Below are 57,671 nucleotides of genomic sequence, written 5' to 3'. Positions count from 1 at the left end.
CGCGGGCACGCTGGGGGCCGGCGCCTACCAGCGCGGCACCTTCACCGTGACCAACCTGGGCACGACCGGCATCGACAGTTTCACGCCCATCATCAACGCGCCGCAAGTGGCCATCCTCGGCATGACCCGGGTCGCGGCCCGGGCCGTGGTGCGGGACGGGGCCATCGTCGCCGCCCCCATGATGGGGCTGCACCTGGTGTTCGACCACCGCGCCGTGGACGGCTACCCGGCGGCGCTGTTCCTGACCGACCTGCAGCGCCGACTGGAAACCACCGAGGGCTTGTAATGGACGCCAGAATCGTGTTCGTCGATACCGTCACCCAGGCGCAGGAACAGCTGTGGAATGCCGCCCAGCTGGCCCGGCCGGTCACGGAACCGCGGCTGCGGCTGTGGACCTACCGGGTGCCCGGCGTGGTGCTGGGCTGCTCGCAGGCGGCCCTGCGTGCACGCATGGATAGCCGGCACGCGCTGGCCGCGTCCGTGGTGCAGCGCGGGTCCGGCGGCGGCGCCGTGCTGACCGGGCCATGGATGGTGAGCGCGTCCATCATCCTGCCGCCCGACCATCCGCTGGTGGGGCAGGGCACGGTGTCGAGCTACCGCTGGCTGGGCGCGCTGCATGCGGGCCTGTTGCGCGACGCCGGCATCCGGGCCTATGCCATCCCGCCCGAGGAGGTGCGCTTGCACCAGGCCGACGCGCGCCTGAAGTGGGCTTGCTATGGCGGGCTGTCGCCGTGGGAGGTGGTGGTCAACCTGCGCAAGATCGTCGGCCTGGCCCAGCTGCGCAAGCGTACCGGCGTGCTGATCACGTCGGGCACGCTGATCGCCCGGCCCGACTGGAGCCTGCTGTGCGACGCGCTGGGCCAGCCCGGCGACGCCGGCCTGCTCGGCGACTGCACCACGTCCTACGCCGAACAGCTGGGCGCCCCCGTGATGGCCGAGGTGCTGGCCGAACGCCTGCATCACATGCTCACCGACGTGCTGGGCGCTGGCTCGGACGCGGCCCTGCATCGCCACGGCCTGGCGCAGCATGAGGGCGGCCGGCAGGCACGCAATGCATTTCAACATTAACTGTGACGCACCCTGGAGGAAATATGAAGGACCAACAATCAAATTCGGACGCCGGCACCATGCGCATCTTGCCCAAGGTCGTGACCTGGTCGCGGCGCGGTTTTCTGCGCGGCGGCGGGCTGGCGCTGGGCGCGGCGGCCGTGGCGCCGGCGGCGCTGGCCATGCCCGCCGCCGATGGCCTGGCTGGCGCGTTCCATACGCTCGGGCCGGCCACCGGCAAGACCTTGCTGCGCATGGCGCGTGACGTGTTCCCCCACGACCGCCTGGCCGACCGCTATTACGCGGACGCCATCGCCCCTTGCGAGCGGGCGGCGGCCAAGGACCCGGCCCTGAAGGCGCTGCTGCAGGACGGGGTGGCGGAGCTGGACCGGGCCGCCGTGCGCCGCTACGGCCAGCCATACGCCGAGGTGGCGGCCGAGGACGACCGGGTCAGCCTGCTGAAGGCGATCGAGTCCGGTCCGTTCTTCCAGAAGATCCGGGGCGACATGGTCACCAGCCTGTACGACAACAAGGCCGTGTGGCCGCTGCTGGGCTACGAAGGCTCGTCCTGGGAGAAGGGCGGCTATCTCGCCCGCGGCTTCAACGACATCGACTGGCTGTGAACGGCAAGGCATAACAATAACTGAAGGAGACAGGACACCATGAGCAAGAAATTCAATCTCAATGACGACGGCGTGGTCGTCATCATCGGCTCCGGCGCAGGCGGGGCGACGCTGGCCAACGAGCTGGCGCAGAAGGGCGTCGACAAGATCGTCATCCTGGAAGCGGGCAAGCATTTCACGCAAGCCGATTTCGAGAACGACGAGTGGGCCATGTTCAACAAGATATCGTGGCTCGACAAGCGCATCTCGGCCGGCGGCTGGCATCACACCAAGACCTATCCCAACCTGCCGGCCTGGATCGTCAAGGCCGTCGGCGGCTCCACGGTGCACTGGTCGGGGGTGGCGCTGCGCTTCCAGGAGCACGACTTCCACACCCGTAGCATCTATGGCCAGGTCGAAGGCGCCAACGTGCTGGACTGGCCCATCACGCTGGCCGAACTGGCGCCATACTACGAGCTGGCGGAAAAAAAGATGGGCGTGGCGGGCAGCGCCGCCAGCGGTTTGCCGCCCATGCCCGAAAGTAACCAGTACAAGGTGGTGGCGGCCGGCGCCCGCAAGATCGGCTACCAGAAAATCATCCGGCCGGTGGCATCGAACTCGGCGCCCTACGATGGCCGTCCCGGCTGCCAGCAGATCGGCTTTTGCATGCAGGGCTGCAAGATCGGCGCCAAGTGGTCGACGCTATACACCGAGATCCCGCGCGCGCTGGCCACCAACCGGGTCGAGCTGCGGCCCGAGAGTATGGTGTTGCAGATCCAGCATGACAAGAGCGGCAAGGTGAACGGCGTGCTGTATGCGGACCGCAAGGGCCGCCATGTGCTGCAAAAGGCGCGCGTGGTCTGCGTGGCCGGCAATTCCATCGAATCGCCGCGCATGCTGCTCAATTCCGCGTCCAATATGTTCCGCGACGGGCTGGCCAATTCTTCCGGCCAGGTGGGCCGCAATTACATGAACCATGCCACGGCGGCGGCCATCGCCATCCACCAGAAGCCGGTCTACATGAACCGGGGCTTCGACATCGGCGCCGTGGTGGCGGACGAAGTGGCGCTCAACACGGGGCGCGGCTTCAACGGCGGCTACTACCTGGAGGGCCTGGCGCTGGGCCTGCCTTACACGGCCGCCTTCATGCAGCCGGGCGGCTGGGGCCGCGACGTGACGTCGGCGCTCGAGATGTACGACCACATGACGGCCGTCTGGGTCTGCGGCGAGGACATGGCGCGCGAGCAGAACGGTATCAGCCTGCATCCGACGGAGAAGGACCAGTACGGCTTGCCGATCCCCATCGTCAGCAAGACCTACCATGGCAACGACGAAGCGATCGCCCGTCACGGCCTGGTCCAGTTCCGCAAGCTGTCCGAGGCCGTGGGCGCCAGCCGCGTGATCGACATGCCGGCCTATCCGGCCAGCCATAACCTGGGCACCAACCGCATGAGCGCCAACCCGCGCGACGGGGTGGTCAACAAATGGGGCCAGAGCCACGACGTGAAGAACCTGTTCATTTCGGACGGCAGCCAGTTCACGTCCAGTTCGGCGGCCAATCCGACCCTGACCATCGTCGCGCTGGCCATCCGGCAGGCCGAGCATATCGCCAGCCAGCTGCAGCAGCGGGCAATCTGACACGCCAGTCTCCTCTGTGCAGTGTTTGGGGCAGGCGCGAGCCTGCTCCTTTTTTCCATTCAGGGACGGCCGCGGCGGCCGTCCCGCCAAATTGTGAGCGACACCATGGACCATACAACGCAGGCCGGCGCGGCGGCCGGGCTCAGACAGAAAGGCGCCGGCAAGACCGCGCGCCTGCCCATCAAGATCGTGCCGGCCGAACACCTGGCCAAGCCGGACTGGATACGGGTGCGGGCCGCCTCGCCCTCGACCCGCTTCCGGGAAATCGAATCCATCCTGCGCGCCAACGGGCTGGTGACCGTGTGCGAGGAGGCCAGTTGTCCCAATATCGGCGAGTGCTTCGGCAACGGTGGCGCCACCTTCATGATCATGGGCAGCCTGTGCACGCGCCGCTGCCCGTTCTGCGACGTCGCCCATGGCCGCCCCGATGCGCTCGATGCGGCCGAACCGGGCCGGCTCGCCGCCACCATCGCCGCGCTGGGCCTGCGCCACGTGGTCATCACCTCGGTCAACCGGGACGACCTGCGCGACGGCGGCGCCGGCCACTTCGCCCAGTGCATTGTCCAGGTGCGCGCGCTGGCGCCGCACACGCGGGTCGAAATCCTGGTGCCCGACTTCCGCGGCCGCCTCGGGCACGCGCTCGACGCGCTGGCCGTGGCGCCGCCGGATGTGTTGAATCACAATATGGAAACCGTGCCCCGGCTCTATCCGGCGGTGCGCCCCGGCGCCAGTTATGCCCACTCGCTGGCGCTGCTGCGTCGCTGCAAGGCCCGCTATCCAGGCCTGCGCACCAAGTCGGGCATCATGGTCGGGCTGGGCGAAACGGACGACGAGGTGCTGGAAGTGCTGCGCGAGCTGCGCGAACATCATGTCGATATGATAACCATAGGCCAATACCTGGCGCCATCGGGCAGCCATCTGCCGGTACGCCGTTATGTCGCGCCCGCGACGTTCGACGCGTTCCGCACAGTCGCCCTGGCCATGGGCTTTCTGCACGTGGCGGCCGGGCCCCTGGTGCGGTCGAGCTACCACGCCGACCAGCAGGCGCTGGCCGCGGGCTTGGAGGGCGACGACGCCTACGGCGGCGAAATACGGCGGCGCCAGCGGGCGCCGGCCGGGGGCGCAGGGGCGGTTACGGCAACGGTGGGCGCAGGCGGGCCGCAGCCATTCCGGGCGCCGCCGGGTCCGGGCGTGTGGGAGGAAGGCGACGATATTTACTGATCGTGCAAGAGCGGACTGCGCCGGCCGGAAAAGGACCGATGAAGTAGCGTAACATTGAATTTCGCGGCTAGCGCGCGGCAACAGAGAGAGCCACATCAAAGTGGACCAGGTGTCGGCCGGCAGGACCGGGGGGCACCACGAGAGAAGGAGACACGCAGTGATTAACCGAGCACAAACACAACACATCAAGAACGTCCTGTCGGTCGCCACCCAGATGGGCGCGGCCAATATCACGGACGACAATACCCTGATCCATAAATCCTGGACCCGCTGTGTCAATGATTATGGCCTGGACCCGTCCCATCTGCGGGCACCGAACATTGTCACTTCGGACATATTGCGCGAACACCAGGAACAGATCGAGGAATTCATGCTGGTGGCGCGGGTGGGCATGGAGCAGATGTACAAGCGCGTGTCCGGTCTCGATTACGTGCTGCTGCTGACGGACGCCAAAGGGATCGCCGTCGACTATATCGGCAACGAGGCCCGCTCCCGTGAACTCAAGCAGGCAGGCCTGTACCTGGGCGCCGAATGGAGCGAGCAATCGGCCGGCACTTGCGGGGTCGGCACTTGCCTGGTGGAACAGACGGCACTCACCTGCCACCAGGGCGACCACTTCGACCCGACCCATATTCCCCTGACCTGTTCGGCCGCGCCCCTGTTCGATCCGGAAGGGAAATTCCTGGCGGTGCTGGACATGTCGGCGCTCACCTCGCCCATGAGCAAGGAGAGCCAGCACCTGGCGCTGCACCTGACGGTGATGTATGCCCAGATGATCGAGGACGCCAATTTCCTGCGCCATTTTGACGACCGCTGGATTTTGCGCCTGGGTACGGCGTGGGGACTGGTGGAAGTGAGCGGCGAGATCATGCTGGCCTTTGACGACGACGGCGTCGTGGTGGGCGCCAACACGGGCGGGCGCCAGCTGTTCCGGCGGCGCGATGGCATGGCCGGCAATGAGCCGGTAGGGCGCCTGGTGAGCGAACTGTTCAACATGTCGGCCGACGAGGTGTGGCGCCTGGTGCGTGCCAATGGCGCCGGCGACCGTTCGGTGGTGACGCGCGATTCGAACAAGATGTTCTATGCCAGCGTGGCCATGCCGCGCCGGCGCAAGCCGGCAGCACTGGCGAATGCCGTACCGGCCGACGGCGGCCAGCTGCTGGCGCACACCAGCTATCCCATGCTGGACCGCCTGGCCGGCGACGACAAGGCGATGCGGCGCCTGCTCGACCAGGCCAAGCGCCTGCTCAACCGCAAGCTCAATATCCTGATCCACGGCGAAACGGGCACGGGCAAGGAAGTGATCGCGAAGGCGCTGCATGAATCGAGCGCGCGCGCCGGCAAGCCGTTCGTGGCCGTCAACTGCGGCGCGATTCCGGAATCGTTGATTGAAAGCGAGCTGTTCGGCTACACGGCCGGTAGCTTCACCGGCGGGCGCAGCAAGGGCATGAAGGGCCTGATACTGCAATCGGACGGCGGCACGCTGTTCCTGGACGAGATAGGCGACATGCCCCTGCATCTGCAGACGCGGCTGCTGCGCGTGCTGTCGGAGAAGGAGGTATTGCCGCTGGGGGCGGACAAGCCCGTGGCGCTGGACCTGACTGTCGTCGCCGCTTCCCACCGCGACTTGCGCAACCTGATCAACGCCGGCAGTTTCCGCGAGGACCTGTATTACCGCCTGTGCGGCGCCACCTTGCACCTGCCGTCACTGCGCGACCGCACCGACAAGCGCTATCTGATCGAGAAGGTGCTGGCCGAGGAAGCCGAACTGCTCAATATCGAGGCTGGCATCTCGTCAGAAGCCATGTTGCAGATGTTGTGCTTCGGCTGGCCGGGCAATATCCGCCAGTTGCGCAACGTGCTGCGCTTTGCGCTGGCCGTCACCGACGGCAATATGATCATGCCGTCGGACCTGCCGCAGGAATTTGGCGACCAGTTCGCGCACCAAGGCGGCGGCGCGGACGCGGCGGGGGAAACGGCCGAGGTGCCGGTGGAAGGCAAAGGGGGCGAGGAATGTGACATGGAGCAGTTGCTGGCCTCGCTTATGCGCAATAAATGGAATGTCACGAAGGCTTCCGACGAACTGGGATTTTGCCGGGCCACGTTGTATCGCTACATGAAGAAATTCGGCATCGTGCCGCCCAATCAGCGTTAAGGTGGGATTAATTAGACCGCGTGCAACGCACTCCACACGGGCTGCGCGCGGTCGCCGACCCAGTACGCGGCGATGGCCGCGGCGCCCAGCGCCACCGCCAGGCGCAGACGCGCCGCGCCCGGCTTGGGGGCCGCCTGCGCCATGCGCAACAGGCACCAGACGCCGGCACCGACCGTCAACTGCCCCAGCTCGACCCCGACATTGAACGACAGGAGTGAGGTGACGATATTCGGACCGGTATCGGACAGGATGGCGCGCAGCCCGATGGCGAGCCCGCAGCCGTGCACCGTGCCCACCAGGGCGGTGAGCAGGGCGGGATGCGAGGCGCCACGTTGCCGCACCAGCAGCAGGGCCGCTCCCAGCACCGACAGTGCGATCAGCATTTCGATCACTGGCTCGCTCCAGCTCGCCTGAGGCAGCAAGCCATAGAACCCCGCCACGATGGACAAGGCGTGGCCGGCGCTGAAAGCGCTGATCTTGAGAGCGATCGCACGCAGGCGCAAGTCACCGGCCACCAGGCAGACCACCAGCAGCAAATGGTCATATCCTTCAAGGATGTGGGCGGCGCCGGCGCGAACAAATTGCAGGAAGGCCTGCAGCACAGGGGGATTGATGGTGATCGCCGTATCCAGCGTCCCGCTGTGGCTGTATTGCGTCGTCGTGCCTGCGCGATGGGACAGCAGGATGGTATGGATGGGGGCATCGCTGAGCGTCCCGGCCTGCAGCGCGCTGCTGAAGGCGAACGGCCCGTCTGGCCTGACGGCGGGGTAGAACACGGCCGCGTCCAGCAGCATGTTGCCGATGTCGACCTGCGTCCCGTCTTGCGGCAGCGGCCCGGATGGGGGCGATGCCGCGCGCGTCGCCAGGCGCGCCTGGTCGGCGCTGGAGAAGGGCGGCACGGCGCCTTTCACGTGTATCGATGCCGACAGCACTTGCGGCGCGACGGCCTTGCCCTGCATCGTCACGGCATGGCCCGACACCAGCGTCGCCGATGCCATGGCCGTGGCGGTGAGGAGCGCCGTGTCGCTCACGTAATAGAAGACGCGGCCGCTTTCGCTGCGTGCGATGACGTATGGCGCGGGCGCGCCATCGGGCCCGTGCGCCAGCAAGGGAAGCGACACGCGAAAATAGGCCGTCATGCCGGCCGCGTCGTAGGTGAAGTGGACGGCCCGGATATTGGCCCGGCCGTCGGCGTGAGCCCGGGCGCCGGTGGGCGCGCTCCACAGCCAGGCCAGCAGCAGCGCCGTAAACAGCGCGCGCCACGGTGCGGCCAGGCTGCGCCGCGTGCGCGCCATGGCGACGTTGCCGATCAAGGTCCTCATGGCGCGCTGCTTATTTGGCAGGGAAGCGGGGATCCCACAGTACGCGCTTGGCGCCCTTTTCGTAGGCCATGCCTTTGGGTGTACTGACGATTTCCAGCTGCATGCCCCACGGCGCAAGGAAATACATCCAGGTCAGGCCGGCGGCTGGACCGTCCTTGAAGGTGCTCGGTTCGCCCAGCGTCTTGACGCCCTTGGCCTTCAGGTAGGCGGTGGCCTTGTCCATGTCATCGACATAAAAGGCCAGGTGGTGTCCGCCCACGTCGCTGTTTTTGGGTGGCGCTTTGGCCTGTCCCGGCGCGCCGTACTCGAAGATTTCAAGATTGGTGCCGTAGCCGCAGCGTACCATCTGGAACCGCTTGATTTCGGCGCGCGGATTGACGTTCAGGTGCACATTCATCCAGTCGTCGGCGAACTTGAAGGCGCCGAGCTTGATCGATGCCTCGCAGCCGATTACATTGACGAAGAAGCTCACCGCTTCGTCCATGTTGGGCACAGTGATGCCCAGGTGCTGCGCGCCTTGCATGCCGGGCATGCCGGCGTAAGCGCTGATGGGCAGCGTGACGATGGCTGCCGCGCAGGCGAGGGTGTGTTTAAGGCTCATGCTGTCTCCTGTTGTGTTGGAATAGTCGCCGGTCCGGGCGGCCGGCATGTCACCTAAAAGCAAGATGTACGCCACCTGGCCTGCAGGTCCGCGGCAGGCAAATTGCACAGGGAGCGCGCGGCAATCCAAGCACTGCGGCCGGCGTGGGCGGCGACAGTTGTCACAGGCATGCGTAGCAGGGGGAGCAGATGTTTGTGGAATGCACTACATGATGCTGAAATCGGGAGTTTGATCCATCCCGCCCGTCCTCGCGCGCGCATTGCGGGATCGATCGAGATAATGGCATTTCTGATGGTATTGCAACGTGCGTAGTTTCCCCTTCCCCTTGGTTGGCGCGTGGAGTGCAGGTCTTGGCCAGGTAAATGCACCTGGCCATTTATGTCAGTCTGCCAGCGACATAGCCCGTGTCGCCAGCAAGCTGCCAGGTCCAGCAGATGATCGCTAGCGTTTCTGCGCATCCTCTTCGGATTTCTTCTCCGCATCCGTTTTGGCGTCCGACTCGGATTTCTTCGGCGCGCGCCCGTGTGCCTCTGGGGACGGCGCTGGCGGCGAAGCCCTGCTTGCCGGTGGTCTTGCCGCTTCCCCTCTTGATGCTTCGGCGCGGGCGGCCGCAGCCCTGGCGGCATCGGCCTTCATCGCATCGGCGCGCGCATTTTCGGCTCTCGCTGCTTCCGCTCTCGCTGCTTCAGCGCGGGCGGCCGCAGCCCTGGCGGCATCGGCCTTCACTGCATCGGCGCGTGCGTTCTCTGCCCTAACTGCGTCCGCTCTCGACGCTTCGGCGCGGGCGGCCGCAGCCCTGGCGGCATCGGCCTTCACTGCGTCGGCGCGCGCGTTCTCCGCTCTAACTGCGTCCGCTCCCGATGCTTCGGCGCGGGCGGCCGCAGCCCTGGCGGCATCGGCCTTCACCGCATCGGCGCGCGCATTTTCGGCTCTGGTGGCTTCCGTTCGCGATGCTTCGGCGCGGGCGGCCGCCGCCTTGGCGGCATCGGCCTTCACCGCATCGGTGCGCGCGTTGTCGGCTTTGGCCGCTTCCGCCTTCAACGCTTCGGCGCGTGCCGCAGCGGCCTTGGCAGCGTCAGCTTTCATGACATCGGTTTTTGCGGCCTCCGCTTTTGCTGCGTCAGCCCTTGATGCTTCAGCAGCAGTGGCCGCCGCCCTGGCGGCATCGGCTCTGGATGCGTTCGCGCCCGCCGCGTCGGCATTTCCTTTCACGCCTTGCGCGGCATCGCTCCTGGACGCCTCGGCTTTGCGCGCCTCCGGCGACCTGGCTGCCGGAGCAGTCGGGGGCGGGAGTGCACTTGGGGCCGGCGCCTTGGCTGCGGTCACCACGCTGACCTTGGGCGCCGCGGCTGGCGCGGCAGCGGGTTTCATCTGCGCACGATGTGATTCATCGATCGGTATGCCGGGTTTGGCGGCCAATTGCGCTTGCTGGGCTGAGAATGCAATCGGCGCCGGCGGTGGAGGGGCGTGCGCCACGACGGCGCGCTCAAGCGCCGGTGGCTTGGCGCTGGCGGCGGGCGCGGCACCATGCACGCTTTGCGGCACCGGCGCGACGGCGGCAACATACGCCACCGGCGCGCTGGTGGCCACTTCCTTCGATATGGCGACGGCGGCCCGGGCCACCGGTTGTGAGCGCACGAACGTCTGCGTCGGTATGGCCACCACCGCACCGTTCACCTGTTGATTGGCATACACCACGTTGGTCACGTTGGTGGTGTTGGTGATATTGGTGACGTTGGTCGTGTTGTAGACGTTGGTGATGATGGTGGGCGCGATCGTGGCGTTACTGCGGTTGATTTGGTCGAAATACCCGCGGCTCACCGGATAGGACGGCCGGTAGACTTCGCGCGGCGCCAGTGGAAACCAACCGACCGAGGCCGACGCCTGAAAATTGCGGCCGCCGATGAACACAACAAGGGCCGGCGCATACACCGCCGCCTCGCGCGGTGGGCCCGGCACCCAGCCCCAGGAGCCTTGCAAGTTGGCCCAGCGCCCGTAGTGCGATACCGCGTAGCCCCAGGGCGCATCGTCCACCCAGGTCCAACCCCACGGATCGACCCATGCCCAATGGCCGTCGCGATAAGGGGACCAGTCGGCCGCTACCCGCGTCGGCATCCAGACGTTGCCGTAAGTGGGGTCGGAACGCCAGCTGCCATAAGCGTCCAGATCCTCGTAGCCGACCACTTCCGTCGACACATAACGGGCCGAGGGCGAATGGTCGCTGCGCCGGTCGCGTTCGGCTGCCCAGCGGTCCAGATCGTCGCTGCGCCCCGTTGTCAAGGTATCGTAGTCACCCAGGCCGGTGCCGTAGAACCGGTAGCCATGCCGGGGCGCGACGGCATACGAGGCGCCGTCGCCATACACTTCAGCCTGGCCGCTCAGCACCATGACTGCCGTTGCATCGTCGTTGACGTCGACGTCAATGCGGTATTCGCCGGGACGGCGCAGGATGAAGGCGAGATTCGGAGTATCGACCTCGACACTCTGGTCCGGCGCCATATGGCGTATCCGCACTTTCAAGGCACCTTGCGTCAGCTGATATTGGGCAATGCGATCGTCGAGGTTGAGCAGCGTGACGTTGGTGGACGGGCCCAGGCGGATCGCCGCGCCGCCGATCTGCAGCTCGGCGCGCGCACCGGCATCGGCCCACAGTCGGTCGCCCGTGGTCAGCGGGCGGTTGACGATGGCTTGCAGCCAATCGGATTCGCCGGCCGGTGAAAAACTCACCGTGCCGCTGATATAGCCAAGGCGCGCGGCGCGCGATGGCGGCTCCGCTGCGGCCAGGCCGCACAGCATCAAGCTGAGTATGGCGGCGAGTAGCGCCCGCAGGCGCCGTGGGGGTGATATGTTCATGATGCTTCCTCTCACAAGCGGCGTTGCGACCGGAATCGACATCGCTGCTCCACCTTGGTGGTGGGTTGCCGCGATCGTTGACCGGCGCGCCGCGCGAGTGCCTGGGCGGGATGATCATTGCCGATCGCGTTCGCAGAGGGATGTTCCTGTCTTGGCGCGCATGCACTGCACTTGCAGGCTAGCAGCAAACACATGGCCTGCCTGTGCGGTACCGCACGTTGAGCGAACCCGTGCGGTGGTGTGGCTCTTCAGCTTCGGCCGGTGCTGGTTCCACCAATCGCTGTAGGCCGCGACGCGCGCTGCGGCCGGGCGGGCGGGTCGCTTTCGTCTGCTGGCGCAGCGCGGCCGAGAACGATTGGGTGCGCCTGCCTATGGGCGCTATCAAGGGCATCGTCCCGCCGACCGCGCCGCCCGATCCCGAAACCCCCGGGCCCATTTTCTTTCGGTGACCGGGGGGCGGGTGGCCCGCATCCTGACGGCGGCTGGTTTCACCGATATCGCTATCGCGCCTTTCGATGCGCCCATCCCCTTGGGCGAGGGCGGAACGCGGGACGTTGCGATCGGCCGTGTGCGGCCCTGACAATTGCACAAATAGTCAACGGCGTGCACCGCCTGCACAGCGCGGTGCAGGGCCTGCCGCTACATTCGTATGGATGGCCTGGCGTGCCGCTGTCTGGTTGCGCTGCAGGACTAATCATCACTTATGGAGCGTGCTGTGAACCCGGAAGAATTCGATTACATCGTCGTTGGCGGCGGTTCCGCCGGCTGCGTGATGGCCGCCCGGCTGTCGGAAGATGGCCGGCACACTGTGTGCCTGCTGGAGGCCGGCGGGCCGGATGACAGCGTGCTGATACACGCCCCGATCGGCGTGGTAGCCATGATGGGCAGCAAAATCAACAATTACGCCTATGAGACCGTCCCGCAGCAAGCTCTGGGCGGCAGGACGGGCTATCAGCCGCGCGGCAAGACCCTGGGCGGCAGCAGCTCCATCAACGCCATGCTGTACGTGCGCGGGCACCGGCATGACTACGATCACTGGGCCGCGCTCGGCAACGAGGGCTGGTCGTACGATGAAGTGCTGCCGTATTTCAAACGATCGGAGAACAACGAAGCGTTCGGCGCCGGGCCTTACCACGGCGCTGGCGGCCCTTTGAACGTCACCTATCCCCGCTACGACAACCCGATCAACCGGATGTTCATCGGCGCCGCCGCGAGCCATGGCATCGGGGCCAACCCCGATTACAACGGAGAATGCCAGGACGGCGCCTTTCTGTATCAAGTCACGCAAAAGGATGGCGAGCGCTGCAGCGCCGCCAAAGCCTACCTCTCGCCGAACAAGAAGCGTCCCAACCTGCACATCGTGACGGCCGCCACGGCGGCGCGCATTGTATTCGCCGGGCGTCGTGCCGCCGGTGTCGAGTATTACCAGGGCAATGTGCTGCGTACCGTGAAGGCGCGCCGCGAAGTGATACTGTCGGCCGGCGCCTTCGGTTCGCCCCAGCTGCTGATGCTGTCCGGAGTGGGGCCGGGCGGCCCGCTGCGCGCGCTGGGCATTCCGGCGGTCAGCGAGCTGCCGGGCGTGGGCGCCAATCTGCAGGACCACATCGATTACGTCCAGAGCTGGCGTACCCGCAGCGATACGCCGACCTTCGGCATTTCCGCCAAGGGCGCCGTGGGCATGGCGAAAGCCGTGCTCGAATGGCGGCGGCAGCGCACCGGCATGGTGACCAGCCCGTTCGCGGAATCGGGCGCCTTTATCCGTTCTTCACCCGAGGTGAGCGTGCCCGACCTGCAGCTGATCTTCGTGCTGGCCATGGTGGACGACCATGGCCGGCGCCTGCATCTGGGGCACGGCTTTTCCTGCCACGTCGATCTGCTGCGTCCCTACAGCAGGGGCAGCGTCACGCTGGCCAGCCGCGACCCGCGCGACGCGCCGCTGATCGATCCGAATTTTTTCGGTGATGAGGCCGATTTCACCACTTTGCTGAAGGGCGCGCAAATCCAGCAGAAAGTCATCGAATCCCGTCATTTCGATACGATACGGGGCGAGATGCTGCACCCCGTTCAGGCTGGCGATCTGGAGCGGCTCGCGCACGATATCCGCAGCCGCGCCGATTCGCAATACCACCCGGTTGGCACCTGCAAGATGGGGACCGATGCGCAGGCCGTCGTCGATGCGCGCCTGCGTGTCAGGGGAGTGACGGGACTGCGGGTGGTCGATGCCTCCGTCATGCCGACGCTGGTGGGCGGGAATATCAATGCGCCGACCATCATGATCGCCGAAAAGGCGGCCGACATGGTGCGCGCGGATGCCAGGGAAAGCAGCCCGGCGGCAAGTGTAGTCCACGTCTAGGCGGCGCGGGTCATTGCGATAAGAGCGGCCGCAAGTGCGGCGCCGCGGCGATCGCTGAAGGGTGTCTCCGCAGGTTTTGGCGCGCTTCGCAGCGCGCCTTTTTTATGTGCGCCCGGCATGGACGCACTTCGGCGCAGGACGCCGCCACGCCCGGCCGTCAAGTCAGTGGCATATCGAAAACAAAGCAGGTGGTCGTCGCGTGCGCGTATAGCTTGCCTTTTTCATCCTCGACGCGAGCCTCCGCCGTGACCATCTGACGGCCCGCATGGACAACCGTGGCGACGGCGCGCAACGGCCCTGTCTTGTGGGAAGCTGACCGCACGATATTGAGGTTGAGTTGTGCCGTCGTGTAGGACCGGCCGGCCGGCAGCGTGGTTTGTACCGCGCAGCCGAGCGCAGAGTCCAGCAGCGTGGCAAACCAGCCGCCATGCACGGCGCCCAAGGGGTTGTAGTGTTGCAGCAGCGGGATGCCCTGGAACACGGCGCGGCCATCGCCCACCTCCAGCAACGCCATATTCATGGTTGCGTTCATCGGCGGGTGCGGCAGCGCGCCCGTCATCATGGCGACCAGAATCTCTCGCCCGCCTTTGCCGGCGATCTGCTCCGCTCGCGCAAGGCCGGGCGAGCCGCCGCCGTCGCGCATCCGTTGATTTGCCTCCGACTGCTGGTTTGCCCAGACAGCGAGGGGGTATTCAGTTTCCATGATCTGCTCCAGCGTGATGAGTGAAAGTGAAGTGGTGCGGAGTGTGTGGGCCGGGTCCGGCTCACGCCTGTTTTGCGATGGCCGCGGGCGCCGTGTTGACGGGCAGGCATAAGGCTCCTGTCAACAGCGCCAGGCTCACATGGCAGAGATAGACGGCATTGAAATCGACACGCTGCAAACTTGAACCGCTGAGCAGAAGCACCGTGAGGGCGACGCCCATGACCGAGCCGATTTGCCGTATGGCCTGATTGACTGCGCCGCCCACGGCGAATTGCCTGGCCGGCAGGTGGCTGACGGCGGCCCCAGACAGCGATGGCATCACCATGCCGACGCCTATGCCGCCGAGCACCATGCCTGGCAGCCATTGCGTCAGGTACGCGGGCTCGGCTCCCGGCACCAGGAAAAACCACAATCCGCTGCTGGCGTAAATCGCACACCCCGTCAGCCAGAGCGGGCGGTGGCCATGCCTGCTCGCCAGCCGTCCAGACAGGGCGGCAACCGGAACCACCAGCAGCGGCCCGGGCGCAATCGCCAGTCCGGCCAATGGCAATGGGTAGTGCCAGATCGAGCGCATGTAGAAGAAGAATGCGAAGGACATCATGGAACACGCGGCGCCGAAGCTCAGCGTCGCCAGATTCACATAGCGGTATGTGGCGTTGCGGAACAAACCCAAGTCCATCAATGGCGCCGTGGCAACCCGAGCCCGGGCGACAAAGGCGTTGGTGCGACGCGCCGGGCGGTTGGGCCGATTCACGCGAGGCCGAACGTCTTCCTCAGGCCCTTCTCGACCGGGCCGGCCGGCATGAAACGGCGCAGCTTGGCCAACAGCGACGCCTCGCCTTTCGGTGTATGGCGCATCTTCCATGGCCCCAACGCGGCGTCGACGATGGTGGCGGCGACGCCATCGGGCGCGGGCGCCTTCTGGACGTTGTTCTGGATTGCCTGGGCAACGACGCCGAGCTCATTGTGGTAGTCCGGGATTCGGGCGACGGTCTGGGGCGCGTTGAGATCCAGGTTGGTCTTGGTAAAGGAGGGTTCGATCAGCGCCACGCGGATGCCGAATTGGCGCACCTCGTGGTCGAGAGTTTCGGACAGTCCTTCAACGGCATGCTTGGAGGCCGAATAGAGCGCCATGTACGGCGCGGGCAGAAAGCCCAGCACCGAACTGACGTTGACGATGCGGCCGGAACGCTGCGCGCGCATGGTGGGCAGCACGGCCTGCATCGTGCGCAGGAGGCCGAACAGGTTGGTGTCGAACAGCGTCTGGGCTTCGGCGATCGACGTTTCTTCCGCCGCGCCCAGCAGGGTTACGCCGGCACTGTTGACCAGCACGTCGATGCGCCTGGCTTGCGCGATGATGGCCTGGAAGCCGCGCGCGATCGACGCTTCATCGCGGATATCCATCTCGATGAGCGTAACGCCCGGTATGGCCTGGGCGGTCGCCGTGTTGCGCACTGTGCCGAATACCCGGCAACCCTGCGCGGCAAACTTCATGGCGGCGGCGCGCCCGATACCGGACGACACACCAGTAATGACGACTACTTTGGAATTGGACATGGTAGTTCCTGTTTGTGTGGGTGGAGCAGGGTGCTCAGCTTGGTGAATGGGCTGGCCGGATCTTGAACCAGATGGAGTACATGGCCGGCAGGAACACCAGCGTCAAGATCGTGCCGGCGAAGGTGCCGCCGATCAGCGTGTAGGCCAGCGTGCCCCAGAACACCGAATGGGTGAGCGGGATGAAGGCCAGGATGGCCGCCAGCGCGGTCAGTACCACCGGCCGGGCGCGCTGCACGGTGGCCTCGACCACGGCCTGGAACGGCGCCAGTCCGGCCTGTTCGTTTTCACGTATCTGCCCGATCAGGATCAGCGTGTTGCGCATCAGGATGCCCGACAGGGCGATCAGCCCGACCAGCGCATTGATGCCGAATGGCTGGCGGAACAGGATCAGGGTAGGCACCACGCCGATCAGGCCCAGCGGACTGGTCAGGAACACCATGACCATGGCGGCGATCGAACGCACCTGCAGGATCAGGATGAGCAGGGTGATCGCCAGCATGATGGGAAACAGCGGCAGCATCGCTTGCATCGCCTTGCCCGATTCCTCGATGGAGCCGGCCTGTTCGATGCGGTAGCCGTCAGGCAGCCGCTCTATGACGGGCTGGAGCTGCGCGGTGATGGCCTCCGACACGTCGGGCGGCTGCAAGTTGTCGGCGATGTCGCCTCGCACGGTGATGGTCGGCATGCGGTCGCGCCGGCGCATGATCGGTTCTTCCATGCGTACCTCGACCTTGCCCAGCTGCGACAGCGGCAGCCGTTGCCCATTGGCGCCGGCCAGCGTGAAGTCGCCGATCGTGGCCGGGTCCAGCCGCGTGCCGCCGGCCGAACGGGCGACCACCTGCACTGTGCGAATGTCCTCGCGCACGGCTGTGACGGGCACGCCGCTGAGCAGGAATTGCAGTTGCTGCGCCACGGCGCTCGACGTCAGGCCGACGGCTTGCAGGCGGTCCTGCTGCAAGTTGAAGTGCAGCACGGGCGTGCGCGTGCCCCAGTCGTTATTGACCGTGCGCATCATGGGACTGGCGGCCAGCACCTGTTGCACGTCGGCTGCGATCTTGCGTAGCGTGTCCGGGTTGGGTCCCGAGATCCGGTAAGCGACGGGGAAGGGAGAATACGGACCGAACACGAGCTGGGTGATGCGTACCCGCGCCTCGGGGGCGAGGCCGTCGGCGACCGCCTGGCGCAGCCGCTGTTTCAGCGCATCGCGCGCCTCCTGGCTGTCGGTGCGCACCACGATCTTGGCAAAGGACGGGTCCGGCAATTCCGGTCCCATCGCCAGGTAGAAGCGGGGCGCGCCCTGGCCGATGTAGGCCGTGACGATCTTCGCCTCGGCCTGTTTGGCCAGCCAGGCTTCCACCTTGGCCGTGGCCGCGCTGGTCTGGGCGATTGAGGTGCCGTAGGGCATCTGCAGCTCGACCAGCACTTCAGGCCGGTCCGAGATGGGGAAGAATTGCTTCTTGACGACGGCCATGCCCAGCACCGCCATGACGAACAGGCCGACGACGGCGCCCGCCACCGCCCACTTGCGGCCGATCACGCGTTCGAGCATGCGGCGGAAGCGGTGGTAGCGGGGCGTGTCGTACAGGGCGTCGTGGCCACCTTCGACCCGGTGCAAGTCCGGCAGCAGCTTGACGCCCAGGTAGGGCGTGAAGACGACGGCCACCACCCAGGACGCGATCAGGGCGATGCCCACGATCCAGAACATGTTGCTGGTGTATTCGCCGGCCGTGGAGCGGGCGAAACCATTGGGCATGAAGCCGACGGCCGTGACGAGCGTGCCCGACAGCATGGGCGCCGCCGTGTGGCTCCAGGCGTAGGCGGAGGCGGCGATGCGGCTGTAGCCTTCCTCCATTTTCACCACCATCATTTCGATGGCGATGATGGCGTCGTCCACCAGCAGCCCCAGGCCCAGGATCAGGGAACCCAGGGTGATGCGGTCGAAGTTCTTGCCGGTCGCGGCCATGACGACGAACACGGCCGCCAGGGTCAGCGGCACGGCCGCGGCGACCACGATGCCGACCCGCCAGCCCATGCTGACGAAGCACACCACCATCACCACCAGCAGCGCGGCGAAGAACTTGATCATGAACTCGTCGACCGCCGCGCTGATATTGACGGCCTGGTCCGTGACTTTGGTCAGCCCCATGCCCAGCGGCATGTCGGCGTTGATCAGTTTCACTTCGTGATCGAGCGCCTTGCCCAGGTCCAGTCCGTTCCAGCCGTCGCGCATCACGACGCCCAGCAACAGGGCCGGTTCGCCGCCGTTGCGTATCGTGAAGCTGGCCGGGTCTTCGTAGCCGCGCGTGACGGTGGCGATGTCGGCCAGTTTCACGGTGCGGCCCTGGGCCACGACGGGCGTGTCGCGGATCTTCTGCAATTCGTCCAGCGCGCCGTCCAGGCGAATGAATACCTGCGGTCCCTTGGTCTCCACGGAGCCGGCCGGCGTGAGCACGTTCTGGCTGTTGAGCGCGGCGAACACTTCCTGCGGGCCTATGCCCAGCGTGGCCAGGCGCTCGTGTGAGAACTCGACGTAAATGCGTTCGGCCTGTTCGCCCACGATGTTGACCTTCTTGACCCCCGGCACATGCAGCAGGCGCTGGCGCAGCGTCTCGGCGTCGCGCACCAGCGCGCGTTGCGGTTCGCCCTTGGCCTTGAGCGCGTACAGGGCGAAGGTGACGTCCGCATATTCGTCGTTGACCATGGGGCCGATCACGCCGGCCGGCAGGTTGGCGGCTTCGTCGCCGACTTTCTTGCGGGCCTGGTAGAACTCGCCCTGCACCTCGGACGGCGGAGTGCTGTCGAGCAAGGTCAGGGTGGTGAAGGCCAGGCCGGGCCGGGTGTAGGTCTCGCTGCGGTCGTACCAGCGCAGTTCCTGCAGCCGCTTTTCCAGCTTCTCGGCGACCTGGTCCTGCATTTCCTGCGCCGTGGCGCCGGGCCAGGCGGTAATGACGGTCATCACCTTGACGGTGAAGGCGGGGTCTTCGGCCCGCCCCAGCTTGAAGAAGGATACGACCCCGGCCAGCGAGATCAGGCAGATCAGGAACAGCGTGACGGCGCGTTCGCGCACGGCCAGCGCCGACAGGTTGAAACGTCCTGCGCTCATGGCCGCGCTCCCGCCGCCGAAGCGGTGACCAGGCTGGCCACGCGCACCGGCTCGCCCTGGTGCAGCAAATGCGTGCCCAGCGCCACGATGCGGTCGCTGGCCTTGAGCGGCCCGGCCACATAGGCGCTGTCCTGATCGAGGCGCTGGACCTGGACGGCGCGCCAGCTCACCTTGGCCGGCTCGCCTTCGATCACCCACACGCCCGGTCCCTTGCCGGCGTCGGACAGCGCGCTGAGCGGCACCTGCCAGCCAGCCTGGGCCGCCGTGCGGCCGTCCGCGATGCGCAGCGTGACGGTGGTGCCCAATGGGGCGTTGGCCAGGCCTTCGTCGAGCACGTAGCGGGCTTCGAAGGTACGGGTCAGGCGGTCGGCCGTATCGGACAGCTGCCGTAGCCGGGCCGGCACGGCCGTGCCTTCCTGGCCGAACAGCGTGGCGTGGCCGGCCGAGCCGATGGCGGGGCGCAACGTTTCCGGCAACTGGATGACGGCTTCGCGCTGTCCCGCATGGGCCACCCGCACCACGACCTGGCCCGCATTGACGACCTGGCCCGGTTCGGCCAGCGTATCCATGACGACGCCGTCGGCGTCGGCCACCAGTTCCGCGTAGCGGCTCGCGTTGCCGGCCACTTCGGCCTGGGCCAGCGCCGCATTGAGCTGGGCCTGGGCGGCATCGGCCGCCGCCTTGACCTGGTCGTAGGCCGACGCCGAGATCGCGCCCGTTCCCCGCAAATCGCGGTAGCGGGCCTCATCGTCGGCCGTCTGCCGGGCGCGCGCGCGGGCGGCCGCGACGGTCGCTTGCTGGGCGTGGGCCGCCAGTTTCAGGTCGGCGGCGTCGATGCGCATGAGCACCTGGCCCCGTTTGACGGTTTGACCCGCATCGACCAGGCGCGCCAGCACCTTGCCCGAGACGCGGAAGCCGAGATCGCTCTGTACCCGGGCGGCTACGGTGCCCGTGAAGGTACGCGACGTGGCCTCAGCACTCTGGATGGTGGTGGCGCGTACCAGCTGGGTCTGGGTACGCGGGTCGGTTGGTGGTTTTGCGCCGCAGGCGGCCAGCGCAAACGGTAACGCAGGGAGCACTGCGGAGTAGACAAGGCGGCGGAACATAGGAATCCCATAAGAGGCGTAACAGGACCTCCATTTTGGGACCAGTGACTAACTTTGTCAATCGTCACTGCTAAAGTTAACGTGACAGACTGCGCAATACCAGGCTGGACAACAAAGCCGGCGCCTCCTCGGTGTAATCCAGGCTGTGCTGCAGCAGCAGCGGGTTGAGGTAGGGGCGGATCACCAGGCAGATCGCCGCCACCGTCTCGTCGAGCGGCGTCTTGCGTTCGAACTCGTCCGATTCGCGCCCCTGGCGCAGGATCTCCTGCAAGATGGCCTTGATGCTGTCCTCGAAGGCGCTCACGGCCTGCCACCGTTCGGAAGCGGCCGAGGCGGCAATGTCATGCAGCTTGCGGTCTTCGAAGAACAGCTTGAGACTGGCTTCGACCATCGCCTTGAACATGCGCCTGAGCTTCTCCGGCGGGTGGTCGGCGCCGTCCACGGCGGCCGTGACCTCGGCGACGATCTGGCGCAGGCAGTTGGCGCAGATCTGTTCGCCGATGGCCTGCTTGGAGACGAAGAACTTGTAAATATAGGCTTTGGAAAAGCCGATGGCCTTGGCCAGGTCGGAGACCGTGGTCTTTTCGTAGCCGTACAAGCGGAAATGTTCGGTGGCCGCGGCAACGATCTGATCGCGGACGTCATGGTCGGCGGGCCCGCGGGCCGGGCCTGGGGTGGGGGTGGTTTTGCTCATGTCCGACAGCTTACCTCTTTCATCAGGAATTGACAACGAGTGACCATTTGGTGATATAGTCACAGCTCATACCTTACTTTTTCATTTCGGGAACACGCTCATGCAACCCAAACGCACTCTCTTGATGTTCGCCGTCGCCACGCTTTGCACGGCGTGCGCGGTCGGACCGGATTACCGGCGCCCCGACATTGCCATGCCGGACCACTACCTGGGGCAAACGGCGGTGGCGCAACGGCAGGCCAGCGCCACGGCCGACATCGCCGCCTGGTGGGACGGCTTTGGCGATCCGCTGCTGACGCGCTATGTGACGCAGGCGCTGGCGCAGAACCTGGACCTGGCGCAGGCCGCCGCGCGCGTGGCGCAGGCGCGGGCCGGGCTGGGCGCCGCCGAGGCCGCGCTGCTGCCGTCCGGCGCCGTCAGCGTCCAGGGCGCGCGCGCTTACCAGTCGCTGCAGACGCCGCTGGGGCAGGTGATGAACGCCTCGCCCCATTTCGACCGCTACGGCAACGCCTACGAGGCCAATATCGGCGCGGGCTGGGAGCTGGACGTGTTCGGTGGCTTGCGCCGGGGCCGGGAAGCGGCGCTGGCCGAGTATCAGGCGACCGAGGCGGGCGCGGCCGCGACGCGGCTGGCGGTGGCGGCGCAGACGGCCGACCTTTACATCAGCATCCGCGGCCTGCAGACCCGACTTGACGTTGCGCAACATCAAGTCAGCACGCAACAGGAGCTGCTCGCCACGGTCAAGCTACTGTACGGCAAGGGGCTGGCCGCCGAACTGCAAGTGCGGCAAGTGGAGGGCGCGCTGGCCCAGGTGCGGGCGGCGGTGCCTGTGCTGGAGGCGGGGCGCGACACGGCCATGAATGCGCTCGACGTGATGCTGGGCACCCAGCCCGGTACCCACCGCGCGGAGCTGGCCCAGGCCGGCGCCATCCCGGCCGCGCCGCAGGTGACGGCGGCCGGATCGCCGGGCGAGCTGCTGCGGCGCCGGCCGGACCTGATCGTGGCCGAACGCCGGCTGGCGGCGTCCAACGCGCGCATCGGCATGGCGGTGGCCGAATATTATCCCAAGCTGTCGTTTAGCGGCCTGATCGGCAGCGCCACGTCGCTGTCCGGCGGACAGCTGTTTTCGGCCGGCGCGGCGCAGGCGTCCGGCCTGCTGGGCCTGCGCTGGCGCCTGTTCGACTTTGGCCGCATCGATGCCCAGATCGCGCTGGCCAAGGGGCAGGAAGCCGAGGCGCTGGCCGGCTATCGGCTGGCCGCGCTGCGCGCGACCGAGGATGTCGAAAATGCGTTCTCGGCCCTGGTCAAACGCGAAGACCAGGCCGGCATACTGGCCCAGGGGGTGGATGCGCTGGGCCGGGCGAGGGGCGCCTCGTACGCGGCATACCAGAAGGGCGTAGTGAGCCTGATCGAAGTGCTGCAAGCGGACGAGAACCTGCTGCGCGCTTCGGATATGCGGGCGCAGGCGCAAACGGAGTCCGCGCGCGCGGCGGTGGCCGCCTTCAAGGCGCTGGGCGGTGGCTGGCAATCGCCGCCAGCCGTGGCGCTGGCGGCGGGCCGGCCGGCCGCTTGAGGCGCATGGGCTTGCCGGGCAAGCCGCGCAACAACAAGGGGCCGCGCGGCCCCTTGTTGTTATATCGTCGATTTCATGCCGCCGTTATCGTCAGCTGAGTGTGTGCGGTCGCTTACAACCGATGGGGCGGGCGACCGCTGGCCACTGCATCAGGGCGCGGTACAGGTATAGTTGCTGGCCAGCCTGGCGGCATTGTTGTCGTTTGCCGGACCCGTATAGCGCGGGTATTGCGGGTACTGGCACAACGGCCGGCTCAGCGCCGCACTGCCATCCGGGTTGAGCCTTGCAGCCGTCGGCTGGACGGGCGCCGTACCCTGGTCGACCCATTTGTCCAGCACCTCCACCAGATTGACGGCATCGGCGCCTGGGCCGCCGAAGCAATGTCCTACGCCTGGCGCCTGGTAATAGCGGACAAAGCCGTCGATAGTCGATTGTCCCCCCATAGCTGCCTTCATGTTCTCGTAGTAGGCCGTCGTTGCCCGTTGCGTCAAGGCCGCGTCGCTCGTTCCATGCCACAGGATCAGCTTGCCGCCGTGGTTCATGAACGGCCGCACGTCGGCGTCGGTCGCGTCGTTGAGCGTCGCCATGGCGCGCAGGGCGTCCTGGTTCGCATCCCAGTCATAGGCGAGGGAGTTCGCGTTGGGGTCCCTGGCCAGATAGTACTTGACCACCCCATCCTGGAACAGCGTCTGCAGGCCGTCGCGGCCGTTGCCTGCCGTTCCCGTCAGCCAGGTCGGCCAGCCACCGGCCCCGCCCGGCCCCGCCGCTTCGTCCTCATTGCCGCTCAGGGCCCAGCCCGGACTGATGTAGGTGCCATGGCCGAAACTGGCCGGCGTCGTCCATGCGTGCACGACCGCCAGCTGGGCGTCGGACAGGCAACTGTCGCCCGTGTCGGCGCCGGCGGGGCAGCGCAAGCTGTCCGGATCGAAGTGGCAGGCGGACAGGTTCGAAACGATGCCGTCGGCGACGCCATCGCCGGCATCGCACGCGTCGCGCACGGCCTTGGCCAGCAGCGAAAGCTTGGCGCCCGGGAAACCGGCGCCCGGGGCGGCGAGCGCCTTGGCGTTGCGGTTGGAATGCCCCATCAGGCCGGTCCAGTTGTAGGCCGGCGCGCGCGCGACGATGCCGTCAAACAGGGTGGGATTGCGTTGCGCGGCCATCAGGCCTTCCCGTCCGCCGTTGGAACAGCCTTCGTAATAGGCCCGTTGCGGGTCGGCGCCAAACGCGGCGTGCAGCATCGCCTTGGCGGCGGCCGTCGTCGCGGGAACGGAGCCGGAACCGAACAGCGCGGCCTGCGCCGGGTCCAGCGCGAACGATGCGTCCAGCAACGAGCTGCCGTTGTGGCCACCGTTGCTCTGCACGATGGCGTAGCCGGCGGCGAGCACACCGGGGCCGCTCCACATGAAATTCTGGATAGCCCCGTCGAAGCCGCCGCCGCCCGCGTAGACGAGCTTGCCGTTCCAGCGCTCCGGAATCGTCAGTTCGAGTTTTAGCGCCGGGGCGATGGCCGCGTCGACCTTGCAGTAGGCGGGGCTGACCGCCGTCGCGTCCACCATGGTGGCGGTGTCCACGGTGGCACCGCCCAGCGTTTTTCCCTCGAGGGCGTCACACGCTTGCCGGGCTGACACGGCCGAAAGCGGCGTGGCGCCATGGGTACTGCCGCCGCAGGCGGACAGTCCGCAGGCGGCGGTGGTGGCGAGCGCCGCGACGGCCATGCGGATTGGGGTCGAAATAGGCGATATAGGGGGCACTGTTGTCTCCTTCTGTTTTATGTTGCAGGGAAGTGCGGCCGGCGGCCGGGTGTATCCCGGCCGCCGGCCGATACGGCGGGGAAAAGTGGCCTACTTTGCCCGGGAGATGGCGGATTGTCGCGGCGCCAACAGCGCGATCAGCGCCGGGATCATCACGATGGCGCCCACCATATTCCACAGGAACATGAAACCGAGCAGCAAGCCCATATCGGCCTGGAACTTGATTTCCGAGAAAGTCCAGACGGCCACGCCCAGGGCCAGGGCTATGCCCGTCAGCATCACGGCGCTGCCGGTGGACTTGAGCGTTTCGAAATAGGCCGCCACCAGGCCCATGCCCTGTCCAAGGAAGTGCTCGAGCCGGTTGTACAGGTAGATACCGTAGTCGACGCCGATGCCGACGCCCAGCGCGATCACTGGCAAGGTGGCGACCTTGACACCGAGGCCGAGCCTGGCCATCACGGCCTCGCACAGCACCGAGGTCAGGAACAGCGGCACGATGATGGCCATCGTCACCCGCCAGGAGCGGAATTCCCACAGCACGAGCAGGGCGACGATGCCGTAGACCAGCAACAGCATCTGCGTTTCGGCCCGCTTGATGACGATGTTGGTGGCGGCCTCGATGCCCGCGTTGCCCGCCGCCATCAGAAATTGCGCTTGTCCGTCATTGTGCTGCGCCGCGAATTGTTCGACGGCCGCCACCACGCGCGTCAGGGTCGCCGCCTTGTGGTCGGACAGGAACACCAGCACCGGCGTCATGGAACAGTCGGTATTGAAAAATTCCGACGGCAGGGCGCGGTGCGCCGCGTTCGACACGAAGCGGTTGCGGGTGATGGCCGACCATTTGAGGTTGCCGCCGTTGCTGCCGGCGATCATCTTCTTCATGGCGTTGAACAGCGACGCCGTCGACTCCACCCCCGGCACATTCTCCATCGTGGCCTGGAAGCGGTCCACGGCCGCGGCGACCGGATAGGAGCCGCACATCTCGGGCGCACTCTTGACCATGACGACGAACACGTCCGGACTGGTGGAGTAGTGGCCGACGAGGTAGCCGCTGTCGCGGTTGTAGCGCGACTCGGTCCGCAATTCCGGCGCACCCGGTTCCAGGTCGCCGATCTTCACGTCGCGGGCGGCGTGCCAGGCGAACCCGAACAGCAGCAGCGACAGCAGCGCGACGACCGCGGCCCGGCGCGGCTCGGCCAGCGTCGACAGGGCGCGCGCGAAGCGGCGCGGGCTTTGGTCTTTCCTGTGCTGGTGGCGCAGGCAGGCATCGGACACGCCCACGCAGGACATCAGCAGCGGCAGCAGGAACATCTTGGTCAGGATAATCGTCAGCACCCCGACCGAGGCGCCGATCGCCAGTTCCCGTATCACCCCGATATCGATCACCAGCAAGGTCGAAAAGCCGACAGCGTCGCAGATCAGGGCCACGCTGCCGGGGATGAACAGCATGCGGAACGTCTGTTGCGCCGCTTCGATATTGGACTTGCCCCCGGCCCGCGCCATGGCCATGGTGTTGATGTTCTGCACCGCGTGGCTGACGCCGATGGCGAAGGTCAGGAACGGCACAAGCATCGAGTACGGGTCCAGACTGAAGCCCAGCAGCCGTATGATCCCCAACTGCCAGATCACGGCCAGGCTGCAGCAAAACAGCGTGGCCAGCGTGCTGCGCCAGCAGCGCGCATAGGCGAACAGCAGGATCGCCGTCAGGGCGTAGGTGAGCAGGAAATACTGGCCGATCGCGCGCCCGCCCTGGATCAGGTCGCCCACCACCTTGGCGAAGCCGGTGATGTGAATCGCGATGTCGCCGGAGGCGTAGCGGCTGCGTATCCGCTGTTCCAGCTTGTCGGAAAACGCGCCATAGTCGAGCTTGTCGCCGGTCTGCGGATCGATCTCCAGCAGCGGCACCAGTATCATGGCCGACTTGCGATCGTTGGCCACCAGGCTGCCGATGGTGCCCGAGCGCTCGACATTGGTGCGCACGACGTCCAGCTTTTCCGGCGTGTCGTCGAGCCCTTCCGGGATGATGCGGCCGGCCGTCATGCCTTCCTCGGTCATTTCCTGCCAGACCACGTTGGGCGTCCACAGCGATTTCATGTTGCCGCGGTCCACACCCGGAATGTAGAACACCTCGTCGGTGATCTTCTTCAGGGTGTCGAGATAGGCTTTGCTGTAGATGTCTCCATGGCGCGCCTCGACGGCGATGCGCACCACATTGCCCAGCGGGCGCAGCTCGTTCTCGTAGCGGATGGCGTTGGTGATGAAGGGATGGTTGGCGGGCACCATTTTCTGCAGGCTGGCGCCCATGCGCAGATGGGCCGCGTGGTAGCCGAAGAACAACGAGGCCAGGATGAACAGCGCCAGCACGGCCAGGCGGTGGCGGAACAGGCGCGGCTCGATCAGCTTTTCCAGCAGGCCCAGCTTGGCATGCTGTGCCGGCTGGGGCGGAATGTCGGAGGTGTTCCAGGTTTCTCGTTTCATGGCTGGCTGGGCTTTTCTGCAGTGGGCGAGGGATAGCGGACGGCGCCGCCGGCGCCGGCCAGGATGAGGGTGCGGTCGGCCGCCGCCCAGGTCATGGCGCTGACCGAGTTGGCTGCCGCCGGTCCGGCAGTAAAGCTCAGGCCGCCATCGCCGCTCTTGAGCAGGCGCCCGTCGGCGGCGGCCAGGTAGAGCGTGCCGTCCGCCAGCAGGACGCTGGCCGTCAGTGATTTTTGGGTCGGGGTGGGGATGGCGCGCCAGTGCCGCCCCTCGTCGCTGGAACGGAACACCTTGCCGCCGAAACCGTAGGCGAGCAGGATGGCGGCGCCATCCTTGTCGCGCCATGCGCGCACGCCGAACAGCTGGCCGGCATAGCCGGTGTCGAGCCGCTGCCACGCGTTGTCGCCGGCGCCGAGCCGGAACACCTGGCCCGCTTCCGCCGCCAGTAGCACGGCGCCGCCCGTCTGGCCGCTGACGGCATTGATGTGCAGGCCGTCCGGATTGACGGCCTCGATGCCGGCCAGGGCCCAGTGCCGGCCGCCATCGGCGGTGCGGAAAGCCTGGCCGAAGGAACCGACGGCGTAGCCGACGGCCTCGGAGGCGAACCACACGTCGAACAGCGGCCGCGACGGACCGAACTGGGTGGCCGCCTTGGCGTCCTCCAGCCCGTCTTCCAGGCGCCCGATGACGGCCGGGTCCGGCGCCGCCGTCCGGGCGCGCTGCAGGCGCTGCTGCGCCGCCTCCAGGATCAGGGCATTGGCCTGGTTGCCGTCGAACTGCCTGGTCCAGCTCTTGCCGCCGTCGCCACTGGTCAGGATGATGCCGTCATGGCCGACGGCCCAGCCGCGCAGCGGACTGGGGAAGTGCACGGCCGTGAGCGTCACGGACGCCGGCACGTCGGCCTGGACCCAGTCCTTGCCGCCGTTGTCGGAGTAGACGACGATGCCGCGCTCGCCGACGGCCAGCAGGCGCTGGCCGGCCCAGGCCAGGTTCAGCAGCATGCTCTTGTCGGCGCGCGCCGACTTCAGGGCGGGCAGGGCCAGCAGGTCGACGCCCGCCAGCGCCTGGCCCGGCCCCAGCAGCGCCGCCAGCAGGGCGCACAGCGGCGCCAGCGCGCGGCGCCGCGGATGAAATGATGATTGCGTCATGGTTGGGCTTGGTAAATGGTTCAGTTGCTGAAGCGGCGCAGGTTGTCGACCGAGAACATGTTCACGTCGGTCTTGACGTTGAACTTGATCGGCCGGCGCGCGTTGATCAACGCCTGCACCAGATAGCGGCGCGCCTGCAGGTCATACATGAGTTCGCAGGCGAACCATGGCGCCGGGGCGTCGTAGAACTGGACCGCTTCCACCTCCTTGATGCGCCACAGTTCGCCGCGGCCGTCGTACTCGTCGGCGTGGGCCACCTGCCAGGAGTCTTCGTCGATATAGAACACGCGCTTGCTGTAGATGTGGCGCTTGCCCGCCTTGAGCGTCGCCTCGACCACCCACACCCGGTGCGGTTCATAGCGCACCAGGTCCTGGTTGAGGTGGCCCGGCTTGACCAGGTCGGCCGCGCGCACGTCCTTGCCCAGCATGCGGTAATTGTTGTAGGAGATGATCATTTCCTTCTTGCCCACCAGTTTCCAGTCGTAGCGGTCGGGCGCGCCGTTGTAGGCGTCGTAGTCGTCGATGGTGGCCAGGCCGTCGGCGCCGATCTGGGGCGAGTCGTACGCGACCTCGGGGGCGCGCAGCACGCGGCGCGAACCGGGATTGTAGGTCCAGACCAGGCGCGGTTCCTTGAGCTGGTCGAGCGATTCGTGCGCCAGCAGCGATTCGCCGGCCACGCTGGACGGTGCCGTCAGCAGCGCGCGGTAGTAGAACAGGCGGTTGGGCTCCGGCTTTTCCATGGACGAGGCCCAGGTGATCAGTTCGCTTCGCTCGACCGGCGTGAACGCGCCGTTCACCTGGACCGGGAAGGTGCTGCTGACGCGGTTCAGGCTGCCGCCCCGGTAGCGCGTCAAGTGGTTCATGATCACTTCCAGCCCGTTCTTGGGCAGCGGGAAGGGCACGCTGGACTTGTTGACGTTGGCCAGCCCGTTGCCGCCTTCCAGCAGGGCCGCCTTGGCCGCCTCGGCCTTGATGTAGTCATACTGCTGCTGCGGCATGGCCGTGGTGCGGTGGCTGGGATAGACGTTGAGCTTGTAGGTCGGGAAGCGCTTGAGCAGTTCCACCTGGCCGGGAGCGAGCTTGTCGCGGTATTGGGCCAGGTTGGCGGCGCTGATGGTGTAGAGCGGCTTTTCGGCCGCGTACGGGTCGGCGTACACAGTGGCCGCCTCGACGTTGGCCGGGATCTTGGCGAGACCACCGTCCCAGGCCGGAATGGCGCCGTCCTTGCTGGCGGCCCGCTCGGCCCCGGTCGGCGTCAGGTCCTTGCCCAGATGCTCCACTTCCGGCGCCGTCAAGGCCGCCAGGGCGCCAGCGGAACAGAGCAGGCCGGCGCCGATCAGGCTGGCGGTCACGGCATGATAGAGGGTTGTACGGAACAGCATTGCAGTCTCCTTATGTCTTTTAGAAATTGATACCGGCCACCACGGACACGAAATCGCGGTCGTGCAGCACGTCGTATTTGGCGTTGTGGTTGAAGCGCGTAAAGCTGAGGTCGGCGTAGTAGCGGCTGTTGTATTCGGCGCGCAGGCCCAGGGCCAGGATGCGGCGGTCCTCGTTGAAGGTGGCGTCGGCCGAGTAGCCCTTGACGTCATGCGACCAGAACAGGCGCGGCTTGAGATTGACGCCCGCGTAGACGTTCGGATAGCTCAGTTCGGCCAGCACGCGGTAGCCCCAGGCGCTGCGGGTGAAATAGCCCTGGTCTTCGCAGTAGCCGGGGTTGGGATTGCCGGTGGCGGCGCAGGGGATGGTCGCCGTCTGGCCCATGTTGTACACGAAGTTGCGGCCGTAGCGGGTGCCGGTGCTGGCATCGCCCATGTCCGACCAGCGCTGGTAGGCGGCCTCGGCGATCAGGGTCAGCGATTCGGCCGCCATCACTTGCGGCACGATCCTGATGGTCGACAGCTGGACCTGGGTGCGGTTTTTCAGGTCATAGCCGCGGATGTAGCTGCCCGCCGGGGCGCCCGCCGCCGCGCCTTGCGGGCCGAGGCCGAAGCCTGTCCCCAGCACCAGGTCGACGGCATTGATCTGCACCGGGATGTCGCGGCTGTGGCTGATTTCGCCCGAGACCGTCCAGCCCTTGAGCACGGTCGACGCGCTGGCGCCGGCCACCTTGATGTTCTCGCCGGAATAGTCGAACAGGTATTGCATGGGCGACAGGATGGTGCCCCAGGCGGAGTTGTCCGGCGAGGCCGTCCTGAGCGGCGAGACGATGGGCGTACGCTGGTGGTAGTTGACGAAATAGGCGCCCAGGTCGGTGTCCAGCGCGTTGGCGAAATAGTGCAGCGCCAGGCCGAACTGGCCGCTGTTGCGCGGCACCTTGTCGGGCGCGCGATGCATGGCGAAATTGATGTCGGGCGCGCCCGGCACCAGCGGCACGCCGGCGAACTGGCTGCGGTCGTTCAGGCCCAGGCTGTCGCCGCCGACCAGGGAGCCGGCGGGACAGTTGAGCAGGTCCGACAGCGACCAGTAGGTGCCGCAGCCGTCCAGCACGGTTTTGCGCCAGCGGAACTGATAGAAGGCGTCCAGGCTCAGGCCCTCGGCCAGGCCGATATTGGCCGCGATTTGCGGGATGGGCAGCAGGATGTCCTTCACCTGGGCGCCGGGCCGGTTGGCGGCCGTCACGTCGAAGGCGCCGAACTGGTTAATGCCGGGAATGAACAGGCTCTCGCCCCAGTTCACTACCTGGTTGCCGAGCTTGATGTTGAGGGGCAGGTGGCCCATCACGTCGACGTTGGCGAACACGTAGGCGTTACCCAGTTCGACGCCGGAAAACTTCGTCAGGCGGTCGAAACCGCTATCGTCCAGCGTGCGGCCGGCCACATAAGCGTTGCCGAAATTGCCATGGGCGACGCCGCGGTGCTTGCCCGTGTAGTCATACCAGCTCTTGGCGCCGATCAGGGCGCCGAACTGGTCCTGTTTGATCATCACTTCACCGTTCAGGCGCATGATGCTGGTGAAGACCGAGCCCTTGTCGTAATTGAGCTCGCCGTCGTCGTTGGAACTGCCGCCGCGGCCGCCGTTCGCGGTGGAAATCAGGGCGCTGTCGGGACTGCCCACGCGGCGGCCGATGCCGACCGACGCGTTCAAGGTCCATTTTCCCTCGGCACCGCTGTCCAGCTGAAATTCGCCCGCGACCGCCGGGATGGCAATGCAGCTGCCGCCGAGCATGGCGGCAATGGCAAGGAACATCGTCGTTCCCGCCAGGGCGGGCCGGTCCGTCGCGGTGCCACCTGGCGTTGTTGAAACCTGGCTCATCTAGTACTCCTCCATTTTTTCCCTGCTTGTTATAAACGGCCCATTCCCGGTCAGGAAAGGCTGCATCCGAGTGTAGGGAGGAGGGGGGCCGGCCGCATGGCCAAACGTGCAGCCGGTTGACGAATCGTGCACGGACAGCGGCCCGTTGGCGCGATAGCCGGTTGACACAAGCATGGACCCGGCGGAACGGCAACAATGGCGCACAAAAACCAGCAAAATACAGGAGACCAGCCGATGCCAACCATTTGCCCCGCCGGGCCGGGGGACTGTCCATGAATGCCCCGCTCCAGAAGTATCAGTTCGCCGATATCGCATCGTGGCAGCATGCCATTGCGGACCAGTTCGTACCGCTGGAGATGCAGGCGCCCGGCGGCCGGGCCGGCTTTTACGCCAAGGGCCGCCTCGCGCGCTTCCATCAGTGCGTGGTGGCACAGATGACCGTGACGCCGCACCGCTTGCGGCGGGTAAAAAGCGCGGTGCGGCAAGCATCGGCCAGCCATCTCAAGGTGCTGTGGCCGATACAGGGGCGCTGCCGCATGCGTTACGAGGGCAGGGAGTACATGGTGTTGCCCCAGCAATGGACCATTTATGAAACGGGCTTGGAACACGAGATTGACGTGGACGAGACGGGCACGTTTCTGGCACTGATGTTGCACAATTCGCAATGTGGCGGCCTGATGCCGGCGCTGCAGCGCCGGCGTGGGCAGCCGCTGGCCGTGGCGGGCCCCGCCTCGGTGGCGCTGGCGACGCTGGGTAGCCTGTTGAAAGAGGACGTGTCGCTGGACCGGCGCAGCGCAGAGACGCTACAGGACACCATCATCGCGTTGCTCGATTGCGGGCTCAGGCAGGGCAGCGCCGCGCCGGCGCCGCCGCCGGCCAGGCCGGACCGCTTGCGGGCGATCCAGCAATTCATGCGCGACAACCTGGCCGACCCGGATCTGTCGCCCGACAAGATCGCCAATATCTACGGCATCTCGCGGCGCAGCCTGTACACCATGTTTCTCGACGCGGGCAACACGCCGGCTGCTTTCATGCTGTCGACCCGGCTGGTGGCCGCGGTGGCGATGTTCGAGAACCAGGCCTGGCGCAATCGCAGCGTCACCGAGGTCGCGCTCGAATGCGGCTTCGCCGATATGTCGCATTTCAGCCGCGTCTTTCGCCAGCGTTTCGGCATGAGCCCCAGCGAATGGCGCCATCGGCAGCAACCGGCGCTTGCCATGTGAGCTTGCCTTGGCGTCCGCGGCCGGCCATGCAGCAGGTTGGCGCAAGACTGGGGAATCGAGTCGCGCAAGAATGCGTTGCGCCCAGCGATAAGCGCTGGCCGCCGCAGCCCGATGGGCTGACGGCGGTCATTCCGGCGGGCTCCCTGCGCTGGCGGGGACTACATTAAAAACACATAAGAAACGGAGACCAAGATGGAAAAACAATTGTTGACTGGTTCCCCCCCGACGATTGCTGCCGCGCTGACCGCGGCGGCGGCCACGCACGGTTACCGCCGTGCCTATATCGACGATGGACAGCAGTATTCATTCCGCAGTATGGCGGACAGCGCCGATGCGCTGGCGGCGCGCCTGGCGGCGGCCGGCATCGTGCGGGGCGACCGCATCGCCGTCATCGTGCCCAACCAGATCGAGTGGCTGCTGGTGTTCTTCGCCGCGGCCAGACTGGGCGCCGTCATCGTCGGCATGAGCGTGCGCTACCGCGATACCGAGCTCGATTACATGCTGAGCGACAGCCGGGCGAATATGGTGGTCGCACTGCCCGAGTATGCGGGCTACGACTACCGCCACTATTTCTCCGCGGCCGAGGCCGAGGGCCGCCTGCCCGATTTGCGCCAGGTGATCTTCCTGGCGCCGCGGGCCGGCCACGCGCTGGCGCCGTTCGCCGGGCTCGGCGGCGGCGCCGCGCCCGCGTCCGTGACCGGGTCGGCGGCCGGGCCGGACGACCTGATGATGATCATTTACACCTCCGGCACCACCGGCAAGCCCAAGGCAGCCGGCCTCACGCACCGCAGCATGCTGGCCACCGCCTCGGCCCAGGCCAGGCATATCCGGGCCGTGCCGGACGATCTGATACAGCTGGCCAATCCGCTCAATCACGTGGGCGGCATCACGTGCGGCATCCTGACCTTCCTGCTGGCCGGCGCCACCTGCGAGCTGGTGCCCGTGTTCAAGGCGGAGATCGTGCTGGAGATGGCGGCGCGGCGCCCGCCGACCGTCATCAGCGGCGTGCCGACCATGCTGACGCTGCTGCTGCGCCATCCCAGCGTGGCCGAGGCCGACTTTTCCAGCGTGCGCCTGGTGTTCATGGGCGGCGCCAATGTGGACGGCGCGATCCTGGAACGCTTGCAGCAGGTGATGCCGGGCGCGCGCCTGATGAATTTGTACGGCATGACCGAGACCTCCGGCGCCATCGTGATGACGCCGTGGCAGTGCGGCCAGGACGATCTGCTGCGCTCCATCGGCCAGCCGCTGCCGGGCGCGCAGGTGCGCGTGGTGGGCGCCGACGGCCAGCCAGTGCCGCAGGGGGGCGTGGGCGAATTATGGTTCAAGGGGCTGGGCGTGATCCCCGGCTATGCGGGCGGGCAAGACAGCCAGCAGGCATTTGACGGCGATGGCTGGCTGCACAGCGGCGACCTGGCCTGCATCGACCAGCGCGGCTTCGTATTCCTGATGGGGCGCGACAAGGACATGTATATCCAGGGGGGCTTCAACGTCTATCCGGTCGAAGTCGAGGGCGTGCTCGCCTCCCATCCGGCGGTGATGCTGGTGGCCGGGGTCGGCGTGCCCGATCCCGTGCTGGGGCAGGTGGGACGCTATTACGTGGTGCCGAAGGAAGGCGCGAGCGTCATGGAGCAGGAGCTGGTCGAGTATTGCCGGGCGCGCCTGGCCGACTACAAGATTCCCCGGCAAGTGGTGTTCCGGCAGCAGTTGCCGATGACGCCGGCGGGGAAAATCCAAAAATCGACCTTACGCGGCGAGTCGCTCGCCGGCGCGGTCAACTTCAACAGGAGTGGGAAATGAAAGCAATTAATCTCTTATGCGGCGCGCTGGCCGCGGCCGCGCTGGTCTGGCAGGCACCGGCGTCCGCCTCCGGCCAGGGTACGCCGGAGCAGGCCGTGGCGCTGGTGAAGCAGGGCATCGCCCATATCAAGGCGGTGGGCAAGGAGAAGGCGTTCGCCGATATCAATCAGCCCAACAGTACCTTCAAGGACCGCGATTTGTACATCTTTGTCATCGACCTCGGCGGCCACATGCTAGCCAGCTCCGGCAATGCGCGCATGGTCGGCAAGGATGTGGCCCAGATCAAGGATGCGAACGGCAAGTACTTCGTCAAGGTGGCGCTGGACACGGCCAAGGCAAGCGGCAAGAGCTGGACCGACTATATGTGGCCCAGCCCCAGCACCAATCTGATGGAGTCCAAGACCACCTATCTGGAAATCATGGGTGACGTGGCTGTCGGCTGCGGTGTGTACAAATAAGGCCGGGCCGACAGCCCGGTCGCGGCCAATGCCATGATCGGATTGGATGCCGGCGCGCGATACGCGCGCCGCAATGTGGTCCATTCGGTCGCGCACATGCACCTTGACTGTCTCTGCGTCGTCGGGAAAGCGCGCAAGGCAGGCCGGGTTCGCCGGCGCAACGGGACGGATTCCAGCTGTCAGTCGCGTCAGCCGGAGAATCGGGCAAGAAAGCGGGACGATCGGGTTACCGCTGCGGACGCCGGTGGCGCCAGAATAGCTCTCCGCTGATTCTTCTTCCTGGAGTTCACCAATGGCCACACTCACCATCAATGGCAAGACCACCCGGGTCGATGCCGACGCCGACACCCCGCTGCTGTGGGTGCTGCGCGACACGCTGCAACTGACCGGCACCAAATATGGCTGCGGCATGGGCCTGTGCGGCGCCTGCACCGTGCATCTCGATGGCCGGCCCGTGCGTTCGTGCAGCACGCCGCTGTCGGCCGCGGCCGGCAAGAAAATCGTCACCATCGAAGCCGTCGACCAGGGCCGCGTCGGCAAAGCGGTACAGGAAGCCTGGCGCAAACTGGACGTCGCCCAGTGCGGCTACTGCCAGTCCGGCCAGATCATGAGCGCGACGGCGCTGCTGGCGCACAATCGCAAGCCCACCGACGCCGACATCGACGGCGCCATGGACGGCAACCTGTGCCGCTGCGCCACCTATGTACGCATCCGCGCCGCCATCCACGAAGCGGCGCAGTCGCTGGCCTGACCGGGAACACTGCCATGACAAATATGATCCGCATCGAAAATGAAAGCCGTCGCCGCTTCCTGCGTGGGACGGCAGGACTGACGCTGGCCGTGTATCTGCCCGCCGCGCTTGGCGCCAGCACCGCGGCGCCAGGCGCCGGCGAGCAGGGCAGCGCCTTGTCGCCGTTTGAACCGAACGCTTTCCTGCGCATTGGCGCCGACAACACGGTGACCGTGATTTCCAAGCACATCGAGATGGGGCAGGGTACGTACACCGGCCTGGCCACCATCGTGGCGGAGGAACTCGACGCCGCTTGGTCGCAAGTGCGCGTCGAGGGCGCGCCGGCCGACGCCAAACGCTACAACAACCTGTTCTGGGGCCCGACGCAGGGAACGGGCGGCAGCACGGCCATCGCCAATTCCTGGGACCAGTTGCGCCAGGCCGGGGCCTCGGCGCGCGCCATGCTGACGGCGGCCGCGGCCGCCCAGTGGCAGGTGGACGCAGGCGACATCACCGTGAGCGAGGGCGTGGTGGCGCATGCGCGCTCGCAGCGCAAGGCCAGTTTCGGCCAGCTGGCGGCGGCAGCGGCACTGCAGGCGGTGCCGGCCAATGTCAAGCTCAAGGATCCTGCGGAGTTCAAGCTGATCGGCAAGCGGGCGCCGCGCAAGGACATGGCCGACAAGACCAACGGCAAGGCGCAATTTACCCAGGATGTGCACCTGCCCGGCATGCTGACGGCCGTGGTGGCGCACCCGCCGCGCTTCGGCGCCAAGGTCAAGTCGTTCGACGCCAGCAAGGCCAAAGCGCACAAGGGCGTGATCGACGTGGTGCGGATTCCGAATGGCGTCGCGGTACTGGCCAAGGACACCTGGAGTGCCAAGCAGGGCCGCGACGCGCTGCAGATCGAGTGGGACGAATCGGATGCCTTCAAACTGGGCAGCGAGCAGATATTTGAGCGCTTCCACGAACTGGCCAAGACGCCTGGCGCCGTGGCCCGCAAGGATGGCGATCCCGATGCCGCCTTCGCGGCGCCCGCGCGCGTGCTGCGCGCCGCCTACGACTTCCCTTACCTGGCCCATGCCGCCATGGAACCGATGAACTGCGTCGTGCGCCTGGCGCCCGGCCGCTGCGAAATCTGGAACGGCGAACAGATGCACACGGTGGACCAGTTCAACATCGCCCGCCAGCTGGGCCTGCAACCGGAACAGGTGACCATCCACATGCTGTACGCGGGCGGCAGTTTCGGCCGGCGCGGCAGCAAGGATTCGGACTATCTGCTGGAAGCGGTCAGCATCGCCCAGGCCATCAACGGCCGCGCGCCGGTCAAGCTGGTGTGGCTGCGCGAGGATGACATGCGGGGCGGCTATTACCGGCCGGCCTTCCATCACGTGCTGGAGGCCGCCATCGACGGGCAGAACCGCCTGACTGGCTGGCGTCATCGGCTGGTGGGGCAATCCATCCTGGCCGGATCGCCGTTCGCCGGCATGGTCAAGGACGGTATCGATCCGGTGTCGGTGGAAGGCGCGGCGAACCTGCCCTACGCCATTCCCAACCAGCTGGTCGACCTGCACACGCCGACCGACATCGGCGTGGTGCCGCACTGGTGGCGCTCGGTCGGTTCGTCCCACACCGCCTTCTCGACCGAGACCTTCATCGATGAGGTGGCAACGGCCGTGGACCAGGATCCGGTGGCCTTCCGGCTGGCGCTGCTGGACGGCCATCCGCGCCATGCGGCCGTGCTCAAGCTGGCGGCCGGGCAGGCGGGCTGGGACCGGCCGCTGGCGGCGGGCAAGGGCGGGCGGCGCGGACGCGGTGTGGCCGTGCACGAAGCCTTCAACAGTGTGGTGGCCCAGGTGGCCGAAGTGACGGTGGACGCGGCCGGCGGCGTGCGGCTGGACCGGGTGGTGTGCGCCGTCGATTGCGGCATGGCCGTCAATCCCGACAACGTGCGGGCCCAGGTCGAAGGCGCTATCGGCTACGCGCTGTCGGCGGCGCTGCACGGCGCCATTACGCTCAAGGACGGCGTGGTCGAACAGTCGAATTTCCACGACTACGCGCCTATCCGCATCCATGAGATGCCCAAGGTCGAAGTCCACATCGTGCCGTCGGCCGCCAAGCCGACCGGCATCGGCGAGCCTGGCGTGCCGCCGCTGGCGCCGGCGCTGGCCAATGCGATCGCCGCGGCGACCGGCAAGCGGGTGCGCAAGCTGCCGCTCAACACCGACGAGCTCAAGGCCTGATGGACAGCACCGACCTGCAAGTGCTGACAGCGGCCCTGCGCTGGGCCGCCGAGGGCCACCGTTTTGTGCTGGTGACGGTGGCCCGGACCTGGGGTTCGGCGCCGCGCCAGCCCGGGGCATGGATGGCGCTGCGCGACGACGGGCTGGTGGAGGGTTCGGTGTCCGGCGGTTGCATCGAGGACGACCTGATCGTCCGCATGCGCGCGCGCCGGCTCGACGCCGCCGGGCCGTTCGAACTGCGCTATGGCGTGACCCGGGAAGAAGCGAACCGTTACGGCCTGCCGTGCGGTGGCACGCTGGCGCTGGTGGTGGAACCGGCGCCGGACGCCGCGTTGCTGGCGCAGCTGGCGGCGCGGCTTGCGCAGCGGCAATTGGTGCGGCGCTGCGTCGACCTGGGGCAGGGCAGTGTCACGCTGGGCGAGGCCGCCCCGGCCGACGGCGCGCAATGGAACGGCAGCCGCCTGTGCACGGTGCATGGGCCGCAGCGGCGCTTGCTGATCATAGGCGCCGGCCAGATCTCGCGTTACCTGGCGCCGATGGCCCAGGCGCTGGGCTACGCAATCACCGTTTGCGATCCGCGCGACGAATATGGCCTGGGCTGGAACGTGCCGGGTACCGAGCTCGTCACCGGCATGCCGGACGATACGGTGCTATCCATGGGGCTGGACGCCCGCAGCGCCGTGGTGGCGCTCACCCACGACCCCAAGCTCGACGACATGGCGCTGCTGGAGGCGCTGAGGTCGCCCGCGTTCTACGTCGGCGCGCTCGGTTCCCGCGTCAACAACGCCGGGCGGCGGGAACGGCTGGCGGAACACTTTGGCCTGTCCGCGATAGAGCTGGCGCGCCTGCACGGCCCGGTGGGACTGGCCATCGGCAGCCGCACGCCGCCCGAGATCGCCGTCGCCATCCTGGCCGAGATGACGGCTGTCAAGAATGGCATGGGCTTGCCGCGTGTGCCGGCGCTGGCTGCCGCCGTGCCGGCCTGATCCGCGGCGGCAGGCCGGTGCGGCGCATTTGGCGCTATGCTGACGATGTTGAGCATCAGTTGAGGGAGGACACAGTGGGGATTGATGAAGATAGCGGGGGGCGCCAGGCGCTGGCGACCCTGGGGCGCAGCATTGCCGCCATGGTTGCCGGGAACGGCCCCGCCGCCACCGCCATTCCGGGCCTGCGGCTGTTCCGGCAGGACGCGCCGACCATACCGCAGAGCTATATGTACGAGCCCTGCGTTTGCGTGGTCGCGCAGGGGCGCAAATGCGTCTCGCTGGGCCAGGAAAGCTACGTCTACGACGCCAACAATTATCTGATCTCATCGCTGGACTTGCCGGGCATGGTGCATATCCTGGAAGCGAGCGCGGACCAGCCCTTCCTGGGCTTGGCCCTGGACCTGGATCAACGGGAGATGTCGCAGCTGATTCTCGACGGCCGGCTGCCACCGCCGCGGCGCCAGCCGTCCAGCCGCGGCATGGCCACCGGGGAAGTGAACCAGCCGCTGCTGTCGGCTTTCCAGCGGCTGGTCGATCTGCTGGCCGACGAACAGGACATCCCGGTCGTGGCGCCGCTGATCCAGCGCGAAATCTACTATCGCCTGCTGATCGGCGAACAGGGCGAACGGCTGCGCCAGATGGCGACCGCCGGCAGCCAGGCGCACCAGATCGCACAGGCCATCAACTGGCTGAAAGTGCACTTCCGCTCGCCCGTGTCGATCGATGACCTTGCGGCCCAGGTGTGTATGAGTCCGTCGACCTTCTATCATCATTTCCGCACCATGACGGCCGTCAGTCCGCTGCAGTTCCAGAAACAGCTGCGCCTGCAGGAGGCGCGGCGCATGATGCTGGAGGAACGGGTCGAGGCGGCCACGGCGGCGTTCCAGGTGGGCTACGAGAGCCCGTCGCAATTCAACCGCGAATACAACCGCCTGTTCGGCGCGCCACCATTGCGCGATATCAACAATTACCGGAGGACGATGGTTGCCTGAACACTGATTGGCGGGCGGCTTATGCGGCAGAGGGTGGATTTGCAACGGCCGGCATGATGCGATGCCATGCACGTCAGGCATTACCTATAATGAAGCTATTCAGTGCGCTCAGGTGATCGTGATGGACAATCTTCCCGACGAACCGATCGACAATGTTCGATGCTCAGCGGCGCATGAGCGGATGGCAACCGAACTCGCGCGCGTCCTGCGCGCCCTCCAGACGCTGAGCGCCGGCAATCGGACTTTGCTGCGTGCAACGGACGAATTCGAACTGTTACACGACATGTGTCAGGTCATCGTCGAAACAGGAGGCTACTGCTTTGCTTGTGTGGGCTACGCGCAACACGATGAGCGCAAGAGCGTTCACTGGGTCAGTTCCTTTGGCATCGACATCGAATATCTTGATTTGCTGAATTTTACTTGGGCCGACACAGAGCAGGGAAGTTCCGCCAGCGGGACTGCGATCCGCACGGGGCAACCGTCGGTGGGGCGGCATCTGCTCACCGATCCCGTCTATGCGGGAGCGGCGTATGCGCAGTTGCGCGAAACCGCGGTCCAGAATGGTTTTGCCTCGGCTTCCGCCTTTCCTTTGCGCATGGACGGCGAAGTATTTGGTGCCTTGGCCATGGTCGCCGCGGAACCGGACGCCTTCGATGAGCCGGAAGTCAAATTGCTCAACGAACTGGCCGACGACCTGGCGTTCGGCATCGCCAACCTGCGCGCGCGCCTCAAGCATCGCGCGGCCGAAGCGACGATTGCGCGCATGGCGTATTACGATACGCTAACCGACTTACCCAATCGCACGTTGTTGCTGGAGTACTTGCGAGAAATGATTCAAGACGCAAAACAGCAGCGCCGCTCGCTGGCCCTGCTGCACTTGCAAGTTGGCAATTTTCACGAAATCAATAAAGTGCTCGGTTATCGCGCCGGTGATGAGCTGTTGCAGAAACTGGGCAAGCGCCTGGCCGGAGCGATCCAGCAAAACGATAGGCTGGCACGCGTTGGAGACGCCGAGTTTGCCGTTCTGCTGCCGAATGGCAGTGCGGATTATGCGATTCAGGTGGCGCAGCGGTTGGCGTTTGCACTACGGATGCCGGTCGATGTCGCCAATCTCATGCTCGACGCCAGTGTCGGGATCGGTATTGCGCTCTTTCCCGGCCATGCGACTGACGCAGACGCCCTTATCCGGTGCGCGAACACCGCGACGCGCCTGGCCAAGCCCGCGCGCGGCGGCTATGCCCTCTACGCCGGTGGCCACGAACAGGAATACACGCGGCGCCTGACATTGATGGGTGATATGCATCGGGCGATCGGCGACAACGAGCTGCGCCTCTACTGCCAGCCCAAAGTCGACATCGCATCGCGCCTGGTGCGCGGCGCCGAAGCGTTGGTGCGCTGGGAGCACCCGCAGCATGGCATGCTCCCGACCGCCGAGTTCATCCAGCTTGCCGAGCAAGCGGGCACCATTACGCCACTCACCAATTGGATGCTGGACGCCGCATTCAGACAATGCTACACGTGGCATGAGGCTGGGCGGGACTGGCCCCTGGCCGTCAATTTGTCTGCGCACGATCTTTACGATCCCGGGCTGGTCGACCGTATCCGAGGTCTGTTTTCCACTTGGGGCATAGCACCGGAAATGATCCAGTTCGAACTGACCGAAAGCGCCTTGATGAGCGACCCGGCGGGCGCGCTGGAAACGCTGGTCCGCTTGCGGGACATGGGCGTCAAGCTGTTCATCGACGACTTCGGCACCGGTTATTCCGGGTTCAGCTATTTGCAAAAGTTTCCGGTCGATGCGATCAAGATTGACCAGTCGTTCGTTCGGCCCATGATAGAAAGCGGCGATTCGGCCATGATCGTCCACTCGATGATTGAATTGGGCCACAATCTTGGTCGGGATGTCGTGGCCGAAGGCGTGGAAAGCCAGGCCATCTGGGCGCGTCTGGCCACGCTCGGGTGCGACGTCGCGCAAGGCTATCTCATCAGTATGCCCATGCCGGCAGAGCAATTCAGGGCATGGGAAACCGAATGGACCCATGCTGCCGCCTAGACGGTGACAGGCAGTGCCCACGGAGGCCCGCGCCGAACGGGAATGCGCGCGGGGCCGGTTCGAATGCGGGCGGCGTCACCGCGCCCGCTGACGCTGATCAGGGCCAACAATTGTGCTGCTCAAGCAACTGGCGCGCGCGGGCCAGCACCGGCGCGTCGACCATTTTTCCTTCGAACGCGAAAGCCCCTTCGCTGCACGCCGCGCGCGCCAGCACGGCGTTTGCCCAGTCCAGTTGCGCGGCCGAAGGGAGAAAACCGGCGTTGACGCCCGCCACCTGGGACGGATGAATGCACAGCTTGCCGCTGAATCCGGCTTGGCGCGCCTGTCCGGTGGCCAGGCGCAGCGCGGCCTGATCGTCGATCGCGAGCGTGACGCCATCGACCGGCCCGGGCAGCCCGGCGCTGCGCGCCGCCAACACCAGCATGGCGCGATAAGGCGCCAGTACGTCGCGGTCTTCATCGAGGCCGAGGTCGAGGCAGAAGTCGACGCTGCCAAACATCAGACGCTGTACCCCGGGCGCGGCGCAGATCGTGCCGGCGGCGGCAAGGCCGGCCGCCGTTTCGATCAGCGGCAACAGCGCGACGCCGGGCCGCGTGTGGTCGCGCAGCCTGGCCAGCTGCTGCGCCGTCTCGGCCTTGGGCAGCACGATGCCAGCCACCCCTTCCAGCATGCACAGGGCCAGATCGGACTGGCCCCATTGCGTCTCGAGGCTGTTGATACGGATGCAGGCGCGGCCACCGCCTGCCAGGAAATCGCGGCAGGCCGCGCGCGCGCTTTCCTTGGCCGCGGGGGCGACCGCGTCTTCCAGATCGATGATGACGGCGTCGGCGCCGCTGGCCACCGCCTTGGCGTAACGCTGCGGCCGGTCGCCCGGAACGAACAGGAACGACCGGCTATGTTGCATGTTCATGGCTTGCTCCTTGCTGGGGCGGGTTCAGAAACTGGCATAGGCCAGCATCGATGGTGTACCGTCGGGCAGCGCGCTCCACAGCTGCAAGCCATCTTCGTGCCGCGCGGCGTTCAGTGTCAGGCTGGCGCCGAGCGTGGCCGGGCGCAGGCCCCGATAGCGGAATGCCTTGAGCGGGCGGCCGCCAAGCTCTTCGGCGAAGCCGGCCAGCATGGTGGCCGTCAGTGGTCCGTGGATCACCAGATTGTCGTAGCCTTCGACGGTGCGGCAGTAGTCGGCGTCGTAGTGGATGCGGTGGCCATTGAAGGTCAGCGCCGAATAGCGAAACAGCGTCGTCGAGCTGGGCCGGAAGTCCCGGCAGTGGCTGGCCGTCGGCATGGTGGGGCCATCGCCGCCGGCATTGCCGCGTGCGGCCGCCTCCTTGTAGACGATATCGTGATGCTCGGTCAACGCCAGTTGCCCCTGATGGAAGATCTGGTGCCGCACCGTGACAAACACCAGGTCGCCGCTGCGGCCCCGCTTGTGCTCGACGCTGGCCACGCACGAGCGCCGCTCGACGGCGGCGCCGAATGGCAGCGGCGCGTGGAATTCCAGCGTGCCGCCGGCCCACATGCGATTTGGCAGCGGCACCGGCGGCAGGAAGCCGCCACGCGCCGGATGGCCGTCGCGCCCCAACTGCGATTCCGGCAGGGCGTCGAGGAAGTAGCACCAGTGCCACAGTGGCGGCAAGGGCATGCCGTCGACGCAGCGCTCTGGCGGACGGTCCAGGGTGGCAGCCAGCAGCCGTCCGTGGCGCGCCGCCAGGACGTCGTTGCTGGTCTCGGTATTGCCTATCCAATCCTGCAGATTGGTCAGATCGATGCTGTTCATGCGGCCTCCTTGTCCGTGTGGATGGCAAATTCGGCGCGCAACGCGGCCGAGTGCTGGCCTATGTCCGGCGCCGGTTCGAAACGCTGGCGGTCCCAGGGGGTGCGAACCGGCGGGGCAATCATGCGCAGTTCGCGGCCGGCCACTTGCATCGGCCAGGTCCGCAGCGCCGGGTGGCGCGCCAGGTCGGCCACCGAGCTTACCCGGCCGTAGGCAGTGTTGGCCGCCTCCAGGCGCGTCTGCGCCTGTTCAACCGTCAGCGTCGCGAAGGCAGCGCCGATCAACTGGTTGAGCGCTGCGCGGTGGCGTACCCGCGCCGTGTTGGAAGCATAGCGCGGGTCGCCGCTCAGTGCCGGCTGGCGCAGGAAGATGTCACAGAACTGGCGCCATTCACGCTCGTTCTGGATGCTGATGACGATGTCGCGCCCATCGGCACAGGTGAACGCGCCATAGGGCGCGATAGACGGGTGCTGCAGGCCCTGGCGGGTGGGGGCGCCGGCGCCGTAGACCTGGTGCAGGTAAGGGATGGTCATCCAGTCGGCGGCGCCGTCGAACAGGGACACGGCGATACCGGCGCCTTGTCCGCTGCGTTCGCGCGCGGCCAGGGCCGACAGCACGCCGATCACGGCGTTCAGGCCGGCGCCGATATCGCAGATCGACACGCCGACGCGGCCGCAAGCTTCCGGCCCGCCGGTCAGGCCGGCCAGTCCGCTCTCGCATTGCACGAGCAAGTCGTAGGCCTTCAGTGTGCTGGCCGCGCCTTCGCTGCCGTAACCACTGATGTCGCACGTGATCAGGCGCGGATGGCGGGCCCGCAGGGCCGCGCTGTCGAATCCGGCCCGGGCGATGGCGCCCGGCGCCAGGTTTTGCACGAAGACGTCGGCGCCGGCGAGCAGGCGCTCGAGCAGGGCCGCATCGTCGGCCTGCTTGATGTCGAGCACCAGCGATTCCTTGCCGTGATTGGTCCAGACAAAATACGATGATGCGCCATTGGCGGCGTCGTCATAGCCGCGGGCAAAGTCGCCCTCGGCCCGTTCTATTTTGATGACGCGTGCGCCCATGTCGGCCAGGCGGCTGGTGCATAGTGGCGCGGCCAGCGCCTGCTCGATCGAGACGACGACGATGCCTGCCAGCGGCGCGGCCGCCGGCAGGGAGGTGGATTGCTGCATGGTGTACTCCTGGAGTCGATAGTGGGAGAGGGGAATATCTGGTGCCTGTCAGGCGCCTGGCAGTCCCATGACGGCGTTGGGCAGTAGCGTGGCGATGCCCGGTAGCAGGCAAAGCAGCAGCACGGCCGCCAGCATCAGGGCAACGAAGGGCAGTACGCCCCCGATGATCTGGGCTAAGGTAATGTCGGGGGCGATATTCTTGATGACGAAGATGTTCAGGCCGACGGGTGGATGAATCAGCCCCATTTCCATAACGATGGTCATCACCACGCCAAACCAGACCAGGTCGAAACCGGCGGCGCGCAGCGGCGGCAGAATGATGGGGGCGGTCATCAGGATGATGGAGACCGGCGGCAGGAAAAAGCCCAACAGCACCACCAGCACCAGGATCAGGGCCAGCAGCAGCCATTTGGACAGGTGCAAAGCGACGACGGCCTGGGCCGCCGACTGGCTGATGTGCAGCGAGCTCATGACGTAGGAATAGAGCAGCGACATGCCGATGATCAGCATGAGCATGGTCGATTCCTTCAGCGTGCCGGCCAGGATGGGGCGCAGATCGGACCAGCGCCGCATCGAATAGACCAGCGCCACCAGCAGCAGCGCCAGCACGGCGCCCAGGCCCGCCGTCTCGGACGGCGTCGCGTAGCCGCCGTACAGTGCGACCATCACCCCGATCAGCAGCAACAGGAAGGGCAGCACGCGCGGCAGCAGGGCCACTTTGCGGCGCAGGGTGAAGTGTTCGCGCTCGAGCAGCGGCGAAGGGGCGCCGCCGGCGAGCTGGTGCCCCAGCGCCGCCCGGTATTCCTGACGATAGCGCCAGCCGGCATAGACGGAAAATAGCGCGACGAGCAGCAGGCCCGGGCCGATGCCGGCCAGGAACAGGCGTCCCAGCGATTGTTCGGCGGCCACCGCGTAGAGGATCATGACGATCGAAGGCGGCAGCAGGATGCCCAGCGTGCCGCCGGCGGCGATCAAGCCCGCGGCGAAGCCGGGCGAATAGCCGCGCCGGCGCATTTCCGGAATGCCGGCCGCGCCGATGGCCGAGCAGGTGGCCGGGCTGGAGCCGGACATGGCGGCGAACAAGGCGCAGGCGAGCACATTGGCGATGCCCATGCCGCCGGGGATGCGGTGCAGCCAGGCGTGCAGCACCTGGTACAAGTCCTTGCCGGCGCCGGATTTGCCGATCGATGCTCCCTTCAGGATGAACAGGGGAATCGACAGCAAGGTGATGCTGGCCATTTCCTCGTAGACGTTCTGGGTCACCATGTCGAGCGCGGAGGCGGGCATGAAGAGCAGCATGAACAAGGTGGCGACAGCGCCGAGCGCGAAGGCGATCGGCATGCCGGAGAACATCATCAACAATGTGGCGACGCCAAACAGCGTGCCGATGGTCAGGGTAGTCATTGTTCGCTCCGTGCGGCGGTCGGTGGCGCGGCCGACAGGCCGGTGGCCAGTTGCAGCAGCAGTTGCAGGGCCAGCAGGGTCATGCCGACGGCCATCGCGGCATAGGGTATCGACAGCGGCGGTCCCCACGACGACGTGGTGGTCTGGCCGTTGCTCCACGCCTCATGGAACAAGGTCCAGGACTTCCAGGCGAAGAAAGCGCAGAACAGCGCGCTGGCGCCATCGGCCAGTAACAGGCGGACATGGTTGGCGGCCGGCCCGAGCAGGTCGGCGAGCGCTTCGATGCCGATGTGGCCGCGCTGTTTCTGCACCCAGGCGCAGGATAGGAAGGTCGCGCTCACCAGCAGGAAGACCGCGGCCTCGTCCTGCCATTCGGTGGAGATGGCGAGGAAGTAGCGGGCCGTCATGCCATAGCTCAGCACCAGGGCAGCGGCCAGCAGTGCCGCCATGCAGAGCTGAAGCAAGAGACGGTTGACGCCGTCCAGTGCGGCCGTCAGCGGGGCCAGCACGGCGCGGCGGCGGGGCCGGCACACTGCGGCCGGCGGCGCGGTGGCGGTGCGGTTCATCGCACCTGCTCCGCCAGTTTCAGCAGGCGGGCGCAATTGTCCGACTTGCCGGCATAGTCGCGCCACGCGCTGCCGCGGGCCACGCCGACCCATTGCTGGATCGCCGCTTCGTTCAATTCATGCACCTGGGCGCCGCTGTGGGCGAATACGTCGACGATGCGGCGGTCGTCCGCCATCGCCGCCTGGGTGCCGAACTGCTCCACCTCGGCGCCCACGGCCATCACGATGGCTTGCTGCTCCTTGCTCAGTTGGTCGTACACGGTTTTCGACATCAGGACAGGCACCAGCTGGAACCAGTAGGAGCGGCCGTTGCGGTTGAAACTGAGGTGTTTGCTGACTTCGTCGATGCGAAAGGACATGAGGCTGGTTGCGGTGGTGGTGACCACGTCGACGGCGCCGGTCTGCATGGCGGCATAGCTTTCGCTCGACGGCAAGGAGAGCGCCGAACCGCCGGCGGCCTTGACCACCAGGTCCATTTCACGGCTGCCGCCGCGCACCTTCTTGCCGGCGGCATGTTCCGGCGTGATGAAGGGGCCGCTGCGGCTGGCCGCGCCGCCCGATTGCCAGACCCAGCTGACAATGACGATGCCCTTGTCCGCCAGCAGGCTGCTGAGGGCTTGTCCGATGGGCGCGCTTTTCCAGCGGGCGCCCTGTTCGTAGGACGTGACGACGCCGGGCATGGCGACAATATTTAACTCCGGCACTTCGCCGCCGCCATAGGCCAGCGGCAGCACGGTCATGGCCAGCGCGCCCTTGCGCAGCGCGGAGAACTGGGCATTGACCTTCATCAGCGACGAGCCGGGGTAGACGGCGAAAGTGAGCTTGCCGCCCGTGCGCCGTTCCACCTCGCTGGCGAAGCGGCGCGCCATGCGGTCGCGAAAATCGCCGCTCTCGCCGGTGCTGCTGGGAAATTGGTGCGAGATGCTCAGTTTTTGCTGGGCCAGCGCGGGCGTTGCGAGCAGTGTCGCCAGGACGGTGGCGGCGGCCAGCGTCAGGCGGCGCAGCTGTCGGCCGCGCGCCGCGCCGGCGCGTTCCGCGGTGGTTGGATCGAGTGGTGCATGGTGCATGGTTGTCTCCTGGTTATTCTATGGACCGGGATCAGTATGGGGTGGCGCCGCGCGGCGAAAAAGCGGGCATTGGCGAAGTGAGCGTTTGTCAAAAACGAATGCTCCATGCCGGGGGCAAAGGCATACAATGGGTTATGACGGCGCTGCCGGTGTTAAACAATTCGTTGGGGGCGAAGGCAACATGCATTACGATTTGACCGATCTGCGCGTTTTTCTGGCGGTGGCCGAGGCGGGTAATCTGTCGCGGGGGGCGCAGCGCTGCCATCTGGCCCCATCGTCGGTCAGTCTGCGCATCAAGGGCCTGGAGGAGGCGGTGGGGACCACGTTGCTGACGCGGCAGGCGCGCGGCGTGACGCTAACGCCGGCCGGCCAGGTACTGATCGAACACGCGCGCCGTTGCCTGGCGCAACTGGAACAGATGCATGCTGATTTGTTGCCCTTCGCGGACGGCCTGGCCAGCCATATCACCTGCTTCGCCAACAACAACGCCATCAGCTCTTACCTGCCGGACGACCTTGCCGGCTTTTTTGCGGCCTATCCCAGTGTCCGGATCACGCTGGAGGAGCGCACCAGTCACGATATCGTCGCGGCGGTGGCAGCCGGACGCGCCGATATCGGTGTCGTGGCACTGGAAGGGGAACATCCTGCGCTGGAGTTCCTGCCCTACCGGCAAGACCAGCTGGTGTTGCTGGCGCCGCTGTCCTTCGCCTCGACATGGGGCGCCAGCCTGAGTTTTGCCGAGTGCTTGGGCGTGCCGTTTATTAGCCTGCAGTCGGGCGCGGCACTGCACACTTTCCTGATGTACCACGCCGACGCGCTTGGTGGACGGCTGGATGTGCGGGTCCAGGTATCGGGGTATCGTGCCATTGCGCGCCTGGTCACCTCCGGTGCCGGCATCGGCATCGTCCCGCGCTCGGCGCTGGAAGCGGCTGACCTGCAGCAGTTAGCCGTGCTGGAACTACGCGAGCCCTGGGCTCGGCGCAATCTCCATGTGTGCCTGCCGCGGGAGCCGCGCGCAAAGCATTTTTTCCGCGATCAGCTGGTTGAGCGACTGTGCCACCGGGCTGACGGCACTGTTCATACGCCTGGAGATGTCCCGCCTGTGTGTGACTAGCAAGTTTTCGCAAGACGCGCATATCCGGCTCGACTATCTTACTGAGCAAGGCAAGGCATCCCCTCCCAGTGCCAATGGGAAAGCAGCGCACGTAATGCGCGCAAATCAATGATTGAACACCACATGAATAAGTTTATCAGCACACGTAATCTGCATTTTCTGCTCTATGAACTGCTGGGTACGGAAGCGCTTTTGCAGCGCCCCCGATATCGGGAGCAATCACTGGGAGTATATGATGCGATCCTCGACACCGCGCGCCAGATTGCCGCGAAATACCTCGCCCCGCATTATCAGAAAGGCGACGCCCATGAGCCGGTATTCGAGGGCGGCGCCGCGCAGCTGATTCCCGAAGTCAAAGCCGCATGGGATGTCATCAGCGATGCCGGTTTTCTGGCCGCGCATTGCGACGAGGAGGAGGGCGGACTGCAGTTGCCCGAGGTGATCTTCCGCGCGGCGACCGCCTATTTTCATGCCGCTAACGGGCCGACTGCCTGGTACCCGTTCCTGACGGTCGGGGTGATCAACCTCATACGTGCGTTTGGCACGCCGGAGCAAAAGGCAAACTACCTGGCGCCGTTGATGGAAGGCCGCTATGCCGGCACCATGGCGCTGACGGAAGCGGGGCAGGGATCGGCGCTGGCCGATATCAAGACCCGCGCCGAACAGCAGCAGGATGGGACATGGCGCATTTTCGGCCAAAAGATGTTCATCACCGCCGGCGAACACGACCTGACCGACAACATCGTCCACATGGTCCTGGCCCGGCCCAAGGATGCCCCCGCGGGCATCAAGGGTATCTCCCTGTTTATCGTGCCGAAGTTCCTGGCTGGCGACGACGGCGCAACGGGCGAGCGCAATGACGTCGCGCTGGCCGGACTGCTGCACAAGATGGGGTCGCGCATTACCAGCTCAACCGTACTGAGTTTTGGCGAAAAGACTGGGGCGGTTGGCTATCTGATTGGCGGCATCGGCAACGGTCTGGCGTGTATGTTCCAGATGATGAACGAGGCGCGCATCGGCGTCGGCATGAATGCGGCGGCGCTGGCTAGCCGTGGTTATCTGTACTCCCTGGACTATGCGCGCGAGCGGCAACAGGGCCGCCTCGCATCCAACAAGGATCCCCGCTCACCGCAGGTGCCGCTGGTGGCGCATGCGGACGTGCGCCGCATGCTGCTGGCCCAGAAAGCCTATGCGGAAGGCGCACTGGCCTTGTGCCTGTATGCCAGCACGCTGTTCGAAGATGAGCACACCCATCCGGAGCAGCCGCAGCGCAAGGTCGCCTCCGCCTTGCTGGGCTTATTGACGCCGGTGGTGAAGAGCTGGTCGGCCTGTTATGGCTGCGAATCGAACTCGCTCGCGATTCAGGTGCTGGGCGGTGCCGGTTACATCCGCGAGCACCCGGTCGAGCAATTGTACCGGGACCAGCGTCTCAATCCGATCCACGAAGGCGCGGAAGCCATCCACGGCATCGACCTGTTGGGGCGCAAGATTATCGCCGACGGCGGCGCGGGACTGCAGCAGCTGGCCGCGCTGGTGCGGCAGACCGTGGGCGAAGCGGAACCGGTATTGCCCTTGGCGCAACACGCACGGGCCTTGAAACAACAGCTCGCGGCGCTGATGGAAGTGTCGCAGTCGCTGACCGCGCTGGCGGAAAAGGACCCGAACATGGCGCTGGCCAATGCCAGCGTTTATCTCGATGCGTTCGGCCGATTGACTGTGGCATGGCTGTGGCTGCGCCAAGGCCTGGTGGCCGCGCGGGCACTGGAGCGCCAGCCGGCCGAGGACGATGTGCTGTTCTACAAGGGCAAGCTGCAGGCTGCCGCCTATTACTTCGATTGGGAATTGCCGCAAGTTGACACGGCGTGGCGCATTCTGTCCGCGGTCAATGCTATTCCTTACGACATGCAGGATGCATGGTACTGATGCGCCCAATGTGTGGCGCAGGCTGAGGGTCGCGCGCGCTGCCACGGAAGTTGATGGCGTAGCGCTGCCTGACGTCATTGACTTGACTGTCATGCATCAGGCTGGTCTCGATAGCGTTGAATTTGGCGATGCTGAATTCAGCGCTCAGATCGCCATTTGCTTGGCGGCCAGGTCTTTCAAGACTTCCTCGGAACCCCCGCCTATCATCATGACTTTCACTTCCCGGTAAACCCGCTCGCTGAGCGTGCCGCGCATATAGCCCATGCCGCCCAAAATCTGCACCGCCTGGTCGGCGCAGTACTGCAGCGCCTGCGTCGCCGTTATCTTGGCCAGGGCGATGCGGGCCACCAGGTGGGCCGGCTCGTCGCTTTGATGTTCGATGCGGTAGGCCAAGTCATACACCAGCGCCCGCGCGGCGTCGATCCGCATCATCATCTCCATCAGTTTGTGGCGGATCACCTGGCGCTGGGCCAGCGCTGCGCCGAAGGTCTTGCGTTCGCGGGCCCACGCCAGTGCCTCGTCCAGGCAGGCCTGCGCGAAACCGACGGCGCTGGCCGACATGTACAGCCGTTCGGAATTGAAGTTCCCCATGAAGATGGAAAAGCCCTTGTTTTCCTGTCCCAGCAGGTTTGCCACCGGGACGCGGCAATTGTCGAAGTGGAGCTGCGCGGTGTCCGACGCCCACCAGCCCATTTTCTTCAGTTCGGTGCGCGTGAGGCCGGGGGTATCGCCGTCGATGACCAGCGAGGAGATGCCGCCGGCCCCCCGGTTGTCAGGATCGGTCCGCACCGCGACCGTAAAGAAATCGGCCCGCATGCCGGAAGTGATGAAAGTCTTTTCGCCGTTGACGATGTAGTGGTCGCCGTCGCGGATCGCGGTCGTGCGCAGGCTGGCAACGTCCGACCCGCCGGACGGTTCCGTGACAGCCAGGGCCATGATCTTGCGGCCGGCTATGACCTCGGGAATGATACGCTCCTTCAGTGCCGGGCTGCCAGCGGCCACCACCGGCGGCATGCCTATCGTGTGGGAATTGAGCGAGGCCTGCACGCCACCAGAGCCGCTGCGGGCAAATTCCTCGGCCGCGATGAGCTTGTAGAACACGTCAACCGGCGTACCGCCGTATTCTTCCGGATAGCCCAGCCCTAACAGCCCGATGTCGGCGGCTTTGCCATACAGCGCGCGGGGGAATGCGCCCGCTTCGTCCCACTCATGGACGAAGGGCGTGATTTCATTGGCGATGAAAGCGCGCAGCGTATCGCGAAATTGTGCGTGCTCGGCAGTGAAATAGTGGGGCAAGGGGGTTACATCGAAAATGCTCATCGTGCGGCTCCAGTTGAAGGTTGTAGCTCCGATGCTAGCCGGCGGCCGGGCCGCCGGTCTTGTGTCAACTGGCTAGCGGCGGCCGGCACCGCGTTGCCGCACGTCGCTATACCGCCGCGGCAAGCCTGGAGGCCTGGAAGATGGCCCGCTTCGCATCGAGCTCGCCCGCTTCGAATGCGCCGCCGATCAAGTGCACGCAGACGCCGAGGCGGTCCAACTGTTCATACAGGCCGCGGCGCGGCAATTGACCGGCACACACGATGACTGTGTCCACCTCGAACAGCCTGGGTTCGCCATGAACCCGGGTGTGCAAGCCTGCGTCATCAATTTTCAGGTATTCCACGCCGTTTACCATCTGCACGCCGCGGCGCGCCAGTGTGAGCCGGTGCGTCCAGCCTGTCGTGCGCCCCAGGGTGCTGCCCACTTTCTCTGCCTTGCGTTGCATCAGGTAGATCGTGCGTTCGGAGGCGGCCACTTGGCGCTGCACGCCTGCCACGCCGCCACGCGGATGGCCTTCGAAGTCGATACCCCATTCGCGGGCGAACACTTGCACGTCGAGCGCAGCGGAAGGGCCGCTGTGGGAGATCATGTCCGCCACGTCGAAGCCGATGCCGCCGGCCCCCATGACCGCCACGCGCTGGCCGACCGGCCGTTTGCCCAGGATGGCGTCGATATAGCTCACCGCCTTGGGATGGTCGATGCCATCGAGTTCCGGCACGCGCGGCACGATGCCGGTGGCGACGATCACTTCATCGAAGCCCAGCGACTCGATGACGTCGGCGCTGGCGGTGGTGTTCAGGCGCAGCTCGACCCCGTGGACTTGTATCATCTTGCGGAAATAGCGCAGCGTTTCATGGAATTCCTCCTTGCCCGGAATGCGCTTGGCCAGGTTGAACTGGCCGCCGATCTCGCCGGATGCTTCGAACAACGTGACGTTGTGGCCGCGCTGCGCGGCGATCGTCGCGAAGGCCAGTCCCGATGGCCCGGCGCCGATCACGGCGAGTCTCTTGGGCGTGCTGGCGGTCGTGTAGTTCAGCTCCGTTTCATAGCAGGCGCGGGGATTGACCAGACAGCTCACTTGCTGCGCGCCGTTGAATGCATGGTCCAGGCAGGCCTGGTTGCAGCCGATACAGGTGTTGATTTCATCTTCCCGGCCCTGTTGTGCCTTGAGGATAATTTCGGGATCGGCCAGCAAGGGACGGGCCATGGAAATCAGGTCGGCATCGCCGCGCGTGAGCACGGACTCGGCCACGTCCGGCATATTGATCCGGTTACTGGCGATCACGGGCACTGACAGCGATTGCCGCAGCTTGCCGGTTACCTGGGTAAATGCCGCGCGCGGCACCATGGTTGCGATGGTGGGCACGGATGCCTCGTGCCAGCAGAAGTGCGTACTGATGATGTTCGCGCCCGCCGCCTCGACTTCCTGGGTCAGCAGCACCACTTCTTCGCGCGCCATGCCGTCTTCCAGCATGTCCATTGCCGGCACGCGGAATATCACAATAAAGTCCGGGCCGACCGCGGCGCGCACGCGCCGCACCACTTCGACCGGAAAGCGCATCCTGTTTTCGAAACTGCCGCCCCAGCGATCGGTGCGCCGGTTGGTTCTCTCCAGCAGGAAGGTCGACAGCAGGTAGCCCGCCGAGCCGATAATTTCGACGCCGTCGTAACCGGATTGTTGCGCCGCCACGGCGCAGCTGGCGAAATCGTCCAATTGCTTGTCGATTCCCGCCAGGTCCAGTTCGCGCGGCAGGTAGGCGCCGATGCGCGATTGGATGGCCGACGGCGCGACACACGATGGCGTGTGGGCCAACGATCCCATGTGCAGGATCTGCATGCAGATTTTTACGTCGGGCGCGGCGGCGTGCACGGCGTCGGTGACGATACGGTGCTGCGAGACTGACATGTCGTGGTGCACCGCCATGCCGCCCTCCGCGTTAGGCGAAATACCGCCTGTAATGATCATGCCGACGCCGCCCCGCGCCCGTTCCGCGTAGTAGGCGGCCATACGGGTGAAACCGTGCTCCGCTTCCTCCAGGCCGGTGTGCATCGATCCCATGATGGCACGATTTTTCAGCCGGGTGAAGCCGAGGTCGAGTGGCGAAAACAGTAAGGGGTAGGAGACTGGCTTTTTCATATAGGTATCGTCCACTGGGCTAAGTTTGTTGTTGCAGGATAGAGCCGGACCCGGCGCCGGTCTTGTGGAAAGTGGCTGCGACGGCGCGCCAGCGCGGGCTGCGGGGCCGCCATGGGGTGGCCGGCGGCGGCCGGGCCGGCCGGCGCCGCGCAGCAAGTTTGCGCAAGACGGGCCGCGCCGGCCGGGTTACCTTCACTCCATCGTGTAACCATCCCTGGGCTGACAACAGGGAGCAACCCACTGGACCTGCGATGGGAACCTTAGACCAACTGTTCTTGAATAACCGGCAATGGTCGGCACGGCGGACGGCCGACGATCCCGGCTTTTTCTCCCGCCTGTCCAAGCAGCAATCGCCCCGCTATTTATGGATCGGTTGCGCGGACAGCCGGGTGCCCGCCAATGAGATCGTCGGGCTGGAGCCGGGCGAGGTGTTTGTGCACCGCAATGTTGCCAATCTTGTCGTGCACACTGATCTCAATTGTCTTTCCGTCATTGAATTCGCCGTCGACGTGCTTGGGGTGGAAGACATCATGGTGGTCGGGCACTACGGCTGCGGCGGCGTGGGGCTGGCGCTCGCCGGCCGCCGTCCCGGCCTGGCCGACAACTGGCTGCGCCATGTCGATGACGTCCGGGACCGCCACGCGCAACAACTGGATGCCATCGATGAATATGCGCTGGCGCATGACCGGCTGTGCGAGCTGAACGTGATCGAGCAGGTGGCCAATGTGTGCCGGACCTCGATTGTCCGGTCCGCCTGGAGCCGGGGCAAGCGGCTCTCGGTGCACGGCTGGATCTACGGCCTGCATGACGGTTTGCTGCGCGATCTGGGCATCGCGGTCAGTTCGGCCGACAGTCTGCGGCGGCGCTACCAGGAGGCGATCCACGCCTCCGGCAGCGACCAGCACGACAAGCAGCGTCCGTCCGCGTGTTGCGTGGCGCACGCGGCTTACTAAAACTATCTCTTCGATTTGCCTTGTCATCAACCTCCTTTTGAAATTGAGAACAACATGCTGCATTTGCCCGGTTTAACCTTTGATCATGGCGAGGACATCGCCGCCCTGCGGGAAGCAATACAACAGTTCGCCGCCGGGGAAATCGCCCCGCGCGCCGCGGAAATCGACCGTTCCGACCAGTTCCCGATGGACCTGTGGCGCAAACTGGGCGCGCTGGGCGTGTTGGGCATCACGGTGCCGGAAGAATATGGCGGCGCCAACATGGGGTATCTGGCGCACATCGTCGCGATGGAAGAAATTTCGCGCGCATCGGCCTCCGTCGGCCTGTCGTATGGCGCGCACTCGAACTTGTGCGTCAACCAGATCAAGCGCAATGGCACGGAAGAGCAAAAGCGCAAGTACTTGCCCAAGCTCGTGTCCGGTGAACACATAGGCGCACTGGCGATGTCCGAGCCCAACGCCGGCTCCGACGTGGTGAGCATGAAGCTGCGGGCCGACTTCAAGGGCGACCGCTGGGTACTGAACGGCACCAAGATGTGGATCACCAACGGCCCCGACGCCGACGTGCTGGTGGTGTATGCGAAAAACGATCTGGCGGCCGGTCCACGCGGCATGACGGCCTTCTTGATCGAAAAGGGCTACAAAGGCTTCTCGATCGCCCAAAAGCTGGACAAGCTGGGCATGCGCGGTTCGCACACGGGCGAACTGGTGTTCGAGGACTGCGAAGTGCCGGCCGAGAACGTGATGGGCGGCGTCGGCAAGGGCGTCAACGTGCTGATGTCCGGCCTCGATTTCGAGCGCACCGTGCTGTCCGGCGGCCCGCTGGGCATCATGCAGGCGTGCATGGATGTGGTCGTGCCTTACATCCACGACCGCAAGCAGTTCGGCCAGCCCATCGGCGAATTCCAGCTCATGCAAGGCAAGCTCGCCGATATGTATTCCACCATGATGGCGTGCAAGGCGTATGCCTATGCCGTGGGCCAGGCCTGCGACCGGGCCCGCAGTGCGGAACAGGTGCGCGCGCTGCGCAAGGATGCCGCCGGCGCCATCCTGTATGCGGCCGAGAAGGCGACCTGGATGGCCGGCGAGACCATCCAGGCATTGGGTGGCAACGGTTACATCAACGAATATGCGCCTGGCCGCCTGTGGCGCGACGCCAAGCTCTATGAGATCGGCGCCGGCACCAGCGAAATCCGCCGCATGCTGATCGGACGCGAATTGTTCTCGGAAACCAATTGACCGGCAGGGGTGCGCAATGACTGTACTGACATCCAAACTGAACTGCCGCGCGGAAGACTTTCGCGGCAATGCCGAGGCAATGGAGCGCCTGGTCGAGAACCTGAAGGACAAGATCGCGGCCATCGCGCTGGGCGGCGGCGCCGATGCCCGCCACAAGCATGTGGCGCGGGGCAAGCTGCTGCCGCGCGACCGCGTGCAGATGCTGCTCGATCCGGGCACGCCGTTTCTCGAACTGTCGCAGCTCGCTGCCTGCGATATGTACGACAACGACGCCCCGTCGGCCGGCATCATCACCGGCATCGGCCGCGTGCACGGCCTGGAATGCATGATCGTGTGCAACGATGCGACGGTCAAGGGGGGCACCTACTATCCGATGACGGTGAAAAAGCACTTGCGCGCGCAGGAAATCGCCGCCGAGAACAATCTGCCCTGCATCTATCTGGTCGATTCGGGCGGCGCCAACTTGCCGAACCAGGATGAGGTATTTCCGGACCGGAATCACTTTGGCCGCATTTTCTATAACCAGGCCAATATGTCCGCCAGGGGCATACCGCAAATCGCCGTCGTGATGGGCTCGTGCACGGCCGGCGGCGCGTATGTCCCCGCCATCAGCGATGAATCGATCATCGTCAAGGAACAGGGCACGATTTTCCTGGGAGGGCCGCCGCTGGTGAAGGCTGCCACCGGCGAGGTGGTGACGGCCGAAGAGCTGGGCGGCGGCGACGTGCACACCCGCCTGTCCGGGGTGGCCGATCATCTGGCGCAGAACGACATGCATGCGCTGTCGATTGCGCGCGTCATCGTCTCCAACCTGAATCGGCGCAAGCCCAAACAACTGGCGCTGCGCGAACCGGTGGCGCCGAAATATGACACGCAGGAATTGTATGGCGTGATCCCGACCGACACGCGCAAGCCATTTGACGTGCGCGAAGTGATCGCCCGCATTGTCGACGGCAGCGAGTTCGACGAATTCAAGGCGCGCTACGGCACCACCCTGGTGTGCGGTTTTGCCCATATCTTCGGCATGCCGGTCGGCATTATCGCCAACAACGGCATCCTGTTCTCCGAGTCGGCCCTGAAAGGCACGCACTTCATCGAACTGTGCTGCCAGCGCAAGATCCCCCTGGTGTTCCTGCAAAACATCAATGGTTTCATGGTGGGACGCAAGTACGAAAACGAAGGTATCGCGCGCAACGGCGCCAAGATGGTGACGGCCGTGGCCACCGCCGCCGTGCCGAAATTCACCGTCATCATCGGCGGCAGCTTCGGCGCCGGAAATTACGGTATGTGCGGGCGCGCCTACTCGCCGCGATTCCTGTGGATGTGGCCCAATGCGCGCATCTCCGTGATGGGCGGCGAACAGGCG

Annotated in this window: 41 protein-coding genes and 3 pseudogenes (2 of these 44 running past the window's edge); 22 read left to right on the top strand and 22 right to left on the bottom strand. The window is 66.0% G+C overall.

Annotated features, from left to right (window positions below; translation table 11 throughout):
* The 6 genes and pseudogenes from AC3WOS_RS01185 to AC3WOS_RS01160 form a co-directional block, all read left to right on the top strand.
* Positions 1–286, top strand: the final stretch of a protein-coding gene (locus AC3WOS_RS01185) for a 2-oxo acid dehydrogenase subunit E2 (RefSeq protein WP_492713985.1). The gene continues 422 nt to the left of window position 1, outside the view; 286 of the gene's 708 nt are visible here — the last part of the coding sequence; its start codon lies beyond the left edge, outside the window; the stop codon is at positions 284–286.
* Positions 286–1,068 carry a lipoate--protein ligase family protein gene (locus tag AC3WOS_RS01180; protein ID WP_492713984.1) on the top strand — a complete coding sequence of 261 codons (783 nt, stop codon included), beginning with the start codon at positions 286–288 and terminating at the stop codon, positions 1,066–1,068. Before AC3WOS_RS01185 ends, AC3WOS_RS01180 begins: the two co-directional genes overlap by 1 nt.
* 23 nt (positions 1,069–1,091) lie before the next feature.
* The gene (locus AC3WOS_RS01175) at positions 1,092–1,670 is read left to right on the top strand and encodes a gluconate 2-dehydrogenase subunit 3 family protein (protein ID WP_492713983.1); all 579 of its coding nucleotides are present in this window, start codon (positions 1,092–1,094) and stop codon (positions 1,668–1,670) included.
* Positions 1,671–1,709: 39 nt separating this feature from the next.
* Positions 1,710–3,287, top strand: a complete 1,578-nt coding sequence (locus AC3WOS_RS01170; RefSeq protein ID WP_492713982.1) for a GMC family oxidoreductase — start codon at positions 1,710–1,712, stop codon at positions 3,285–3,287.
* 105 nt (positions 3,288–3,392) lie between these two features.
* Positions 3,393–4,349, top strand: a pseudogene (gene lipA / locus AC3WOS_RS01165) (lipoyl synthase); the annotation flags it as partial.
* Positions 4,350–4,665: 316 nt separating this feature from the next.
* Entirely contained in the window at positions 4,666–6,663 is a 1,998-nt protein-coding gene (locus AC3WOS_RS01160) for a sigma-54-dependent Fis family transcriptional regulator (protein ID WP_492713980.1), read from the top strand.
* A gap of 11 nt (positions 6,664–6,674) precedes the next feature.
* Here AC3WOS_RS01160 and AC3WOS_RS01155 read toward each other — a convergent pair whose 3' ends face one another.
* The 3 genes from AC3WOS_RS01155 to AC3WOS_RS01145 all read right to left on the bottom strand — a co-directional run bounded on the left by AC3WOS_RS01155 (position 6,675) and on the right by AC3WOS_RS01145 (position 11,439).
* Positions 6,675–7,985: a HupE/UreJ family protein gene (locus tag AC3WOS_RS01155; protein WP_492713979.1), complete on the bottom strand. Its 1,311-nt coding sequence runs from the start codon at positions 7,983–7,985 to the stop codon at positions 6,675–6,677.
* Positions 7,986–7,995: 10 nt separating this feature from the next.
* A complete protein-coding gene (locus tag AC3WOS_RS01150; protein WP_492713978.1) occupies positions 7,996–8,586 on the bottom strand; it encodes a VOC family protein in 591 nt (196 codons plus the stop codon).
* A 441-nt stretch (positions 8,587–9,027) separates the two neighbouring features.
* Positions 9,028–11,439 (bottom strand): DUF6600 domain-containing protein, encoded by a 2,412-nt coding sequence (locus AC3WOS_RS01145; protein ID WP_492713976.1) that lies wholly within the window; start codon positions 11,437–11,439, stop codon positions 9,028–9,030.
* A gap of 290 nt (positions 11,440–11,729) precedes the next feature.
* Here AC3WOS_RS01145 and AC3WOS_RS01140 point away from each other — a divergent pair.
* Both AC3WOS_RS01140 and AC3WOS_RS01135 read left to right on the top strand, forming a co-directional pair.
* Positions 11,730–12,001, top strand: a pseudogene (locus AC3WOS_RS01140) (SAM-dependent methyltransferase); the annotation flags it as partial.
* Positions 12,002–12,154: 153 nt separating this feature from the next.
* Entirely contained in the window at positions 12,155–13,792 is a 1,638-nt protein-coding gene (locus tag AC3WOS_RS01135) for a GMC family oxidoreductase (protein ID WP_492713974.1), read from the top strand.
* Positions 13,793–13,949: 157 nt separating this feature from the next.
* On the opposite strand, the gene AC3WOS_RS01130 is transcribed toward AC3WOS_RS01135, so the two are convergent.
* The 6 genes and pseudogenes from AC3WOS_RS01130 to AC3WOS_RS01105 all read right to left on the bottom strand — a co-directional run bounded on the left by AC3WOS_RS01130 (position 13,950) and on the right by AC3WOS_RS01105 (position 20,955).
* Complete coding sequence (locus AC3WOS_RS01130) at positions 13,950–14,495, bottom strand: PaaI family thioesterase (RefSeq protein ID WP_492713972.1); 546 nt, start codon at positions 14,493–14,495, stop codon at positions 13,950–13,952.
* A 61-nt stretch (positions 14,496–14,556) separates the two neighbouring features.
* A pseudogene (locus tag AC3WOS_RS01125) lies at positions 14,557–15,210 on the bottom strand (MFS transporter); the annotation flags it as partial.
* A 35-nt stretch (positions 15,211–15,245) separates the two neighbouring features.
* Positions 15,246–16,052: an oxidoreductase gene (locus AC3WOS_RS01120; RefSeq protein WP_492713970.1), complete on the bottom strand. Its 807-nt coding sequence runs from the start codon at positions 16,050–16,052 to the stop codon at positions 15,246–15,248.
* 34 nt (positions 16,053–16,086) lie between these two features.
* On the bottom strand, positions 16,087–19,155 hold the full coding sequence (locus AC3WOS_RS01115; protein WP_492713969.1) for an efflux RND transporter permease subunit: 3,069 nt from the start codon (positions 19,153–19,155) through the stop codon (positions 16,087–16,089).
* Entirely contained in the window at positions 19,152–20,261 is a 1,110-nt protein-coding gene (locus tag AC3WOS_RS01110; RefSeq protein ID WP_492713968.1) for an efflux RND transporter periplasmic adaptor subunit, read from the bottom strand. The genes AC3WOS_RS01115 and AC3WOS_RS01110 overlap by 4 nt, the downstream gene beginning before the upstream one ends.
* A gap of 76 nt (positions 20,262–20,337) precedes the next feature.
* Positions 20,338–20,955, bottom strand: a complete 618-nt coding sequence (locus AC3WOS_RS01105) for a TetR/AcrR family transcriptional regulator (RefSeq protein ID WP_492713967.1) — start codon at positions 20,953–20,955, stop codon at positions 20,338–20,340.
* 100 nt (positions 20,956–21,055) lie between these two features.
* On the opposite strand from AC3WOS_RS01105, the gene AC3WOS_RS01100 reads away from it, so the two are divergent.
* Complete coding sequence (locus tag AC3WOS_RS01100) at positions 21,056–22,528, top strand: efflux transporter outer membrane subunit (protein WP_492713966.1); 1,473 nt, start codon at positions 21,056–21,058, stop codon at positions 22,526–22,528.
* A 149-nt stretch (positions 22,529–22,677) separates the two neighbouring features.
* On the opposite strand, the gene AC3WOS_RS01095 is transcribed toward AC3WOS_RS01100, so the two are convergent.
* The 5 genes from AC3WOS_RS01095 to AC3WOS_RS01075 all read right to left on the bottom strand — a co-directional run bounded on the left by AC3WOS_RS01095 (position 22,678) and on the right by AC3WOS_RS01075 (position 31,157).
* Complete coding sequence (locus AC3WOS_RS01095; RefSeq protein ID WP_492713965.1) at positions 22,678–24,279, bottom strand: tannase/feruloyl esterase family alpha/beta hydrolase; 1,602 nt, start codon at positions 24,277–24,279, stop codon at positions 22,678–22,680.
* A gap of 90 nt (positions 24,280–24,369) precedes the next feature.
* Positions 24,370–26,757 (bottom strand): efflux RND transporter permease subunit, encoded by a 2,388-nt coding sequence (locus AC3WOS_RS01090; protein ID WP_492713964.1) that lies wholly within the window; start codon positions 26,755–26,757, stop codon positions 24,370–24,372.
* On the bottom strand, positions 26,754–27,902 hold the full coding sequence (locus AC3WOS_RS01085) for a WD40/YVTN/BNR-like repeat-containing protein (RefSeq protein WP_492713963.1): 1,149 nt from the start codon (positions 27,900–27,902) through the stop codon (positions 26,754–26,756). The genes AC3WOS_RS01090 and AC3WOS_RS01085 overlap by 4 nt, the downstream gene beginning before the upstream one ends.
* 20 nt (positions 27,903–27,922) lie before the next feature.
* Positions 27,923–29,284 carry a DUF1329 domain-containing protein gene (locus AC3WOS_RS01080; protein ID WP_492713962.1) on the bottom strand — a complete coding sequence of 454 codons (1,362 nt, stop codon included), beginning with the start codon at positions 29,282–29,284 and terminating at the stop codon, positions 27,923–27,925.
* A gap of 19 nt (positions 29,285–29,303) precedes the next feature.
* Positions 29,304–31,157: a DUF1302 domain-containing protein gene (locus tag AC3WOS_RS01075; protein WP_492713961.1), complete on the bottom strand. Its 1,854-nt coding sequence runs from the start codon at positions 31,155–31,157 to the stop codon at positions 29,304–29,306.
* A gap of 161 nt (positions 31,158–31,318) precedes the next feature.
* Here AC3WOS_RS01075 and AC3WOS_RS01070 point away from each other — a divergent pair, with 161 nt between their 5' ends.
* The 8 genes from AC3WOS_RS01070 (at position 31,319) to AC3WOS_RS01035 (ending at position 41,639) form a co-directional block, all read left to right on the top strand.
* Positions 31,319–32,380 carry a helix-turn-helix domain-containing protein gene (locus AC3WOS_RS01070; protein WP_492713960.1) on the top strand — a complete coding sequence of 354 codons (1,062 nt, stop codon included), beginning with the start codon at positions 31,319–31,321 and terminating at the stop codon, positions 32,378–32,380.
* A 192-nt stretch (positions 32,381–32,572) separates the two neighbouring features.
* A complete protein-coding gene (locus AC3WOS_RS01065) occupies positions 32,573–34,180 on the top strand; it encodes a class I adenylate-forming enzyme family protein (RefSeq protein ID WP_492713959.1) in 1,608 nt (535 codons plus the stop codon).
* A complete protein-coding gene (locus AC3WOS_RS01060; protein ID WP_492713958.1) occupies positions 34,177–34,638 on the top strand; it encodes a cache domain-containing protein in 462 nt (153 codons plus the stop codon). Before AC3WOS_RS01065 ends, AC3WOS_RS01060 begins: the two co-directional genes overlap by 4 nt.
* A 292-nt stretch (positions 34,639–34,930) precedes the next feature.
* Positions 34,931–35,389, top strand: a complete 459-nt coding sequence (locus AC3WOS_RS01055) for a (2Fe-2S)-binding protein (RefSeq protein ID WP_492713957.1) — start codon at positions 34,931–34,933, stop codon at positions 35,387–35,389.
* Between the two features lie 14 nt (positions 35,390–35,403).
* Complete coding sequence (locus tag AC3WOS_RS01050) at positions 35,404–37,608, top strand: xanthine dehydrogenase family protein molybdopterin-binding subunit (RefSeq protein WP_492713956.1); 2,205 nt, start codon at positions 35,404–35,406, stop codon at positions 37,606–37,608.
* Positions 37,608–38,594, top strand: a complete 987-nt coding sequence (locus AC3WOS_RS01045) for an XdhC family protein (protein ID WP_492713955.1) — start codon at positions 37,608–37,610, stop codon at positions 38,592–38,594. The genes AC3WOS_RS01050 and AC3WOS_RS01045 overlap by 1 nt, the downstream gene beginning before the upstream one ends.
* 74 nt (positions 38,595–38,668) lie before the next feature.
* Positions 38,669–39,586: an AraC family transcriptional regulator gene (locus tag AC3WOS_RS01040; protein ID WP_492713954.1), complete on the top strand. Its 918-nt coding sequence runs from the start codon at positions 38,669–38,671 to the stop codon at positions 39,584–39,586.
* 121 nt (positions 39,587–39,707) lie between these two features.
* On the top strand, positions 39,708–41,639 hold the full coding sequence (locus AC3WOS_RS01035; protein ID WP_492713953.1) for a putative bifunctional diguanylate cyclase/phosphodiesterase: 1,932 nt from the start codon (positions 39,708–39,710) through the stop codon (positions 41,637–41,639).
* A 97-nt stretch (positions 41,640–41,736) separates the two neighbouring features.
* On the opposite strand, the gene AC3WOS_RS01030 is transcribed toward AC3WOS_RS01035, so the two are convergent.
* Genes AC3WOS_RS01030 through dctP form a run of 6 tightly spaced genes read right to left on the bottom strand, consistent with a single transcriptional unit; the run spans position 41,737 to position 47,619 of the window.
* On the bottom strand, positions 41,737–42,549 hold the full coding sequence (locus tag AC3WOS_RS01030; RefSeq protein ID WP_492713952.1) for an HpcH/HpaI aldolase/citrate lyase family protein: 813 nt from the start codon (positions 42,547–42,549) through the stop codon (positions 41,737–41,739).
* A 24-nt stretch (positions 42,550–42,573) separates the two neighbouring features.
* On the bottom strand, positions 42,574–43,416 hold the full coding sequence (locus AC3WOS_RS01025; RefSeq protein WP_492713951.1) for an HTD2 family dehydratase: 843 nt from the start codon (positions 43,414–43,416) through the stop codon (positions 42,574–42,576).
* Entirely contained in the window at positions 43,413–44,582 is a 1,170-nt protein-coding gene (locus AC3WOS_RS01020; protein ID WP_492713950.1) for a CaiB/BaiF CoA transferase family protein, read from the bottom strand. Before AC3WOS_RS01020 ends, AC3WOS_RS01025 begins: the two co-directional genes overlap by 4 nt.
* Before the next feature lie 48 nt (positions 44,583–44,630).
* On the bottom strand, positions 44,631–45,986 hold the full coding sequence (locus tag AC3WOS_RS01015) for a TRAP transporter large permease (RefSeq protein WP_492713949.1): 1,356 nt from the start codon (positions 45,984–45,986) through the stop codon (positions 44,631–44,633).
* A complete protein-coding gene (locus AC3WOS_RS01010) occupies positions 45,983–46,552 on the bottom strand; it encodes a TRAP transporter small permease (protein ID WP_492713948.1) in 570 nt (189 codons plus the stop codon). Before AC3WOS_RS01010 ends, AC3WOS_RS01015 begins: the two co-directional genes overlap by 4 nt.
* Complete coding sequence (dctP, locus tag AC3WOS_RS01005; RefSeq protein WP_492713947.1) at positions 46,549–47,619, bottom strand: TRAP transporter substrate-binding protein DctP; 1,071 nt, start codon at positions 47,617–47,619, stop codon at positions 46,549–46,551. The genes AC3WOS_RS01010 and dctP overlap by 4 nt, the downstream gene beginning before the upstream one ends.
* A gap of 127 nt (positions 47,620–47,746) precedes the next feature.
* On the opposite strand from dctP, the gene AC3WOS_RS01000 reads away from it, so the two are divergent.
* Both AC3WOS_RS01000 and AC3WOS_RS00995 read left to right on the top strand, forming a co-directional pair.
* Positions 47,747–48,733: a LysR substrate-binding domain-containing protein gene (locus AC3WOS_RS01000; RefSeq protein WP_492713946.1), complete on the top strand. Its 987-nt coding sequence runs from the start codon at positions 47,747–47,749 to the stop codon at positions 48,731–48,733.
* A gap of 123 nt (positions 48,734–48,856) precedes the next feature.
* A complete protein-coding gene (locus AC3WOS_RS00995; protein WP_492713945.1) occupies positions 48,857–50,656 on the top strand; it encodes an acyl-CoA dehydrogenase in 1,800 nt (599 codons plus the stop codon).
* A gap of 144 nt (positions 50,657–50,800) precedes the next feature.
* Here AC3WOS_RS00995 and AC3WOS_RS00990 read toward each other — a convergent pair whose 3' ends face one another.
* Both AC3WOS_RS00990 and AC3WOS_RS00985 read right to left on the bottom strand, forming a co-directional pair.
* On the bottom strand, positions 50,801–51,976 hold the full coding sequence (locus tag AC3WOS_RS00990; RefSeq protein ID WP_492713944.1) for an acyl-CoA dehydrogenase family protein: 1,176 nt from the start codon (positions 51,974–51,976) through the stop codon (positions 50,801–50,803).
* Positions 51,977–52,082: 106 nt separating this feature from the next.
* Positions 52,083–54,113, bottom strand: coding sequence for an oxidoreductase (locus AC3WOS_RS00985; RefSeq protein WP_492714007.1), 2,031 nt, complete (start codon positions 54,111–54,113; stop codon positions 52,083–52,085).
* A gap of 251 nt (positions 54,114–54,364) precedes the next feature.
* On the opposite strand from AC3WOS_RS00985, the gene can reads away from it, so the two are divergent.
* The 3 genes in view from can to AC3WOS_RS00970 are tightly spaced (at most 54 nt apart) and all read left to right on the top strand, a layout consistent with a single transcriptional unit that may run on beyond the window.
* Positions 54,365–55,066 carry a carbonate dehydratase gene (can, locus tag AC3WOS_RS00980; RefSeq protein WP_492713943.1) on the top strand — a complete coding sequence of 234 codons (702 nt, stop codon included), beginning with the start codon at positions 54,365–54,367 and terminating at the stop codon, positions 55,064–55,066.
* Between the two features lie 54 nt (positions 55,067–55,120).
* Positions 55,121–56,305, top strand: coding sequence for an isovaleryl-CoA dehydrogenase (locus AC3WOS_RS00975; RefSeq protein WP_492713942.1), 1,185 nt, complete (start codon positions 55,121–55,123; stop codon positions 56,303–56,305).
* A 16-nt stretch (positions 56,306–56,321) separates the two neighbouring features.
* Positions 56,322–57,671 carry the 5' portion of a carboxyl transferase domain-containing protein gene (locus tag AC3WOS_RS00970; RefSeq protein ID WP_492713941.1) on the top strand. The gene runs 258 nt beyond the window's last position, so 1,350 of the gene's 1,608 nt are visible here — the first part of the coding sequence; its start codon is at positions 56,322–56,324; its stop codon lies off the right edge, out of view.

The sequence above is a fragment of the Rugamonas sp. FW305-51 genome, assembly GCF_058786935.1.
Note: the sequence above shows the minus strand (reverse complement) of the source record. Positions and strands in the feature narration are given on the sequence as shown.

What these genes read in the sequence shown, in the direction of transcription:
- AC3WOS_RS01180 (WP_492713984.1), top strand. Translation starts at nt 286, where the DNA reads ATGGACGCCAGAATCGTGTTCGTCGATACCGTCACCCAGGCGCAGGAA.
- AC3WOS_RS01175 (WP_492713983.1), top strand. Translation starts at nt 1,092, where the DNA reads ATGAAGGACCAACAATCAAATTCGGACGCCGGCACCATGCGCATCTTG.
- AC3WOS_RS01170 (WP_492713982.1), top strand. Translation starts at nt 1,710, where the DNA reads ATGAGCAAGAAATTCAATCTCAATGACGACGGCGTGGTCGTCATCATC.
- AC3WOS_RS01155 (WP_492713979.1), bottom strand. Translation starts at nt 7,985, where the DNA reads ATGAGGACCTTGATCGGCAACGTCGCCATGGCGCGCACGCGGCGCAGC.
- AC3WOS_RS01150 (WP_492713978.1), bottom strand. Translation starts at nt 8,586, where the DNA reads ATGAGCCTTAAACACACCCTCGCCTGCGCGGCAGCCATCGTCACGCTG.
- AC3WOS_RS01145 (WP_492713976.1), bottom strand. Translation starts at nt 11,439, where the DNA reads ATGAACATATCACCCCCACGGCGCCTGCGGGCGCTACTCGCCGCCATA.
- AC3WOS_RS01130 (WP_492713972.1), bottom strand. Translation starts at nt 14,495, where the DNA reads ATGGAAACTGAATACCCCCTCGCTGTCTGGGCAAACCAGCAGTCGGAG.
- AC3WOS_RS01120 (WP_492713970.1), bottom strand. Translation starts at nt 16,052, where the DNA reads ATGTCCAATTCCAAAGTAGTCGTCATTACTGGTGTGTCGTCCGGTATC.
- AC3WOS_RS01115 (WP_492713969.1), bottom strand. Translation starts at nt 19,155, where the DNA reads ATGAGCGCAGGACGTTTCAACCTGTCGGCGCTGGCCGTGCGCGAACGC.
- AC3WOS_RS01110 (WP_492713968.1), bottom strand. Translation starts at nt 20,261, where the DNA reads ATGTTCCGCCGCCTTGTCTACTCCGCAGTGCTCCCTGCGTTACCGTTT.
- AC3WOS_RS01105 (WP_492713967.1), bottom strand. Translation starts at nt 20,955, where the DNA reads ATGAGCAAAACCACCCCCACCCCAGGCCCGGCCCGCGGGCCCGCCGAC.
- AC3WOS_RS01100 (WP_492713966.1), top strand. Translation starts at nt 21,056, where the DNA reads ATGCAACCCAAACGCACTCTCTTGATGTTCGCCGTCGCCACGCTTTGC.
- AC3WOS_RS01090 (WP_492713964.1), bottom strand. Translation starts at nt 26,757, where the DNA reads ATGAAACGAGAAACCTGGAACACCTCCGACATTCCGCCCCAGCCGGCA.
- AC3WOS_RS01085 (WP_492713963.1), bottom strand. Translation starts at nt 27,902, where the DNA reads ATGACGCAATCATCATTTCATCCGCGGCGCCGCGCGCTGGCGCCGCTG.
- AC3WOS_RS01080 (WP_492713962.1), bottom strand. Translation starts at nt 29,284, where the DNA reads ATGCTGTTCCGTACAACCCTCTATCATGCCGTGACCGCCAGCCTGATC.
- AC3WOS_RS01075 (WP_492713961.1), bottom strand. Translation starts at nt 31,157, where the DNA reads ATGAGCCAGGTTTCAACAACGCCAGGTGGCACCGCGACGGACCGGCCC.
- AC3WOS_RS01065 (WP_492713959.1), top strand. Translation starts at nt 32,573, where the DNA reads ATGGAAAAACAATTGTTGACTGGTTCCCCCCCGACGATTGCTGCCGCG.
- AC3WOS_RS01060 (WP_492713958.1), top strand. Translation starts at nt 34,177, where the DNA reads ATGAAAGCAATTAATCTCTTATGCGGCGCGCTGGCCGCGGCCGCGCTG.
- AC3WOS_RS01055 (WP_492713957.1), top strand. Translation starts at nt 34,931, where the DNA reads ATGGCCACACTCACCATCAATGGCAAGACCACCCGGGTCGATGCCGAC.
- AC3WOS_RS01050 (WP_492713956.1), top strand. Translation starts at nt 35,404, where the DNA reads ATGACAAATATGATCCGCATCGAAAATGAAAGCCGTCGCCGCTTCCTG.
- AC3WOS_RS01045 (WP_492713955.1), top strand. Translation starts at nt 37,608, where the DNA reads ATGGACAGCACCGACCTGCAAGTGCTGACAGCGGCCCTGCGCTGGGCC.
- AC3WOS_RS01035 (WP_492713953.1), top strand. Translation starts at nt 39,708, where the DNA reads ATGGACAATCTTCCCGACGAACCGATCGACAATGTTCGATGCTCAGCG.
- AC3WOS_RS01030 (WP_492713952.1), bottom strand. Translation starts at nt 42,549, where the DNA reads ATGAACATGCAACATAGCCGGTCGTTCCTGTTCGTTCCGGGCGACCGG.
- AC3WOS_RS01025 (WP_492713951.1), bottom strand. Translation starts at nt 43,416, where the DNA reads ATGAACAGCATCGATCTGACCAATCTGCAGGATTGGATAGGCAATACC.
- AC3WOS_RS01020 (WP_492713950.1), bottom strand. Translation starts at nt 44,582, where the DNA reads ATGCAGCAATCCACCTCCCTGCCGGCGGCCGCGCCGCTGGCAGGCATC.
- AC3WOS_RS01015 (WP_492713949.1), bottom strand. Translation starts at nt 45,986, where the DNA reads ATGACTACCCTGACCATCGGCACGCTGTTTGGCGTCGCCACATTGTTG.
- AC3WOS_RS01010 (WP_492713948.1), bottom strand. Translation starts at nt 46,552, where the DNA reads ATGAACCGCACCGCCACCGCGCCGCCGGCCGCAGTGTGCCGGCCCCGC.
- dctP (WP_492713947.1), bottom strand. Translation starts at nt 47,619, where the DNA reads ATGCACCATGCACCACTCGATCCAACCACCGCGGAACGCGCCGGCGCG.
- AC3WOS_RS01000 (WP_492713946.1), top strand. Translation starts at nt 47,747, where the DNA reads ATGGGTTATGACGGCGCTGCCGGTGTTAAACAATTCGTTGGGGGCGAA.
- AC3WOS_RS00995 (WP_492713945.1), top strand. Translation starts at nt 48,857, where the DNA reads ATGAATAAGTTTATCAGCACACGTAATCTGCATTTTCTGCTCTATGAA.
- AC3WOS_RS00990 (WP_492713944.1), bottom strand. Translation starts at nt 51,976, where the DNA reads ATGAGCATTTTCGATGTAACCCCCTTGCCCCACTATTTCACTGCCGAG.
- AC3WOS_RS00985 (WP_492714007.1), bottom strand. Translation starts at nt 54,113, where the DNA reads ATGAAAAAGCCAGTCTCCTACCCCTTACTGTTTTCGCCACTCGACCTC.
- can (WP_492713943.1), top strand. Translation starts at nt 54,365, where the DNA reads ATGGGAACCTTAGACCAACTGTTCTTGAATAACCGGCAATGGTCGGCA.
- AC3WOS_RS00975 (WP_492713942.1), top strand. Translation starts at nt 55,121, where the DNA reads ATGCTGCATTTGCCCGGTTTAACCTTTGATCATGGCGAGGACATCGCC.